Consider the following 57,671-nt stretch of genomic DNA (forward strand, 5'->3'; position numbering starts at 1 on the left):
CTTCAAGAGGCGAATCTTTCTCCAGGAGAAGATGAGCAATTAACGGAAGAACGAAATCGTATGGCCAATTATGAAAAGATATATAAAGGATTAAATGATGCCTATCATGCTTTACATGGTGAACAAAAAGCATTAGATTGGCTATCGCTAGCTCTATCTTCACTCGAAAATGCCAATGATTACGATGATGATATTGCATCCAAAGCAGAGGAGCTCTCCAATCATTATTACTTAGTGGAGGAACTATCTTATAGCCTTCGTACTCAATTAGAGGGATTAGAGTATAACGAAGAAGAACTTGATTCAATTGAATCTAGATTGAATGAAATCAATCGTTTAAAGAAAAAATATGGCCAATCCGTAGATGAAATCTTAGAGTATGCAGCAAAAATTGAAGATGAGATTGATCAAATCAAATATAAAGACACCCACGTAGAGAAATTAGAACAAGAGTTAAAAGAAAAAGGAGAAGATGTTGCATTAGAAGCTAAACATCTTCATGACATTCGAGCTAAGGCTGCGGAGAACTTGAAAGACGATATCCACCATGAATTAAAGGATCTTTATTTAGAAAAAGCAGCCTTTAGTGTTGATTTTTCCAAAACAAATGGCAATGCGAACGATCCATTAGTGAATGGTCATCCGATAAAAATGGGGAAAAATGGATACGATTTAGTTAAGTTTTTGATTACAACTAATCCGGGAGAACCACTGAAGGATATTCACAAAGTAGCCAGTGGTGGTGAATTATCCAGAATCATGCTAGCTCTAAAACGCACATTTTCTCAGCACCAAGGTGTAACTTCTGTGATTTTTGACGAAGTTGATACAGGTGTGAGTGGTCGTGTTGCACAAGCAATCGCGGAGAAAATTCATGGAATTTCCTCTTCTTCTCAAGTATTGTGTATTTCCCATTTACCACAGGTAGCCGCAATGGCTGATACACATCTGTATATTAAAAAAGATGTACAAGATGATCGAACCAAGACTATTGTAGACGAACTGTCTGAGCCAAGTAAAATTGAAGAGCTTGGAAGAATGATAAGTGGAGCAGAAATGACAGAAACTACGAAGATTCATGCAAAAGAGCTCTTAGACTTAGCTGAAAAGTACAAACATCAATCTGCTTAAAAGCTGCCTACTTTGGCAGCTTTTTTTTATCAGTAAAGTATATAAGTTGGTTGCTCTTACAACATGTCTACCTAAAAAGCCTAGAACCTTGAAATCACTTGCTCATTTTATATGTGTTCATATCTTTACCAATGTACAAATTACCCCATTTATCCTGATAGAAGTCCATTATTGCTGACTAAAAACATTAAAGGAAATGTTACCTTGTTTTTCTCAAGTTTGCAGTGTTTAAAACCGTCACATTAAGGTCACATTATGAATACAGACAAAGAAATAATTAAGAAATGGGTTAGGAGCGAGGAGAGTGAACTACTTGAAAGCAATAGATATAGGTCGCAAAATCATAGGACTCCTGCTCCTGATAGTTGTTGTAAGTGCTCCATTTTCACAACCAATTCAAACCTATTTATCAGTACCAAATGACATTACAATGTTTCAACATCAGTCTCAAGCACTCCCAACATTGGGCTCAAATTCAGTAAAAGTTAAAGCTGGAGATGAGATTATAAATGAAGAAGCAAATGCTCTTATAGGGAATGAAGCTGGACAAAGTTCCGTGATGTATGAGATGGCAGGACTCCCAATAAAAAAAGTTAACGTAAATGTTCTGGAAGATTTTAGAGTTATTCCAGGTGGTCAATCAATAGGCGTTAAGCTTCATACGTTGGGTGTATTGGTTGTAGGTCATCATTTAGTGGAAACCTCTTCAGGTAAAGTTTCCCCGGGTGAGGATGCTGATATTAAAATAGGTGATATTTTATTGAAGATAAATGGGCAAGAAATTAAACAAATGAGTGATGTAGCTCCATTTGTAGAAAAAGCAGGAAAGAATAAAGATGCACTAAAGGTAACAATGAAACGAAATGAAGAAACTTTTGAAACCTCCTTGACTCCACATTATGACGAAAAAGACAAAAAGTATCGTATAGGTTTGTATATTCGTGATTCTGCTGCTGGTATAGGGACGATGACGTTTTATCATCCCGATTCCAAAAAGTATGGTGCGTTAGGTCATGTGATTTCAGACATGGACACAAAGAAGCCAATCGAAATTCATGAAGGTACCATTGTGCGATCGAATGTTACGTCTATCGATAAAGGAAGTAATGGAGTGCCAGGAGAAAAGCACGCCAGATTCACGGCTCAAAAAGAACGCATTGGAACAATTACACGCAATAGTCCTTTTGGAATTTTTGGTCAGCTTGATAAGCAAATTGAAAATGGTTTAATGGATAAGCCTATGCCAATTGCACTTTCACACCAAGTGAAAGAAGGACCAGCAAAAATTCTTACGGTAGTAAAAGGTGAAGATGTTAAGTCATTTGATGTTGAAATCGTTAGTACTGTTCCTCAGAAATTTCCTGCTACGAAAGGTATGATTATCAAAATAACTGATCCGGAGCTATTGAAGTTAACTGGGGGTATTGTTCAAGGGATGAGTGGAAGTCCGATTATCCAAGATGGAAAAGTAATAGGGGCTGTCACTCATGTATTTGTAAATGATCCAACATCAGGTTATGGCGTCCATATTGAATGGATGCTACATGAAGCAGGAATTGATATATACAACAAACAAAAACAAAAAGCGAGTTAAAGGCAGGTAAAATCCCCTGTCTTTTTCTTTTTGCCAACATTTCTGTTCTTACATACAATTTTATGCAAATAGTAAGAAAGTTCTTCCATGTTCTCTTTTGTTCTCATTGCCATTCTTATCCAACGTGTTATAATAAAACTGATAATACAGATAAAGATTTTTCGACAAAACCATTTTCGGTCATGAGGAAAATGTGTTTTTTTATCGAATTAGCACGAAAATAGAAGGAAATCAAAGTATCTGCGAAAAAAATTAATATTTTCTAATGAAAAAGAGGATATTCAAAACTTGTGTCGAAATTTTCTTATGTGGGAAAAACGGGAGTATTTCATTAAGGAGGAACGTTTGTGGAAAAGATAAAAGTTTGTTTAGCCGATGATAATAGGGAATTAGTAAATATGTTAGAGGATTATTTTGATGAACAGTCAGATATTGAGGTCATAGGTGCGTCTTATAATGGTCAAGAATGCCTAGATATGCTTGAAGATATGGAGCCTGATGTACTTGTATTGGATATTATCATGCCTCATGTAGATGGATTAGCTGTACTAAGTCGAATGAAGGAATTAGGTAAATCAAAATTGCCTAACGTAATTATGTTGACAGCATTTGGTCAAGAAGAAGTAACCAAAAAAGCAGTTGATTTAGGTGCTTCTTATTTCATTCTTAAACCGTTTGATTTAGACAATTTAAGTGATCATATTCGCCAAGTTCATGGTCTTAAGCCAAACTTTGATAGCCGTAATCGTTCACAAAGAGAACGTAGACCTGAGAAAAAACCTAATTTAGACGCAAGTATCACAAATGTCATACATGAAATTGGTGTACCTGCACATATTAAAGGATATATGTATCTTCGTGAAGCTATCTCTATGGTATATAACGATATTGAATTATTAGGTTCCATTACAAAAGTCCTTTACCCTGACATCGCTAAAAAATACAATACTACTGCATCTAGAGTGGAGCGTGCCATTCGTCATGCTATTGAAGTAGCCTGGAGTCGTGGCAACATCGATTCCATTTCATCCCTATTCGGTTACACAGTTTCCATGACAAAAGCGAAGCCTACCAACTCTGAGTTTATTGCCATGGTAGCAGATAAGCTTCGTTTGGAACATATGGCCGTGTAGAGTGAATTAAAAATTCTCATGATCTTATATTGAACTTATATTATGTTTTCACTGGCTACAAACTTGCATCTTTTCCAAAATATAACATGCCAGTGCTTCATGTAAGCCTCTTATCTATTGTGTGTATGATTCATTCAATTCACGCATTAGCTAAGAGGTTTTATTTTTTGGTTAGTGAGTTAATTTAAAAACAACTATTTAGAGATATAGGTACTTTGTAAAGGGGATGAAGCGTTGGTATGTTTCGTTTCCGTTCCGTAAGCGAAAAGCTTATTTTTCTGAGTGAATTCGGGTAATCGTTTTTATCATGTCCTATCACTACAAATAAAAAGAACATGAACAAATGCATTATTCACGTTCTTTACTAAGTACTATTAATGTTTATGGTTACTGTTATCATAATTAAATTAGACTCCGTTCTAATGTAGGGATTCTTTGGGAGGGAATTATTCCTTTTTTTGTTTGTCAAACATACGACTAAGACTGAACCAATGTCCCTTTGGTGCATCTTGGGAGGAAGATACTTCTTTTAGTGACTGAATGGTGTCATTCATTTCATTTTCAAAAGATGTTAGTCGCTCTTCATCGAAACGTCTGAGTTCATTTTTTAATTGACGAATCTCGTATAAAAGATGTTCGTTGAATTGTTTTTGCTGTTCATTCTCACGAAGTTGTAATATCAGCAATCTTTTTATTTCTTTTATATCTTCTTTCACTTCATTAGTTTGAGCTTCCGTAGATGTATGGTTAATGACTTCTGGACCTCTTAGTCTCGCGTTAATATCTTCCCTTTTTAATCCATCATTATAAAGTTGTCTTATCCTTTTAAGCTTCTCTATATCTGCAGCATTTAATTTGTTTTGTCTACCAACTTTCTTTACTTCTATAAACTCTTCATGGTTGATCATATATCTCTTTAGAGTTGCTTTAGGTATTCCTGTACTCTCCTGAACCTCTGTTAAACCAAGAAATGTATTGTTTTCTTCCTCGTGATGCATTAAATCTCCCCCTTTTTAAATAACTGCTCAATTAAATAATTCGACACATCTATATTCAATTTCCTGCTTTTTTTTAGTTGTATTATGTAAAATTTTAGATATTTAGGTCATGATAAAATTCTTTAGCCATATAACGTGGTAACGAATTAAAAAATTCTTATAAAAAAGTCTTACAACATTGGATTATTCATGATAAGATTATGAATTATATGAAAAGTACAAGAAGTGGTGATCATAATGAAAGTGGCAAAATTTGGAGGTAGTTCAGTTGCAAGTGCAGCTCAACTACAAAAAGTAGCAAATATTATTATATCTGATTCTAATCGTAAATTCGTCGTCGTTTCTGCTCCTGGTAAACGTCACTCAGGAGATCAAAAAGTAACGGATTTATTAATTGAATTAGGGGAGCGTAGTGAGCACAAGGAGGATTTCTCTTCCGTTTTGGAAGCTTTGCTTACTCGCTTTAATGAAATCTTAGAGGAATTGAACCTATCTAAGGAAATTGTTGATGAAGTGAAAGATAACTTACTATCTATTCTGCATGGAGAAACAGTCTTTACTCATCGTATGGATGCCTTAAAAGCGACAGGGGAAGATACCTTAGCAAAAATACTTAGTCAATATTTAAACTCACTAGGACATAAATCGACTTATGTTCACCCTAAAGAAGCAGGGATTATCGTAAGTGATGAACCTGGAAGAGCTCAAGTATTAGATGAAAGTTTTGATCATTTATATAAACTTCGTGGAAAAGAAGAAATCCAAGTAATCCCTGGTTTTTATGGATATACAAAAGACAATAAGTTAATGGCCTTTCCAAGAGGTGGCTCAGATATAACCGGTTCTATTGTTGCAGCTGGTGTGAAGGCTGATTTATATGAAAACTTTACGGATGTGGACTCGGTTTATTGTGTAAACCCAAAAATTGTTCATTCTCCACAAGAGATTAATGAATTAACGTATAAAGAGATGCGTGAACTTTCCTATGCTGGTTTTTCTGTATTCCATGATGAAGCACTCATTCCTGCTTTTAAGGCGAAGATTCCTGTATCCATCAAGAATACCAACCATCCAGAGAAAAAAGGAACAATGATATCAGCAACAAGAGATATAACTAACGGTCCAGTAGTTGGGATAGCTAGTGATAATGGCTTTATTAGTATTTATGTTAGTAAATATCTAATGAACCGTGAGAAAGGTTTTGGCCGTCACTTATTGCAAATTTTAGAAGAAGAGGATATTTCCTTTGAACATGCACCATCTGGAATTGATGATATGTCCGTCATACTAAGAGAGAATCAGTTGACTCCAGAGAAAGAAAAAATAGTCATCCAGCGAATCAAGCAAGAACTAAAAGTGGATACAGTGACGATTGATCGTGACTTAGCTATGATTATGATTGTGGGGGAAGGCATGAATAGTACGATTGGTGTTACAAGTAAAGCATCCACAGCCTTCTCTGATGCAGGTGTTAATATTGAAATGATTAACCAAGGATCATCAGAAGTGTCCATGATGTTTGGTGTGAAAGCAGAAAGGTTAGAACCAGCTGTTCAATCGTTATATAAAGCATTTTTTGAAACGAAATAAAGAAAAGCACAAGTGCCCGTCTAGCACGTACAAACTACTGCCCGCAATGTTGCTGCACGATGCAGCGGTCTTAATCGAACCTCCATCATCCCAGAACCTTTTCTAAAGCCTTAGGAGATAAAGGAAACACGAAGAACGAAGTGATTCAATGTTGACTTATCGTAAGGAGGAGGAAGTTTGCTAGTCGCTGGGCACTGGAGCTAGACACGTAAGCGCCACAAACTTATACTTTACTAACGAAAACAAAGCTGAAGAAGTCTAATTAGACTTCTTCAGCTTTTCTTTTGTGCATATTGTATTAATTCACCTGGCGTTTTAATGCCTAAATTGATACAGTCCTGTAACAATTTTTGAAATAACTCAGCGGTCATCGTAGCATCATTCAATGCATGGTGTCTATCTAGTTTACATATGCCAAGTTCTGTAATGATGTTGTCGAGCTGAAATTTCTTGTTTGGATATAAATGTTTGACCAACGATTGAGCATCAAGGGAATGGGGGGTTTTTACAGGTAGCTTCCATCTCTTTAGCATAGTTTGGAGAAAATTCATATCAAATGCAGCAGGATATGCAACGAGAATGGAGTCCTTGCTGAATTTAAGGAAGTTATAATAGGCATCACAAAAAGAATGACCATTCCTTAAGTCTTCACGAGACATCCCTGTTAACTCAAGTGTGCGATTTGGAACAGGTCTAATAGGATAAATATGCTGATGGAAACGTTCGTACTGTATATGTTGTGTGCCATGTATACGGATGGCTCCAATTGATATGATCTCATGTCCAACTTCTGGTAATAGTCCAGTCGTTTCTAAATCAAATATCGTAAATGGGGCCGTGGATAGATCCATATTCAAAAGGTCTTTGTTTCTTTCAAAATGCTCTAAACGAATTTTTAACTCCGTGTAATCTGCTGTTCTTAAGTAAGGTCTGATTTTATAAGCATATAGGGGTTTTTCGAACAGTATATACTTTAGGATTTCTAAATCAATTGGTAGCACTATACCACCCGATTTCGGTTATAGCTCAACTCAAGTACCTGTTGGAGTCGTTTTGCTATAAGGAGTGCGTCTCTTAATTCTTTTCGTTCAGATTTGTTCAAAGAAACTAAACTGATATCATTAGACAATGGTTGGTCATGACGGATTTCTTTTAAGTTTTGTTCAAGTCGAAATTTTAATAAACGATGCAGAGAAAGCTTAGCATTTTCAGCATCTCTAGGGTGAAAACGTTCATGTTCTTCTAAAACATCAAGACGCTTAATACTATTCACTTCTTCCACGCCATATTTGATTGTATAAATTCGGACAGCATTCACTATTTGCATAATCGAGGATTTCTTTAGATTGAGAACACGCGTCCTACCAGTTGCGGTGATTCTACCAAAGGGCTGGATGGGAACGCGGAAGCGAAGCGTATCCTTCATAAGCAATTGCTGGAGATTTAAGGAGCGTTGAACGCGCTTCGTTACATATTCTCTTAATTGATAGGCGAGCGAAAAGTCCCCAACAATTGGCCGAAAGTCCATAAAAATGGTGAAGTCTCTAATTTCTTCTGCATCCATTTTATCCAACCATGTATGGATGGCATTGAACCATGATTGTAGTGACTTTCTCCATTTAGTCTCTTTTGCCATGATTTCACCAGAACATAATGGAAATCCACATGATTCTAGCATATAATTGATCTTCTCTGTGAATATCTGAAAAAATTCTTCAATTTCTTCTTTGTTATCGAGGTGCTCATAGTTATCAATGATAATCCCATTATCCTGGTCAGTACTGAAAGCTTGCTCTTTTCTTCCTTCACTCCCCATTACGATAAAGCAATAATTTATTGGTGGTGTACCATATCCTTCTTTTAACATTGCTTGTTCAGCTAGATGGATGACTTGGTTATGAATTTCGTCATTATAACTAGAAATTAATTCGCATACGTCATAAGCAAACATTTGATCTTTTAGTAATTGTGACACGAATTCCTGGAATGATTCGTTATATCTAGGAGCAAGACTCATTAATGCTTCTAGAGTTGGAGCTTTTTGAATTTGATAACGTAAGTCAAAATATACTGAATCGTGCATTTTTAAGAAAGAGGTTTGTCGTAATTGTCCGACAACCTTATATCTGTGTAACACTGGTATTATGCTAGCAGGGTTATGCTTTAAATAAGAGATAGCATCATAAATAAAGTCGCGTTCAGAGACGAAGCAAGGTTCCTCTTTTACATAATCTTTAACATGGCTTTGAAAGTCATGTTTTAAGTATGCTTTAAAGATATCTTGATAATTTAATACCCCTAGCAATCTTTGTTCGTCATCGCATACAATTAACCCTCCAGCTTTTTGGGTTTCCATTTTTTCTACTGCTTCGAATAATGTGTTTTCTGAACTGATAAGTGTAGGAGATTCAGAATAGGTTAGGACGCGTTGCTTAAATAAATCACGATCATGAGAGTCATCATCAGTGTCTTTTGCTTTGTGTTTAATCTCATGATAGAGACTTTTCATTAAATTGCTGATACCTTCCATAACAACTTTTGAGAAATCTTGATTTTCAGACATAACCTCTAAAAAATTCGCTTTATTAAAACGGAGCGTTTTTGTTTCCTCTAAAGCTTGTACGGAAAACTTCATCTCACCACTTGTTAGCATAATCATAATTCCAATAAGATCATTAGGATAGTAAAAACGTACTGATATTTGTTTTCCGTTGTCCTTGTGCATAATATTTTTTGCGAGTCCAGTTAATACGAAATAAATATCTATATCTTCTTCATCTTCGTCCTCGTGAAAAATGAATTGATTCGTATGAAAAGATTGTAGAGAAGCACCAGTGAAGATTTTATTCCATTGTTCTTCTGTTAATAAATTAAATGGATGTTGCGTTTTAAAAATCTCTAAATATTTTTCCAAGAAAGCTTCCCTCCTTATGTATAAGACTAAGTACTTTTAAAAAGTAAAGAAAGTATAACTTATGGCGCTTACATGTATAGCTCCAGTGCCCAGCGACTAAACTTCCTGCCCCGCCTTGCAATAAGTCAGCATCGAATCGCTATTGCTCTCCGTGTTTCCTTTATCTCCTAAGGCTTTAGAGAAGGTTCTGGGATGATGGAGGTTCGATTAAGACCCGCTACATCGTGCAGCAAATCGAACCAACCCACGTCCTGTGGGCAGCAGTTTGTACGTCGCTAGACGGGCACTTGCGCTTTTCTTTAGCATTCTTTAGTATAGCAAAAATTAACACCATAAGCTTAAAAGAGTAAAAAACGTCTCACTAAAAGTATGTTAATGGTTATCCTGTGTAGGTCGATACGATGGCTGGTAGACATTGTATAACTTATAACGTTATTAACTAGCATTTATATAAGTATCTATATAACAAAAAAGAGGACGAATGTAACGTCCTCTCCGGTGCATTATGATTTAAAGCGTCCTTCTGTTTTTCCTAGTTTTCTATCTCTGTATAAAATGAAGCCTGCAATGAATGCAAGACCTAATAAAAATAATAAAAAACCCGCAATAAATTGAAACCATAAGGTGAACAATATTGGGTATTCTATCCCGAATAGCGTATCACGCATGATCTTGATTCCTAGAACAGCAAGCGCACCGGGGATAACCAAGATAAAAAGGGCTATAATTCGGATCATTAACGGTCTCTCCCTCTCTGTAACTTCCAGTTTTAGTATAGCAAACTACTCACATCATGAAAAGAACAATGAGACTTGCCATATTGTGCAGGTTGACGTATAGTTGAAGTGTGCAAATAATTGCAAGGTGATGATGGATATGAAACGAGTACTTGTTGTAGGGGGAGGGAAAGGTGGTACAGCACTTTTAACTCTTTTAAGCGGGACGGAAATGATGGAAATTGTAGCAGTTGTTGATATTTATGAAGATGCACCAGGGGTTCAACTTGCTAAACAAAACAACATTCGAACAGGTCAAGATTGGAAGCGTTGGATTCATGAAGACATAGATATTGTGATAGAGGCAACAGGGGACGAAGATGTTTTCGAAGAGTTATTGCAAGAACGATCAAAGAAGACAGTCGTCATCCCAGGTTCTGTAGCGTACATAACCTCTGAGCTGTTAGAGGAAAAAAACAACTTATTATCTGAATTAAAACGGCAAACCAAGAACCAAGAGCTTATTCTAAACTCCATTCATGATGGTATGGTAGTAATCAATAGTGAAGAAAAGGTTACATTCATGAATCGGAGTGCAGAAAGAATCTTAGGATTTAAGAAAGAAGAAGGTACATCAAAGAATATACAAGAACTAATTCCAACAACAAGACTCCCAGAAGTACTAAAAGTTCGTCGTAAAGAAGTAAATCAGAAGCTTGAATTAGAAAATGGACGTAAGATTGTTACTACCAGGATTCCTTTGATAGGTGCTGACAATGAGTTAATGGGAGCTTTTTCTGTATTTAAAGATATTACAGAGGTAGTTGATTTAGCAGAAGAAATTACAGATTTAAAAGAAGTTAAAACAATGTTAGAGGCAATTATTCAATCCTCTGAAGAAGCAATATCTGTAGTAGATGAAAATGGATTGGGAACTATGATCAATCCTGCCTATACAAGAATAACTGGACTTACAGAGAAAGAAATCGTTGGTCAACCTGCAACAGCAGACATATCAGAAGGGGAGAGCATGCACATGCGTGTGTTGCAAACCCGCCGTCCAGTTCGTGGAGTTCGAATGAGCGTAGGTCCAGCAAAAAAAGAAGTATTAGTGAATGTAGCTCCAGTAATAGTTGATGGAAAGTTAAAGGGTAGCGTGGGAGTGCTGCATGATGTATCTGAAATCCAGTCCCTTACAAGTGAGCTAAAGAAAGCGCGACAAATTATTCGTAATCTCGAAGCGAAGTACACGTTCGATGATATTATTGGTGATTCTCCTGAGATGACGTTGGCTTTGGAACAGGCAAGAGTAGGTGCAAAAACACCTGCGACTGTTCTACTACGTGGAGAATCAGGTACTGGGAAAGAATTATTTGCTCATGCTATTCATAATGAAAGCAATCGACGACACAATAAATTTATTCGTGTGAATTGTGCTTCGATTGCAGAATCTATTCTTGAAAGTGAATTATTCGGATATGAGGAAGGTGCCTTTTCAGGAGCGAAACGTGGAGGGAAAAGGGGACTATTTGAAGAAGCGAATCATGGGAGTATTTTTTTAGATGAAATAGGGGAACTCTCCCTTCATATGCAAGCCAAGTTGCTTCGTGTCCTTCAAGAACATGAAATTGTACGTGTTGGTGGAACCAAGCCAATTAACATAGATGTACGTGTGATAGCTGCCACGAATGTGAAAATGGAGAAAGCGATTGTAGAACATACATTTAGAGAAGACTTATATTACAGGTTGAATCGTTTGCCTATTTTTATTCCTCCATTGCGGGAAAGACATTCGGATATACCTGGTCTAGTTTTGCATCTTATCCAAAAACTAAACCAAGATTATGGACGGAATGTAAGGGAGATTAATGAGGAAGCATTAAGGTACCTACAAGGCTATGATTGGCCCGGGAATGTAAGAGAACTTGAAAATATTATTGGACGAGCAATGATTTATATGTCGATGAATGAAGAAGAAATCCTTTTATCACATATCCCTGAATTGTGGCAACATCCTAAACATTCCACGGACGAGAGTGAAACCCTTACAGAAGGGTGGAATGGAAAGAATCTTCAAGAGACGTTGGATTTATATGAAAAGAAAGTTCTCAAGGAGGCGTATCGATCTAATCAGTTTAACAAGACAAAGACAGCTAAAGCGTTAGGAGTCTCTATTAGGAACTTATATTATAAATTAGATAAATACCAAATTGACAGAGATAGCATGCAAGATTTTTCATAGTAAGCAAAACATTGCACATCTCCCACGCCTTCGTTAAAGCGCTTTCAGACATTGTGTAGTTGGCATGGTTTTTGCACATGGTTAATAGAGAAGGATGAGTGATATGAAGTTAAACACATTATTGGAACAAGTAGACAAAACATATCAAAAGAAAGTAGCTGTTGCTCAGGCAGCAGATGAAGGGATATTAAAAGCAATTCAACTTGCTGTTGACTCTCAACTAGCTCGCTTTCAATTATTTGGTGATAAGAGTGTTATTACCAACCTTGCACAAAGTATATCCTTAGATCTAAATAGAGAAGAGCTTGAAGTAATCCACGTAAGCGAATTGGAGCAAACTCCAATCCAAGCTGTTAAAGCTGTTTCAAATGGTGAAGCTGATGTGGTTATGAAAGGAAATATCGATACCAAAACACTACTCAAGGCTGTTCTGAACAAAGAATATGGTCTCCGAACAAAGAAAGTTTTATCTCATGTTGCTTTATTTGAGATACCTAATCAAGAACGACTTATTATGCTTACCGATTCAGGTATGAATCTGGAGCCTAATCTCGAGGAGAAAGCGCAAATTATTTCAAATGCTGTGCAAGTAGCTAAAGCTATTGGAATGGAACTACCTAAAGTAGCCCCATTAGCAGCAGTTGAAATAGTCAATCCAACTATGCAGCCTACAGTCGATGCAGCATCGCTTACTCAAATGCAGCGTAGAGGTCAAATCGAGGGTTGTGTAGTGGATGGCCCATTAGCATTTGATAATGCAGTGTCACAAGAGGCTGCCCAACAAAAAGGGATTAAGTCAGAAGTAGCTGGAAAAGCTGATATTCTACTTGCCCCTTCCATCGAAGTTGCGAATGCACTATACAAATCATTTATTTATTTCTCAAATGCTAAGGTTGCCGGAATAATAAACGGTGCCAAAGCCCCGATAGTTTTAACCTCTCGTGCTGATTCAGCTGAGAGTAAATTATATTCACTAGTATTAGCCTTACTAACTTCGCAAAGATCATAGAGGAGGAATCAATAATGGAAATTTTTAAGTATATGAAGGAATACGATTACGAGCAATTAGTATTTTGCCAAGATGAAGAATCAGGTTTGAAGGCGATTATCGCAATACATGATACAACACTAGGGCCAGCACTGGGTGGGACGCGTATGTGGACATACGCTTCAGAGGATGAAGCTATTGAGGATGCCCTGCGACTATCTAAGGGAATGACATATAAGAATGCAGCAGCTGGACTGAACCTTGGTGGTGGAAAGACTGTTATTATTGGCGATCCAAAAACAGAGAAGAACGAAGAAATGTTCCGTGCATTTGGTCGATATATTCAAGGACTTAATGGGCGTTACATCACAGCTGAAGATGTAGGAACTACAGTTCATGACATGGACACGATTCATGAAGAGACCGATTATGTAACCGGAATTTCCCCAGCATTTGGGTCTTCTGGTAACCCTTCACCTGTAACAGCATATGGAGTTTATCGAGGTATGAAAGCTGCAGCTATGGAAGCATTTGGTTCTGATTCTCTAGAGGGGAAAGTTATTGCAGTTCAAGGTGTTGGAAATGTAGCTTATAATCTATGTAAACACCTTCACGAAGAAGGAGCTCAATTAATCGTAACGGATATTAATAAAGAAGCTGTGAATCGTGCAGTAGAAAACTTTGGAGCAAAAGCTGTGGAGACAGAAGAAATTTATGCTGTTGACTGTGATATTTACGCCCCATGTGCATTAGGAGCTACAATTAATGATGATACGATTCCGCAAATTAAGGCAAAAGTTATAGCTGGAGCGGCAAATAATCAGTTAAAAGAAGCTAGACATGGAGATATTATTCATGAAATGGGAATTGTCTATACTCCTGACTATGTGATCAATGCTGGTGGAGTTATAAACGTAGCCGATGAATTGTACGGATATAATTATGACCGTGCCATGAAACGTGTAGAAGGTTTATACGATACATGTACACGTGTTTTCGAGATTGCAAGACGCGACAATATTCCGACATACATGGCAGCAGATCGTATGGCGGAAGAGAGAATTGAAAAAATGCGTAAAACAAAAAGTACTTTTATACAAAATGAACATCACATTTTAAGTCGTCGCTAATCACATCTATTGGAGGTCAATATCTTGCAACAAACTTATAGAACACTTGTGATTAATCCAGGATCCACATCTACCAAAATCGGCGTCTTTAATAACAATCAATGCATCTTCGAAGAAACGATTCGGCATAAGAGTGAAGAAACATCCAACTTTCCAAGAATTATAGAACAATTCGACTTCCGCAAAAAAACAATACTAGATGCCCTTGACCATGAGGGCATCAATATCTCTAAGCTGGATGCTGTATGTGGAAGAGGAGGATTACTACGTCCGATAGAAGGCGGAACGTATAAAGTAAATGAAGCCATGCTACATGACTTGCAGATTGGTTATAATGGGGAACATGCCTCCAATCTTGGGGGAATAATAGCCAATGAGATTGCTAAAGGCTTAAATATACCTGCATTTATCGTAGACCCTGTTGTTGTTGATGAATTAGCATCCGTTTCTCGTTTTTCGGGGGTTCCAGAAATTCCGAGAAAAAGTATCTTCCACGCCTTGAATCAAAAAGCAGTTGCTCGAAGAGTCGCTAATGACCTGGAGAAACCGTATAGAGAGCTCAATATTATTGTCGTCCATATGGGTGGAGGAATAACAGTTGGTGCCCATGTGAATGGCAAAGTCGTGGATGTTAATAATGGTCTCCATGGAGATGGTCCTTTTTCACCTGAACGTGCAGGCACCGTTCCAGCAGGTGACTTAGTTTCGATGTGTTTTTCTGGGGAATATTATCGCGAAGAAATCATGAAGAAATTAGTTGGACAAGGTGGAATTATGGCTTATCTTGAAACCAATGATGCGGTTGAGGTCGAAAAACGAATTGAAGCTGGTGATGAAGTAGCTCGAGAAGTCTACGATGCTATGGCATATCAAATAGCGAAAGAAATTGGGTCAATGAGTGCCGTTATGCTAGGCAAAGTTGATGCAATTGCATTAACAGGAGGTCTTGCATATGGTAAAGAATTTGTTTCGATGATTACAGAGCGAATTAATTGGATTGCTGATTGTTTGGTCTATCCTGGAGAAAACGAATTACAAGCATTGAATGAGGGTACATTACGGGTGCTCCGTAATGAAGAGCAACCTAAAACCTATCCCAATCCAGTTGGGTGAAAGGGGAGAGATCAATGGCAGAAGAATATGATTTAGTCGTTCTTGGTGGCGGAACAGGAGGATATGTGGCTGCTGTTCGAGCTTCGCAATTAGGATTAAAGACAGCCATTGTCGAAAGTGGCAAATTAGGAGGGACATGCCTGCATAGAGGATGTATCCCATCAAAAGCATTATTGCGAAGTGCAGAGGTGTATAAACAAACGAAAGAAGCTGATACATATGGAATTGAAACGTCAGAACCAACGTTGAATTTCTTTAAAGTTCAAGAACGCAAACAATCCATAGTAGACACACTTCATAAAGGCGTACAAGGTTTAATGAAACAAGGGAAGATTGACGTATATGAAGGATTTGGAAGAATTCTAGGTCCTAGCATTTTTTCACCATCGGCAGGTACTATTTCCGTGGAGATGAACAATGGGGAAGAAAACGAAATGCTCATTCCGAAAAATGTTCTTGTTGCGACAGGTTCAAGCCCTAGAACATTACCTGGCTTGGAAGTGGATGAACAGTTTGTCATGACTTCTGATGAAGCACTAAGTATGGAAGAATTGCCTTCATCTATTGTTATTGTTGGTGGAGGTGTCATTGGGATAGAATGGGCTTCCATGTTAGCAGATTTCGGAGTAGAAGTTACGGTGCTAGAATATCTAGACCGCATATTACCAACTGAAGATCACGAAGTTGCTAAAGAAATGACCCGTTTAATGAAGAAGAAAGGTGTGAAACTCGTAACGGGCACAAAGGTTATGGGTGATACCTTAAAAAAAGAACAAGGCATTGAAATTCAAGCAGAACGAAATGGTGAAACAGAAACGTATAAAGCTGACCGTATGTTAGTTTCCGTTGGGCGTACACCTAATGTTAAAAACATTGGTCTTGAAAATACAGACATTCAAGTAGAGAATGGTGCCATTCAAACCAATAAGTATTATCAAACAAAGGAATCACACATTTATGCAATCGGTGATGTCATAGGTGGCATGCAACTAGCTCATGTTGCTTCACATGAAGGTATCATTGCAGTGGAACACATGTCTGAACAAGACCCATTACCTATGGATATGGAACAAGTGCCTTCCTGTATTTATTCCAATCCTGAGGTTGCAAGCGTAGGACTTACAGAAGAACAAGCGAAAGAGCAAGGGTATGATGTGAAGACAGGTAAGTTCTCCTTTAAAGCTATTGGTAAGGCTTTAGTGTTTGGGGATACAGATGGTTTTGTAAAGATAGTAGCAGATAAACAAACAGATGACTTATTAGGGGTTCATATGTTAGGACCGCATGTAACGGATATGATTTCAGAAGCTGGACTTGCAAAAGTATTGGATGCAACACCGTGGGAAATTGCCCACAGCATCCACCCTCACCCAACGCTTTCTGAGGTAATGGGTGAAGCAGCTCTAGCTGTAGACGGAAAACAAATTCACGGATAATAAGGAGGGATTCTTGTGGCTGAGAACCGCCATCAACAATTAGGCCTTTCAGATGAGAAAGTATTAGAAATGTATCGAACGATGTTACTTGCTAGAAAAATAGATGAACGTATGTGGTTGTTGAACCGTTCAGGTAAGATTCCATTCGTCATTTCATGTCAGGGGCAAGAGGCAGCGCAAGTAGGGGCATCTTTTGCTCTTGATCTAGAGAAGGATTATGTAGCACCGTATTATCGAGATATGGGTATTGTGCTGTCATTTGGAATGAATGCACAGGAATTAATGCTTTCTGGTTTTGCCAAGGCAGAAGATCCAAACTCAGGTGGACGTCAGATGCCTGGGCACTTCGGTCAGAAGAAAAACCGTATTATAACTGGGTCTTCACCGGTTACGACTCAGGTACCCCATGCAGTTGGGTTTGCATTAGCATCCAAAATGCAAAAAGAAGATTTTGTCACACTAACTACTTTAGGTGAAGGATCTTCTAACCAGGGGGATTTCCATGAGGCTTTGAACTTTGCTGGTGTTCATAAGTTACCTGTTATCACAATGGTAGAAAACAATAAATACGCTATTTCGGTACCTGTGGAAAAACAAATCGCATGTGAGAAAGTATCTGATCGTGCTCAAGGATATGGAATGCCTGGCTACACAGTAGATGGAAATGATCCGCTGGCTGTCTATGAAGCTGTGAAAGAAGCAGCAGACCGAGCACGTCGTGGGGAAGGCCCATCACTAATCGAAACAGTTTCCTATCGTTTAACGGCTCACTCTAGTGATGATGATGATCGTACGTATCGAGAGCAGGAAGAAGTAGAAGAAGCGAAAAAGAAAGACTCTCTCATTACCTTTAAAGCTTACTTACAAGAAGTAGGAGTTTTAACGGATGAAAAAGAACAACAGCTTGAAGATGAGCTTAAGAATATTATTAATGATGCGACAGATTATGCTGAAAACGCACCATATGCTGAACCAGAGAGTGCTCTGAAGTATGTATATGCCGAGAATGAGTAGGGAGGGGAAGAAACCATGCCAGTTATGTCTTATATCCAAGCAGTAACACAAGCACTGCATGAAGAAATGGATCGTGATGAGAAGGTTTATGTTTTGGGGGAAGACGTCGGTAAGCGCGGTGGTGTATTCCGTGCTACAGATGGTCTTTATGATAAATTTGGGGAAGAGCGTGTGATTGATACACCTCTGGCCGAATCAGCTATTGCTGGTGTAGGAATTGGTACTGCTATGTATGGCTTACGACCTGTAGCTGAGATGCAGTTTGCAGACTTTATCATGCCTGCCGTTAACCAAATCCTATCCGAAGCTTCCAAAATTAGATATCGCTCTAATAATGATTGGAGCTGCCCAATTACAATTCGTGCTCCATATGGTGGGGGAGTCCATGGAGCGTTATACCACTCTCAATCTGTTGAATCTGTCTTTGCGAATTCCCCTGGATTGAAAATTGTGATGCCTTCTACACCATATGATGCTAAGGGCTTATTAAAAGCAGCTGTTCGTGACGATGACCCTGTTCTTTTCTTTGAACATAAGCGGGCATATCGTTTGATCAAGGGGGAAGTTCCTGAAGATGAATATACACTTCCAATTGGAAAAGCTGATGTAAAACGGGAAGGATCTGATATCACGGTCATTACCTATGGGCTTTGTGTACACTTTGCTCTACAAGCAGCAGAGAAGCTAGCAGAAGAAGGTATTGATGCTCATATTCTTGATCTTCGTACCGTTTATCCTTTAGATAAAGAATCTATTATTGAAGCGGCTAAGAAGACAGGAAAAGTTCTTCTAATTACAGAGGACAATCTTGAAGGCAGTATTATTAGTGAAGTATCTGCCATCGTATCTGAAAACTGTCTGTTTGATTTAGATGCACCAGTTCAACGTTTAGCTGGACCTGATGTACCATCGATGCCGTATGCTCCATCTATGGAAAAATACTTTATGATGAATCCAGATAAAGTAGAAAAAGCAATGCGTGATTTAGCTGAATTCTAAAGTGATAAGGAGGGTTTGGATTGGCTAAAGAAAAAATCAATATGCCTCAGCTAGGGGAAAGTGTTACAGAAGGAACCATCAGTACGTGGTTGGTTTCTGAAGGAGACACCATTGAAAAATATGACCCGATTGCTGAGGTTATGACGGATAAAGTAAATGCAGAGGTTCCTTCTTCTTTTTCAGGTAAGATTGTTGAATTTGTTGCCCAAGAAGGGGATACGCTAGCTGTTGGTGACCTTATGTGTTACATCGAAACAGAGGACGCAGGAGAAGAAACGAATCAAGCTGATTCTCAAGAAGACAAGCCAGAAGCACCTGTTGAAAAGGAAACAATTGATGAAGAAGATGATGCAGATCAGCCTATGAAAAAGCGTTATTCACCAGCCGTATTACATATGGCTCAAGAAAATGATATCGATCTAAACCAGGTCAAAGGATCTGGTCGAGGTGGGAGAATTACTCGAAAAGACCTTGAGAAGATTATTGAATCTGGAGATATACCAAAAGAACAACCGAACCAAGCTGCTTCCTCACAAGAATCTCAAGAAATACCAAAAGAAGCAACACCAACTCAAGAAGCACCAAAAGCAGCACAACCAGCATCTTCTGGACCACAACCTACTGCTCAAGAAGGCGATGTAGAAATCCCAGTTACAGGTGTTCGTAAGGCGATTGCGCAAAATATGGTTAAATCCACCCAAGAGATTCCACATGCATGGATGATGGTGGAAGTGGATGTAACCAATTTAGTAGAACTTCGTAATTCACTTAAAAATGAATTTAAACAAAAGGAAGGCTTCAGCTTAACGTTCTTTGCTTTCTTTGTTAAAGCTGTTGCACAAGCGTTGAAGGAATATCCTCAGCTAAATAGTACATGGGCAGGGGACAAAATCATTCAACGAAAAGCAATTAATCTAAACATTGCAGTAGCAAAAGAAAACGAATTATTTGTTCCAGTCATCAAGAATGCTGATGAGAAGAGCATCAAAGGTATTGCAAAAGATATCACGGACCTTGCTGAGAAAGCTCGTAACGGTAAGCTAACGAACGATGATATGCAAGGTGGAACATTCACTGTAAACAATACTGGTTCCTTTGGATCTGTACAGTCAATGGGAGTCATCAATCCACCACAATCTGCAATCTTGCAAGTAGAATCGATTGTTAAACGTCCAGTATTTATGAATGGAATGTTCGCAGCAAGAGACATGGTTAACTTGTGTCTATCACTAGACCACCGTGTATTAGATGGACTTGTAGCGGGTAATTTCCTTGCACGAGTAAAAGAGTTACTAGAAAAGATGACGAAAGAAAATACTTCAGTGTATTAACAAAGCGAAAACACCTTAGGGAAAGAGTAGTATCCCTGAGGTGTTTTTTATTAATATATAGTCTCCTGAGATAAAATTGTAAATGTTAATGATAGGTAATCGGTTTTAAATTGCATATATCAATGAAAATAATTTATTGAAGAAACACGACAGGGAATGATTGTGAAATAGTTCACAAATCTGTAATATCTCCCCGAAAATGAAAGCGTTATCAGGTGATACTATAAAGTTAATCAAAAACACAAGGAGTGATAATCATGATCCTCTGCGAATGGAGAGATTTTTCAACCGATACAGAAACCTACACATTAGGCGTATTTGAGAACAACGTTGGTGATGAATTTGAAGCAATGATGGTAGAGGAGGGGCAAGAGATTCCATCTTTTATATGGACAGTAAATCATGTTGTCATTATTAAACAAAATGCCAGAATGTACAAAGATATTTCATTTGTGAAAATACCACGAAATCCTGTTTGTGAATAATATTTTGCAGTCAACATGAGTTATATAAATTGTTGTAAATGTATAAATAAACATGTGAAAAGTTTCACATGATAGGAGGTTTTAAGCATGTCTGTAGAAGAGAAGAAAATGAAACAGGAAACTGCTTCTAAAATGGTTGATGTATTGGTGAGTAATGCTAAGAAAGCTTTAGAGGAAATGAAGAAGTTAACCCAGGAGCAAGTTGATTATATTGTAAAAGAAATGGCTCTAGCAGGACTAGATCAACATATGCCTCTAGCAAAATTAGCTGTTGAAGAAACCAAGCGAGGTGTCTATGAAGACAAAATTATCAAGAATCTATTCGCTACAGAATATATCTACCATAATATCAAGTATGATAAAACAGTCGGCGTAATTAATGATCAAACCCAAGAAGGTATGGTTGAGATTGCTGAACCAGTTGGTGTTATAGCTGGTGTTACACCTGTAACGAACCCTACTTCTACGACAATGTTTAAAGCAATTACTTCTATTAAAACAGGTAATCCTATTATCTTTGCTTTTCATCCATCTGCTCAACAATGTAGTAGCGAAGCGGCTCGAGTTGTTAGAGATGCTGCCATAAGAGCAGGAGCACCAGAAAACTGCGTGCAATGGATTACCCACCCATCTTTAGATGCAACCCAACAATTGATGACACATGAAGGTGTATCATTAATTCTTGCCACTGGGGGTGCAGGGATGGTTAAATCCGCTTACAGTTCCGGAAAGCCTGCTCTTGGAGTAGGACCTGGAAATGTACCTTGTTATATTGAAAAAACAGCAAATATAAAACGTTCTGTAAATGATCTTATTCTTTCCAAAACGTTCGATAACGGTATGATTTGTGCTTCAGAACAAGCTGTTATCATCGACAAAGAAATTTATCAAAATGTGAAGCAGGAAATGGTGAATAACAAATGCTATTTCTTAAACAAGGACGAAATAGCAATGGTAGAAAAACTTGTAATTAACGAATCATCCTGTGCTGTGAATGCTGACATTGTCGGAAAGCCAGCTTATGAAATAGCAAGAATGGCAGGTATTGAAGTGCCTAAAGATGTGAAAATACTAATAGCTGAATTAAAAGGAGTGGGGCCAGCTTATCCTCTTTCTCGTGAAAAGTTAAGTCCAGTTCTGGCATGTTATAAAGCGAACACTACCGAGGAAGGATTAAAAAGAGCTGAAGAGATGCTTGAGTTTGGTGGGTTAGGTCACTCAGCCGTTATTCATTCAGAAGATCAACAAGTGATTGACTCATTTGGAATACGGATGAAAGCAGGACGTCTTATTGTAAATGCCCCTTCTTCACAAGGTGCAATTGGAGATATTTATAATGCCTATATGCCTTCCCTTACTTTAGGATGCGGTACGTTTGGAGGAAACTCTGTGTCCACAAATGTAGGAGCTGTACACTTGATCAATATTAAAAAAATGGCTAAGCGAACTAACAATATGCAATGGTTTAAAATACCGCCAAAAATATATTTTGAGAAAAACTCCATTCAATACTTGGCTAAAATGCCTAAAATATCGAAAGCATTTATTGTAACAGATGAGGGAATGGTCAAATTAGGTTATGTAGATAAAATTCTTCATTATCTACGTAAACGCCCTGACTACGTACATTGTGAAATCTTTTCAGATGTAGAGCCAGACCCATCTAGCGATACAGTTATGAGAGGTGCTGAAATGATGAAGCAATTCCAACCAGATGTGATTATTGCACTTGGTGGAGGCTCAGCTATGGATGCAGCTAAAGGAATGTGGCTTTTTTATGAGCATCCAACCACAGATTTTGGTGGGTTAAAACAAAAATTCCTAGATATTCGAAAACGTGTTTTTAAATATCCTGAATTAGGATTACAAGCGCAATTTGTAGCTATCCCAACTACATCTGGAACAGGTTCTGAGGTCACATCCTTTTCCGTTATTACAGATAAAGAAAATAATGTGAAGTACCCTTTAGCAGATTACGAATTAACACCTGATGTAGCAATCATTGATCCACAGTTTGTCATGACGGTTCCTAAGACAGTTACGGCAGATACCGGAATGGATGTATTGACACATGCTATTGAGGCTTATGTCTCTAATATGGCAAATGACTATACAGATGGATTAGCTATTAAGGCTATACAATTAGTTTTTGACTATTTACCTAGAGCTTATCGAAATGGGGATAAAGATGAAGAAGCAAGAGAAAAAATGCATAATGCTTCTACCATAGCTGGTATGGCTTTTGCCAATGCATTCCTAGGAATTAACCATAGCTTAGCCCATAAGTTAGGAGCAGAATTCCACATTGCTCATGGTCGCTCTAATGCCATCCTGCTTCCACATGTCGTGCGGTATAATGCAACAAAACCGACCAAGTTTACGGCTTTTCCAAAATACGAACATTTCAAAGCAGACGAAAGATATGCAGAGATTTCTCGGATTCTTGGCTTGCCATCTCGCACAATAGAAGAAGGAGTAGAAAGCTTAGTTCAAGCGATTATTCGTTTAGCAAAAGAACTTAATATTCCAATGAGCATAGGAGAGAATGGTGTAGATGCGAAGGAATTTGAGAGTAAAATAGAGCAATTAGCAGACCGTGCATTTGAGGATCAGTGTACAACAGCAAATCCAAAAATGCCGCTTGTGACAGAATTGGCTGAGATCTATAGAAAAGCTTATAAAGGCGTATAAAGGAAAATACTCAAATGAATCGGGAGCCAAAAGCTCCCGATTTTTATATGGATGTCAATTCCTATTAAAGTCCTACATGGTCACAATTATGATAGCTTTTAAACATACTTATGAAAAAATATCATCATTAAATTATACCATTTTCAACAGATTAAGGTTACAATTAAACTGTCGAATACTAGATTACAATCAAATATTAAACCTAATGGAGGTATTCTCACATGCAAAAGAGTTTTACGAAACTATTGTTTTTGCTATGCGCTTTTCTTCTTTTTTCTGGACTATCTACGTTTGACCATGAAAGAGCAGTAGCGGAATCTGATGTCAAAGAAACCTCACAACAAGAAAACCTACATAAACGTTATCCCCTTGAAATCATGGAGCCTGTTCGAAAGAGCATGAGAATTAATAAGCATTCAACTGAAAAGGACGAAGTAATCATGTCCAGACCAAAAGTGGAAATCTTAGAACGGTACTACTTTGGAATCAATAAACCTAAAATAGGTTATGATGTAAAAAGGGCCGTTGAGGCTATTTTCGGTTATGATTTAGATGAGATCTCCTCTTACTTATATCATGCGGATGATAAATCGTTCTCTAGGGTTTCGACACATGCTAGTAAACAAGAGGCTTATTCTGAAGAAATTATGAAAGGTGTTCGAAAAAGCCTAGGCATAAAAAAGGATTCGGATTCCATGGACGAGCAAATAATGGCGATGCCAAAAGCAAAAGTCTTTGAACATTACTTTAATGGTACGGCGAATGAAAAATACGCCCAAGAAGCAAAAGAAGTTATTTTGAACATTTATGGGATAAACCTACAACAAATTTCTGGTCTGAAAAATATGGGGATTTCCATTGCATCAAAAGGTATATGGATTACCCATTCTGAAACGGATTTGTTTGTGATTCACTCTACTACGGATGATGTAGGTGTTAAAATTTATCCGACAGAATACTTTAAGTCTAGTACAGGAACCTCTAATTTACCAAACGATGTAAAAAATCAAATTAAAGAATTAGGTTTTTCCTATGATAATCAGATAGGCGCTTATTATTATGAAAACCCTAAAGGTGTATCCGTTCCTGATCAATTTAAAGGGAAAGTAGTTCAATCTCTTATAACTGAAATTAAAAGTGAGTATGCCTATTTAGTAGAATAATGTAATAGTAGATAAATAAAAGCCTCCTAGATGACGCTTGCTAAGGGGGGCTTTTTATGACCTTTATAATTTATATATAGTAGTGAAAGGGTAGAAAGTGAATGTTACATGTTTTATTTACTACAACCTTTCTTATAAAGAAGCTACCTTCAACTAGAAGTAAACATACCACCATTAATATGAATAAATTGTCCTGTCATATAGGTCGAATCATCTGATGCTAATAGAACATAACTTCCAACATGCTCAACAGGTTGGCCCGGACGTCCCATTAGGGTGCTCTTACCAAATTCAGAAACCTTTTCTTCGTCAAATGTTGCTGGAATTAAAGGTGTCCAAATTGGACCTGGAGCAATACCGTTTACTCGAATTCCTCTGTTAACAAGCTGTCTAGCCATAGAGCGAGTAAATGCAACCACTGCCCCTTTAGAAGAAGTATAATCTACGAGATGTTCATTTCCTACATACGGATTTATAGAAGCTGTATTAATTATAGAACTACCTTGTTTCAAATGCGGTAAAGCTGCTTTTGTCATGTGGAACATAGAGAAGACATTCGTTCGAAAAGTTTGTTCAAGTTGTTCTGCAGTGATGTTTTCTATATCATCTGTTGGGTGTTGTTCCGCTGCATTATTTACAAGGACATCAAGCTTTCCTAAATGATCAACAGTTTGCTCTACTAGTTGTTTACATGTTGATTCATCTCCAACATCCCCTGGTAAAAGCACAGCGCTTTGACCTTCAGCCTCAATCTTTGCTTTTGTGTCTTCTGCATCTTCGTGTTCGTCTAAGTACGATATTGCTACATTCGCACCTTCCTTCGCGTACCCTATTGCCACTGAACGCCCTATACCGCTGTCAGCACCTGTTATAAAAGCAACTTTTCCTTTTAATTTATTACCACTCTGATAATCTTCATCTGCATGAAGAGGTGAGGGATTCATTGGATTTTCATAACCTGGTTGTCTTTGTTGTTCTTGTTTAGGTTGTCCTTCTGTATGTCTATCAAAACGATTGCTCATCTATAGTAACCTCCTGTAATTGGTGTTATCCTAAATGTGGAAATGTTCGATTCAGATGTTTAATTCCACATATCATGCTTTTTAAACGCAAGGTTAAGTTAAATCAATAATGTTGGGTAAGATAAGTTATTTAAGATAAGAGGAATAATCTTGAAGAATTGGGTTCGAGTTAATTGTAGTGGTCCGATGCGTAAGAAGAAGAGGGCTGGGTAGGAAGCAACTCGCTTTCCTGCTGCCCTACACGACGTAGTAGTTCAACGTTGTCACACGATGTGACGGTCTTAGTTGAACCTTCCCTAATCATTGGTCTCACCAACCTCTTTCTCCTGCGGGAATCTCGCAGTTTCCTATCCAACCCTGCCGAGCTGTTGTAATTGGACCCACGCAAATACAAAGGACATCTTCTAACGGACATATATGCTCTTATTTTCTGTAAAAACCCTCTTTTGGAGAGGCTAACGGACATATAGTATCTTATTTGTGAAAAAACACACTTCATTAAGGTGATTTTTGCTAAATAGCGAAATGAATGTCCGTTACAAATGGAAAACACCCTTCAAATCGAAGAATAAGAGACTATATGTCCGTTAGTATAGCATCACTTTGTGTCATAAACCATTCCTTGTTTCAGGAATACCCTCATTCAGAAAACGTCCGATTCTAATCTGGCCATGTTTCTGTTCCTCTCTTCATCGCGGGAGGTGGCCGTGGAACAAAGAGACTCACGAGAAAGACGTAGGCAAGACCCCGCTAAGCCCTGCTTTATCTCGAACCCAAGTCTTCAACATAAGGGGGCTAACATAGAGTACTGATAATAAATTTAAAAAAAGCTAAATAAAAAAGCACATTCAATCATACCTAATGATTGAATGTGCTGATTAAGCTTTACTATTAGTTAGCTTCAGAAAGTGCTTCTTGTAATTCGAATGTGCGTACTTTTCTAGGGAGGAAGCTGCGGATTTCATCTTCGTTAAACCCTACTTGCATACGCTTTTCATCTAGTAAAATAGGGCGTTTTAGAATGCTAGGGTTATCTTCGATTAGTTTATATAAATCTCGCATGGATAGGTCTTCAAGATCAACGTCGAGATTTTGGAAGACTTTTGAGCGTTCAGAAATAATTTCTTTTGTTCCATCCTCTGTCATGCGGATAATTCCCTTAATCTCTTCTATAGATAGAGGTTGAGAGAAAATATTTCGTTCTTCATATTCTAGATTATGTTCGTCCAACCATGCTTTTGCTTTACGGCAAGAAGTACAACTTGGAGAAAGATAAACAGTAATCATAATTATACCTCCTATTACTTATATAGGGTAACGTAACTCATTTAATTATTTTTCATGTTATAGAATGTCTCGAATTAAAGATGTAATCTACCTTACATCATATTGAACGGTTCCCTAAAAGGGTATTATAAAAACATCTTTTTTTCAAGATATTTTAGATTCCAATATATAGAAGTTAGGGTGTCCCTATTTTAGAGGCAAGAAATCACTTATTTTTCCAACGTCTATGTTTGCTTCTTTAAGTGCTGAAGAAATAAATCGTGCAAACTCAACGGCATATTCTCCATCTCCATGAATGCAAATCGTATTTGCTTTGATCGGTATATCTATCTTTTGTTGAGAAAGAACTTGTTGCTCTTGAATCATACGAATGACTTGTTTTGAAGCGGTTCTATGATCAGTTATGATTGCATTTGTTTCGCTTCTTGGAGTAAGGGTTCCATCTTGTTGATAGGTCCGGTCGGAAAAAACTTCACTCGCTGTGCGGAGGTTAAGGTTGTTTCCGGCATGATAAAGCTCAGTACCAGCAAGACCAAATAAAATAAGATTGGCATCAACATTATAAACTGCTTCAGCAATTGCAGCTGATAGCTCTTTATTTTGTGCGGCCATATTATAAAGAGCACCATGCGGTTTAACATGTTGCAAGGAAGAACCTTCTGCTTCAACAAAAGCTTTTAAAGCTCCGATTTGGTACATTACGATTTCATATGCTTCCTTTGGAGAAATGTCGATGGTGCGTCTACCAAACCCAACCAGGTCATCAAGTCCGGGATGTGCACCTACACCAACTCCATGCTCTAGAGCCAATTGAACCGTTTTTCTCATTGTAGAAGCATCTCCGGCATGAAATCCACACGCAATGTTAGCGGAAGTAACGTATTGTAAGAGTTCTTCATCATAACCTTTTTTGTATGTTCCAAAGCTTTCCCCCATATCGCAATTTAAATCAATGATATTCATTGGAATCCCTCCTGGATTGATTTTAAATGTATGCCTTGCGCTAATTGTTGTAGGTTTGATTCTCGCTCAAGAAATAGTTTTTGTGCCTTCTCAAGTGAAATCTCTTCGAAGGTGATGGTGGTTCCTGGCTTCATTTGAGCTAATACTGGTAAATCCACGGTAGCTACTTGTGCTATTTTAGGGTAGCCGCCAGTTGTTTGTCTATCTGCCATAAGAAGTATAGGTTGTCCATTACTAGGTACTTGTATGGTGCCAAATGCCACGGCTTCTGATTTTAGCGAGATTTCTTTATTTAATGTTAAAGTAGAACCTTCTAAGCGATATCCCATACGATCCGATTGACTACTTATAGTGAATGATTCAGAGAAAAGGCTTTGTTGACTTTCTTGAGTGAATAAGTCATATTCTCGCCCTTTAATGATTCGAATAGGGTGAAGGCTATTGCTTTGAAACGGAGCAGCAAATTCTGAAGCCACATACCATTTCATTTCTAGAAAACGTTCATCATTAGTTGTTTGTTCTTCTAGTTCCTTTATTTTAGTCTCAATAATAGGAGAGGGGGTGCCTATGCTAAGGTTGTCTTGAGCTTGTAAGGCGCGTCCTTTAAATCCACCTATACCAGCCCTGAGATATGTTGATTTACTCCCCATCACTTCTGGAACCTGGAATCCCCCTGCTACAGCAAGATAAACTCGACATCCTTGCTGGGCCTGACCTAATGTAAGTGTGCTCCCTTTTTTTACAAAAATAGGACTCCATTGTTTGATTGGGCTATCATCAATTCTTGGAGATAAATCACCGCCACACAAAGCAATAATAGTGTTTTGTTCAAATACCAGCGTAGGTCCTAGCATGGTTATTTCTAAAACTACTTCATGTTCACTGTTACCTACAAGCAAATTTGCAATACGGGGGGATACAGGATCCATGACACCGCTCATAATGACACCATGCTTTTGATATCCAATACGTCCTTGATCTTGAAGGGTGGAAAGGAGACCTGGCTTTTTTACATAAATCATGCCTCATCCTCCTTATAGGAATCAAATTCTTGTTTCGTAATAGGTTTAAATCTAATAACATCCCCTGTTTTTAATAAGGTTGGTGACTCTGATTCAGGTTTGAAAAGAGGGAGGGGGGTGCGGCCGATTAACTGCCATCCTCCAGGTGTTTCTATTGGGTAAACACCAGTTTGGTTACCAGCTATCCCTACAGAACCGGAGGGTATTTTAAGTCTTGGGTTATCTTTTCTGGGAGTGGCTAATGCCTCTAGCATACCCCCTATATACGGAAAACCTGGAGCAAAGCCAATCATGTACACCAAGTAGTTCCCTTTTGAATGCAAATCTACAATTTGTTCTTCAGATAGGTTGTGATAATCAGCCACATAAGGGAGATCGGGTCCTAGTTCGCCGCCATAACACACAGGAATTTCAACTGTACGTCCAACTTCTGAATAGTTTTCCTCAAGGTTATCAAGGTATGGTTTTAATTGGTTTACTGCATGTTCATAAGGTGAGGCAGAGGTGGTTTGATTCGTTTTTGGTAAAACGAGCAATGGGTTGTAAAAGATAGTTACAGTTGTAAAGGCAGGTATGTATTCCGTGACCCAATCAAACGGATGTTGATCTAGGAATGCTACTACACTTTGTACGAGGTTATGAGTGGCAAGGGTGATTTCATTTCCTAATTCAATTACAATGGCGTGATCTCCAAGTGGAGTAAGTGTATAATTCACCATAGGCCTCCTTTATATTGATATATTAAGAAAATTCTTATTTTTTACTATGTTATATGACTAGTGTGTTTAGTTCAAATGAATAACGGAATGTAAGGTAAGGAAAGATTACTTTCCTTAAACTGCTTTTAGTAATAGGAGGTTACATTGTACTTAATCTTTATAAAAGTGTAAAAAAACCTGCTATACAATATAGCAGGCGGATAGACGTATTATTTTCGTTTGAAGCCTTCCTGTTCAAGGTAATCAATAGCCTCATTATAAGTAGGGAATGTACCGTCGAGCATTTCTCCAGCATAAATATTAAATAAACCAAAATCATAAACCAACGTAAGGGTTTGATTTTCTACATTAATAAATTCTTCTTCAAGATCATCCCATTCATCTTCTGGTAACGTTGATAAGGAATCAATGGATGCTCGTACAATATTTTTTAATTCCTCTTCTGAAAAATCACGTATATTGACCATACCACGGTCATCAGTTTCATAACCATCTACATATTCCGCATAGACAAAGCCGTTTCCATTAGGGTGTAAATGATAAACTACATTTTTCTTATCCATGACACTTTCTTCAAAATGATAATTAACTCGTCCTAGTGATACTTCTTTACGTTCAAGTTCTGGGAAATTGTCTATAATGTCTAATTTTTCTTCAAAAGTAAGCATGTTGCCTCCATAAATATGTAGTATTTTTTGTCATTATAACATTGTAATTCTTACATTCAAAATGGCAAAAAGTTTTAATTTTGATGGGCTAGGGAAAAGAATGTTCATAAATTATTGTATTGTTGTTCTTGAAGGAGGATTATGGTGGTATTAAAAGGGGTAAAATTATCTGATGTATCAAAGATTTCCATTTCACTGATACTCGGAGGGTTTGTAATTATAGGCGTTTCTTTCTACTTTTTTGCAGAATTGGCCGAAGAAGTGATGGAGAAAGAGCCTTTAATAATAGATAAACTAGCAATAAATATGATGAATAATATACAACAAGCCTGGCTTGGTAATGCCTTTGGAATGATTACGGAAGCGGGTTCAGTACTGTGGTTGTCGATAGCTTCTGGGTTGCTTTTGGTTTACTTGTTATTTATTTCTGATAAAAGTAAATGGGTAAGTGTCTACTTTTTAGTCAACATGTTAGGGATAAGCCTTTTAACAAAGGTTTTAAAATTAGCTTTTGAGAGAAAAAGACCCGATATTTTAGAAAAATACGATGGTACAGGGTTTAGTTTTCCTAGTGGACACTCTACGGGGGCTATTGTCTTCTATGGGTTTGTTATTTATATAGTGTTTATTACAAATATGAAATCAAGTGTGAAATGGATATTAAATAGTTTTTTAGGTCTACTGATTTTATTGGTGGGGCTAAGTAGAGTATATGTAGGTGTACATTATTTTAGTGATATACTTGCTGGATTTTCATTTGGACTAGCTTGGTTGCTCATATGCATATTAGCATTAGAAGTGACTTTATGGAGACAACAAAGACGGCAAAAGAAAAAGCAAGAGGCCTTATTTAGCTAAGGTTTCTTGCTTTTAGTTTTCCTTTAACAATTTTGTTTCTTCTTTCAGTTGATTTACATCATATTTTTTACCTATTTCTCGTTTCATGAACAGAGCAAGTCCTGCTAATGCTACAATTAATATGCTTAAAATAATAAGACTTTGAGGTTTTAAAGATAGCAAACTAGATCCGAAAAAACCAAATAAAAATGAGCCAGGTAAAGTACCAACAAGGGTTGCAAAGGTGTATTTCCACCACTTCACTTCAACTCGTGCACATATATAGGTAACTAAATCAAAGTTCACACCTGGTAATAGGCGTATCATCAAGACTGATTTAAATCCGTGTTCTTCAAGGTCTTTTTTCAAAGTATATAAATTTTGTTTTTTTTCGTCGCTGATTTGAATTTCTTCAAGAAAATAACGAAGAACGAGTAGTGAGAGCAATGAACCTAAAACAGTACCTGTAACAATATATAATGTACCCATATACCGCCCAAAAAGTAATCCACATGCAACAGCAATTATGGATAGTGGTATTAAAGTGAAAGGACGTATGATAAAGATTAATATAATGACAACAGGTGCCCATATACCAAAGTTTTCTACCCAACTTTCTATGTGGTCAGGTTTAATATGAAGAAACATTTTATTTACAAAGAGCATGCCACCAGCTACGACTAACAAAATAATGATTTTCCATAAAAAGCTTTTTAAACTACTGTTCACTAGAATCCCTTGCCTTTCTTAACTGGGCCAATTGAAATGTTTTATAATCGGTCTATCCCCTAAAAATGATAGGTTAAAACTATGTAAATCTATTCTTTAGTAGGGAGGACACTTGTCCTAGGGTTCTATTATGCATACAATAGGTGAAGGGTACTATACATATATTATGAAAGGAAGAGAATACATGAATAATGAACAAACCATTCAAGTAAAACAATACGAAGAATTGTACTCGATTCAAGCTGTAAAAGGCCAATCCCTGTTAGCTTCTGCATTTGAGCAAGAGGTTCCGTTGGATTTCAAGTGTCAAAAAGGGAATTGTACTCGTTGTAGAGTAGAACTACTTGACGGTGACGATATCGTAAACAATCCTACTCCTAAAGAACATGAAAAATTGGAAGAGGAATTGGAACAAGGATATAGACTTGCTTGTCAGACGGTTCCATTAAAATAATCGGTTTTTTTCTTCTAAATCACAACTTATTACAATACATAAACCCCTGACTCAACAATAGTATGGTCAGGGGTTTATTATGGGAAAAATCACTATGAGGTATTATTTTCTATAGGTAGATATTTTGCTATCCTTCACCAATTTAAGCTCTTGTACGATAGTGAGTATTATGAGATTTTAATGTGTCATCTGATCCAAATAAGAAATGTTTCTCCATGTTTGGAGAGTATTTGGAATTAATAGCTTCACGACCGACTGTTTCTGCAACTTCCCGAAGCATAGTAGGTGAAGCTCCACAACATAAACCAAAATAATTTACTCCAGCATCATAGGCTTCTTTCGCCCAGTTTGCGATTTCATAACGGTTACAGTACAACGGATCAAGTGACGTAGGGAATGTAGTTTCCGTTGGTAAATGACAAGAACAACCACCGTCAGGTAAATTGAAGAATGTTGGATGTTCTTCCGTTGTGCGATAAGGCACTGGTAAAGCCGCTACAAAACCATCGACAGTTTCTCTAATTTTATCTACAAAAGGTTGCATTGTAGCTGGGCCTCTAAAGCAGTTCATCCCTACAACAAGAGCTCCGTTTTCTTGAAGCTTCTGACAAGCTTCATCCACTTCATATCCATCTCTCATCTTATTTTCACCCATTACTCCAAGGGTAATTACAGCAGGTAAGTCGTGTTTCAGAATTTCTTCTAAAGCAATTTGGGCTTCTTCGTAGTAATAAAATGTTTCACCATTCACAAAGTCTACGCCTTCTTCTTTACACCAAGTAAGCATTTCAGCGAACATGTTACGAACTTTTTCTTTAGATTCTGGGTCCTCAGGGTCAAATAAATTTGTGTTGGAAACGTTCCCAGCTACAAGAGCTTCTTCCGTTGGATGTTCCTTTGCAACTTCTTTAGCAAGACGTATAGCTTCTCGATTTAGTGGTTCTAGTAAATCTTCTTTTCCAATAATACGCATTTTTTCTCTATGAGCATTATAGGTGAATGCTAATACTACATCAGATCCTGCATTCATGTAGTCACGATACGTTTGTTTCAATGCTTGAGGATTTTCTAATGCTACCTCAGGAACGAAAGAACCTGCTTGTAAATAACCTCTTCTTTCCAGCTCAAATAAATAACCTTCTCCGCATACTACGGGACCTTCTTGTAAACGTTGCTCAAGTGTACGTTTCATTGTTTACATCCTTTCTTTTTATCTCTTGGGTGAAGAGGGTATGAAAAAACCCCCTTCATAAGAAGAGGGTATATGTATATATGCCTCCTCTTATCTTCCAGATTTTAAGAATCTGTAGGATTTAGCACCTTTTTCAACATCGTTCGGATGAAAGGTTGCCGGGCTTCGCAGGGCCTATTCCCTCTGCCACTCTAGATAAGAGATATTCTTTTTATTTAATTTCGTAAGTTGAATTATAAAACAGAACTTTACCTTGGTCAATCGTTTTTTAACTCTTTTGAATTTTATATACAATATTAGCACGAATGTGTAAAATTATGGATGGATATAGTGGGGGTTACAATCCAAATTTGAGAGTGTAAAAGACGGTGAATCGTCTTAATTTTATAGAAGTGTGATGTATATATCATATGCAAACACCTTGGGGAGGGGAAGTTTTGGTACAACTTTTTAAGTTATTAGGGTATTACATCGTCGGACTAGTAGGTAAAAAGTCGCTCCAGTGCCACATAATAAACTTCATCCATATGTACGAGTTCATACCGTTGAATCCCTTACCAAATCTTGATAGGATAGTATTAGTAGGTAACTCTAAATAAAGGAGCTATGCAATATGGATTTTAATATATTTATGGAAGATGTTGTGACGCAAGCTCGTACGGAGATTGAACAAGCAGGTTATGAGCAATTGACTACTCCAGAAGAAGTAGATGAAGCGTTACAACGTAAAGGTACTACATTAGTAATGATAAACTCAGTATGTGGATGTGCTGGTGGAGTAGCTAGACCTTCTGCTGCACATGCTATTCATTATGATAAACGCCCTGATCACCTCGTTACAGTGTTTGCAGGTCAAGATCGTGAAGCAACGAATCGTGCACGTGAATACTTTGTAGGATTCCCACCATCTTCCCCTTCTTTTGCTTTTCTTAAAGACGGAGAGATTGTAACAATGGTAGAACGTCATGATATTGAAGGATTTGATCCTATTCAAGTAGTAGGTAAATTGCAAGGCATTTTTGATCAACATTGTGATGAAGTATAAATAGGGATGGGTCACCATCCATAAATTGAAAAAGATGGTCTATTGGCCATCTTTTTCGTCATTCTATAGGGGAAAATATTAGTTGTTAGATTATTATAAGGAGATTGAGATGTGAAAATAGGATACCGTACATTAAAAACGGCAGTTGGAACTCCTGTTGCTATTTGGTTTGCTCAAATGCTGGCTTTAACCAATTTTGCTTCTGCAGGAATTTTAACGATACTATGCATTCAAAACACAAGAAAACGTTCTATTGTAAGTGCATCTTCTCGATTCGCAGCATGTATACTTGCAATGGTTTTTTCGTTTATTATCTTTGAAACAATTGGCTATCATCCATTGGCAATAGGTATTATGCTTATTTTATTTATTCCTACCACCGTAAAATTAAAAATAACAGAGGGTATTGTCACAAGTTCGGTTATAATTTTGCATTTATATGGATCTAATGATATTAACGGAGAAACATTGCTAAATGAGTTGCTTTTAATTGTTGTTGGGATTGGCGTAGCCTTAATACTAAACTTGTACATGCCTAGTTTAGAAGGAAAACTTCGAGAAAAACAAACAGCGGTTGAAGAGAATTTTCAACGTATATTACAAGAAATTGCTGTATTCTTACGCTCAGGTGATCAGAAGTGGACAGGAAAAGAACTAACAACTACAGCGAACTTACTGGATGAAGCGAAGGCACTTGCATATCGAGATGTGGAAAATCATTTGTTACGTGGGCATCATCAGTATTATCATTACTTTCAAATGAGACAAAAGCAGTTTGAACTTCTAGAAAGAATGCTACCGTTAATCAGTAGAATTAATCAAACCTCGGATCATGCTACCATCATAGCTGATTTTTTTGAAGAATTATCTCAGAATGTTCATCCGGGAAATACTGCTGTTTTATTTTTGCAGCAGATTAAAGAATTACGTCATGAATTTAAACAAGCTGACTTGCCACAAACAAGAGAAGAATTTGAAACAAGAGCGAGTTTATTTACATTATTAAATGAGATAGAACAATATCTAGTTATTAAACGCATGTTCAAAAAGAGTGATATATAATGTTCTTGCTTATTTAGGGCAAGCTATTCTTACGAAGTCATTTAAGGAGGTATCGTAATGAAGAGCTTGCTCATTGTTGTGTTATTGGCCATGTCCCCTATATGGCCAATTGGTGAAAACCCTTCACGTGGCTATCCATTCTTAATAGTGAACAAAAGTACCAATCAATTAGCTTATATAGATGATGGTAAAGTAGAGAATGTGTACCCTGTGGCTACGGGGAAGACGAATGACCTTACGCCTGAAGGGCTACACACAATTACAGTGAAGGCGAAAGATCCATATTATCGAAAATTGGATATACCAGGCGGGGATCCAAGAAATCCTTTAGGATCAAGGTGGATTGGCTTTGATGCAAAGGGGACTGATGGTCGTATATATGGGGTGCATGGAACCAACCAGCCAAGTTCAATAGGTAAATATATATCAAATGGGTGTATCCGGATGAACAACAAAGATGTAGAATACATTTACGACAGGATCCCTATTGGTACAAAGATAGCAGTAGTGAAAACTGACAAATCATTTCAACAGCTAGCCAAAGAGTACAAGGCAATAGACTAACATAGAGGAGTGATCCTTTATGTTTTTTTGTGTTTCTTATTAGTGTGGATTTTAATTATATCGAGTATTATATTGAAGGATTTCCTTATCAGTAAATAATATATATACTAAAGCCCCCTGCATAATCAGTCTGGTTACGCATGGGTCTTTTGCTTATATACATGCTAAAACTTATATTTAATGCTTTCTTGTTTGATGCAACTTGAAGTGGAAGATGCGTTGAGTAATTGAGATCATCCTTCGTATGAAATTTTTACTTAATTTTCTACAATTGGGCAGGATAAAAGGTAGATTGAATAAAAGGAGGAACACACAAATGCTTGAAGGAAAGTCAGCTCTTATTACTGGTTCTGGTCAAGGGATTGGTTTGGAAATTGCTACTGAATTCGCCAAAGCTGGCGCGAAAGTAATGTTAAATGACATTAACGAAGATACGTTGAATGAATCTGTTAAAGAATTGACCTCACAAGGATTCAATGCTGATGGAGTTGTGGCAAATGTTGCTAAAGAAGATGATGTAAAAAATGCAATTGAGAAGACGATTGAGTCATTTGGTCGAATTGATATACTAGTTAATAACGCAGGTATTCAGCATGTTGCCCCTATTGAGGAATTTCCATCAGAGAAATTCGAATTGATTCTCGATATAATGCTCAAGGGTCCGTTCTATGGTATTAAATATGCGTTTCCACACATGAAAGAACAAGGCTATGGTCGGATATTAAATATGGCCTCCGTTAATGGGTTGATTGGGTTTGCTGGTAAAGCAGGTTATAATAGTGCGAAGCACGGTGTCATAGGTTTAACAAAAGTGGCAGCTTTAGAAGCCGCAGATTATGGTGTTACTGTAAATGCTATTTGTCCAGGTTATGTAGATACTCCACTAGTACAAAACCAACTAGAGGACTTAGCCAATACGCGTAATATCGATAAAGAAAAAGCGTTAGAAGAGGTTATTTATCCTCTAGTACCACAAAAAAGATTGCTGCAAGTTCAAGAAATAGCAGATTACTCCATTTTCTTAGTAAGTGAAAAAGCTAAGAGTATTACAGGGCAAGCTGCTGTAATTGATGGAGGGTACACGGTTCAATAATAGAAACTTAGAAAAAGGTTACCAATTGTGGTAGCCTTTTTTATTTGTTTTTACCAGGGTACATTAAAAAATAGTATGAAGAAAATGATCATCAAGATGGATAACCCATAGGTTAAGAAGGGACGTGTTCTATGTAAACTTATAAAGATATACATAATAATATAAAAAGGAAGATCCATCCACAGTTCATAGTTATTATAGAAGCTTAAGCGTTCAAACTTATAAAAAATCCAAGAAAATAGAAAAGAACCAAGCGTCCAAGCAAGAGTGTACAAGCTTCTATGAAGCCTTTTTCTTGGCATATGACTGATGTATAGAAATGTAATAGACGGTAGTACGATAAAGGAATGGATTAACGTGAGTTCTTTTGATGTAAGCCAGATGGATTCATAGCTCCATAATTGATAATCATCGACAATAATTAGGTAAAGAAGGCTCATGGAGGATACATACCAGAGCGTGTCTAAATGATGAGTGAGTTCCTTCCAATTTCCCCATTTCACAGTAGTTAATAATAAGAAAAAAGAAAATAATACATGCATGTTAGTGAATCTCCTAAATGTTTTCCATATTATCACCTAAAAAATGTATAGTTATATCCTCGTCACTAAAATTGGTAAAATTTTACTAGATAAAGCTTGATGGTTGTTTTGGTATAGCATTAAAAAAGCATTGAATTCTTTTGGAATTCAATGCTTTTTAACCATGATTAATTTATTCCCATCATTGCAAGTAAAATAATGGCGATAGTGGCGATCATAGGGATAAATAATCCTACTACAAATACGTCTTTATAAGAATCTTTATGTGTAAGACCTGTTACTGTAAATAACGTTAGTAAGGCACCGTTATGAGGTAGGATAGAAGCTCCGGAAGCTACGGATGTAATTCTATGGAAAGCTTCTAAACTTAGGCCTTGATCAACAGCAATATTATAATATTGTTCCCCTAGTGCTTCTAGTGCTATTCCCATACCACCAGAGGCTGAACCTGTAATCATAGCTAGAAGTTGGACTGCAAATGCTTCTGAAAAATAAGGGCTTAGAGGGATGTCGAATATTAATTCCTTCACCGTTTCAAATCCTGGTGAAGCTGTAACAAGAGCACCAAAACCTACGGCAGCACTTGTATTAACAGTTGCCATTACGGATCCAGAGGCCCCGCCATTAATAGCGCTAATAAATTCTTTATAATCTTTAAAGTTAAATACCATTACTAAAATAATCCCTATTAATAATGCAACAAGAATACTCAAATCTTCAAATACATTTAGGGTTACAACAACTGCAATTAATGGAATGACAGATAGAATCCAGTTTGGTAGCTCATCTTCGTTAATCTCATTTACTTTATTATCCCCTTGTGGTTCAGTGAACGTATCTTCTTTTTCATCGAGCTGTTTTTGACGAAATTTTAAATAAAAATAACCACCTACTGCCATGATTAGTCCAGCGACAACTCCTAGGATAGGAGCGGCCATTGTATTCGTATCAAACGTGTTGATAGGAATAATGTTTTGGATTTGTGGCGTTCCTGGTAAGGCAGTCATGGTAAATGTGAATGCTCCGAGTACGAACGTAGAAGGGATTAACTTCCTGGAAACATTTGCTTGTCTAAACATAGCCACAGCTAATGGATAAACTGCAAACACAACTACAAATAAACTAACGCCACCATACGTTAAAATAGCTGCAGATAAGAGCATTCCTAAAATAGCTCTTTCTTTGCCAATCAAGCTGGTTATTTTGTAGGCAACGGATTGTGCAGCGCCTGTATCCTCCATTAACTTACCAAATATCGCACCAAATAAGAAAATAGGAAAGTAATCTTTCGCAAAGCCGACGAAGCCCTCCATATAAGTGCCGGTGTATGATTCTAATATGTTCATGCCACTGAGCAGGGCAACGATTCCAGACACAAGTGGTGCAATCCAAATGATTGACCAACCTAAATATGCCAATAACATTAACAGGACAAGTCCAATGATTATGCTGAGCATGTGGTTTTCCTCCATCATTATTCAATAGTCTTTTTTACTATGTCCAAGATTAATGTTTTTAGTTAAACTGATTTTTATCTCAGAGGTGAACTGTAAAATTAAAATACATCTTAAGTCGTATGAAGATTTATAGCTACAGACTGTACTAAACCAAGCAAATCCTGCTTATGGTGTATATAGAAATAAACAAGGAGGAAAATCGATGAAACCTTTCTGTCTTCTATGTGCATAGATTGTATTAGATATGGTACTTACGGACTGTAATATTAGTATTGGAAAATCAGGTGAAGTTGAGAAAAGTGAAATTATAGTTGATCAGGATGAAGTAGAACAACTGGATGTTACGTTACATTTAGGTGCTGGAATGTTAATGGTTGAGAGTGGTACCAATAAATGGGTGGAAGGAAATATATTGTATAGCTCGAATAAAAATAAACCTCAAATAAGTTATCAATTAGATAATGGTACAGGGCAAGTAGGAATTAAGGATCCAAAGAATGTCGATTTGAACATAGGTGATCAAGTAAATGAATGAGATGTCAGCTTAACAAAAGAAGTACCTATACAGCTTAATGTGAATACAGGTTCTTCAGATACCTTTTTAAATCTAAGTGGATTAAACCTTTCTGATTTATCCATTCATACTGATGTAGGGGAAATGGACGTAGATTTAAGTGGGAATTGGAAAGAGAGCTTTGATGTCGAATTAAATACTGGAGTAGGGGATACACATGTGGTCTTGCCGAAAGGCGTTGGGGTAATTATAGATTCCTCTAAAGGAATTGGTGAATCGAACTTTGTGGACTAAATATCAAGAGGGGATGGTGTTTATGTTATGAAGCGAATCATACATGAAATGTCATCATCTCTATACAAACAGACATGGGTGTAGGAGCTACTACTTTTGAAATTGAATAATATAGTTGAAGAGCGTACATTCTTTAAGAGTTTATGCTTTTTTACATAGTTTCAAGTATGTTTGTTAAGATGAAGAAGAAAGGGAAAAGTTGTCTGTTTTCTCTACAAAAGTTAGGAGGTCATGTTGACGTTGCTTATTAAGTCACAACCATACAAGAAAATGACTAGAATGATAAAAGACAATCAACAACAATATTTTGAAACAGAGGAATGGATTGAATTATATGATACTGTGATCTCCACTAATACGAACCAATTTAAACTAGAACATGTACACGATATGTCTTATAAACCGTTATCAGATCGATATGGTTTTTTGTACCTTCATACGAATCAAGGGGTATTTTCTTATAATGTGGCCGTATCACCAAGCGATTTTATAGAAGCATTTAAACAACTAAAGGAACAGAAGTAAAAATATGTAAAAAGACAGCATCATCTCTAATGAATGGATGATCCTGTCTTTTTTTTGCAGGTATTCCTACATATACTCGCGAAGGTGTAGTGTATGGAAATGAATTCAAGCGGAGGTACCTAGATGAGTTATATTGATGAAATGAGAAAATATATTGGACATGAAACCTTGGTTACGATTGGTTGTGGAGTACTTATAGAAGACCAAGGAAGAGTATTATTGCAACGACGAACAGATGATGGCTTTTGGGGAATACCAGGTGGGATGATGGAAGTTGGAGAAACGTTTGAAAAAACCGCTAGGCGAGAGACATTGGAAGAGACGGGAATAGAGGTCTATAACCTAGATTTATTTGGACTTTATTCAGGAGAAAATTGCTTAGTTGAGTATTCAAATAAAGATAAGGTATTTAGTGTCCAAGTCATTTTTATAACAACTAGTTATGAAGGAGAGCATTATGATAGTGGAAATGAAAGCATTGAACAAAGGTATTTTAGTAAAGAAGAACTCCCAACCGATTTAAACCCTACCCAAGCTCCATTTATTATGGATTGGAAAAAAGGGAGTAAGCAGCCCGTTATTAAGTAAGTTTTTATTTATAAGGATGGAGAAAAGGAGAGGGACGATGCGTCACTGGAAAATAGGGGTACTTATTTTAGTAATTTCTACTACTCTTATAGGATGCAAGAATCCAACTGAACAAGCCAATGCATCATTAGAAAAAAAGTAGAACAACAAGAGGCTAAAGTGGAAAGTGTTAAACAAGAGTTAGAACAGCTTCAAAAAGAACTCTCATCAAAAAAACAAGATCTAATCTATAAGGAAGAAGAACAAAAACACACCAAAGAACTTTTACATAAAGCTTTATCTTACCTAACTGAAAGTCAACTACATAAACTAGCTAAGACACAATATGAGTACACATTAGAAATAAATGAAAAACCTGTTCCTAAAGACGGGAGCATAGAAATAGGTGAAGACAAGATAAAAATTTCCCTTATAGAGAGAACTCATAATTATCAAGTGTTGCCAACTGAAATAAGCCGTAAAGGAGAATTGAACGAGGATTATTATACACATATACAAGACATAGCTCCTGCTCCAGAGAACACTTCTTTTACGGATGGCACCATTGTAACCGGTATCCATTATCAATTTGATAAAAGAAATCTTAAATCGTCTATAACTTTTTCAATAACTAAAGAATTAAAAGAGCGGTTAGGATTACATACAACTTCTATACAAGTGAAGTTAAAGTAAGTTGTATGTAAATACAATTTTTATAGGAGGGGTTTCATGAGTATGGAAACGGAGGTAGCTAAACATATTTATCGCATGAGAAAAAGCTTTATTAATGGAGGTGTGGCCGAAAGAGTCAGATGGGCAATGGTGAATGTTAAGTTGGTATGAAGAGAAAACCTCTTGATTGATAGGATATTTAATATGGCCTCGAGGTGGTACGCATGAGTAAAATCGTTAAAATCATTCTATTTGTGATCGGAATCATCATTTTTATTAATATTTTATTAATGATTGTTGGTGTAGTTGGCTTACTGACCCCTTAACAAAGATTAGTGTATGGAGGTGACAGTATGTTTATCGAAGAAAATTCTACAAGGTAAAAAAAGAGTTTGTCGATACTTTCAATGAACATTTTAACAAAACCAATTTACCAAATCAGTTTAAACACGGCTCAAGGCTAGTTGGTAGAGGGATAAAGGAACATGACGAAGATATGGTAGAAATTTTTGCAATATGGGAATTTTTATAAGGCTAATGATGAGATTGAAGCGAATGTAAGAAGTGACGAAGCAAATTTGAAACGTGTTCAAAATTGGTATCGTAAAAATGGTGGTAAGGAGTACATTCCATCTAAATACATAAAAGAAGTAAAGAATGAATACATCGAGTCTACAGTAATGTGATGAAAAAGATATATGTATAACTATTAAAGGAAGTTGCGGTAAAAGATGTTTATAAAGGAGAAACACAATCTCATATATAATTTAATCATGTGGACGATTCTATATATGGTTATTTTTCATCTTAATAAGATTTCCATCGATCATTTATTATGGTATAAAATAGGTTTTATCGCTCTATATGGTATATCTTTAGCTAGACAGGTATATAAGGTGTATAAAGAGAAAGAAACCAATGAGGTCAACAAATCTCATACCAAGTGAAAGCTGTAAAAAAGCTTTTCACTTGCTATTTCCTTTTGAGGAGAGCTTATTGAATTCTTGAATAAGAAAGTTCAGGTTCTGTTATTTTTTTCTTCATGATATTCAAAAATAGGTCTGCATAATAAGGGTCCCACTGTGTTCCTCTACCACCTTCAATGATAGATAATGCTTTTTCGAATGGCATTCCCTTTCGGTACGGACGATCAGAGGTCATGGCATCAAACGCATCTGCTACAGCCATCAAACGACCAAACTTAGGGATATTATAACCACTCAAACCTTCAGGATATCCTCTTCCGTCAAAACGCTCATGATGATATTTTACGCCAGGTAAGAGAGGTTGAAGCTCATCTGGTAAATCAACTTGCTCAAGAATGTTGGCTCCCATTACAGGATGTTTCTTAATTAATTCAAATTCCTCATCTGTTAACTTGCCATCTTTTAATAGAACGTTATCTCGGACGCCAATTTTGCCAATATCATGAAGAAGAGCTGATTTTCGTAGTAAATCCACTTCATCCTCAAGTAACCCAGCTTCATTTGCAATTATTATAGAGTATTCTGCAACACGTTTAGAATGGCCGGCTGTATATGCATCTCTTGCATCCAATGTTGCAGCAAATACGGTGAAAAAACTTTCTAACAGCTGTTCATTTCGTTCATCTCGATCTTGTATACCAGAAACCATATGATTAAAGCCAGAAACGAGATGAGCAAATTCATCTGAATATGTATTCTCCATTTGTTGGAGGTCACCCGTGTACACTTTTTCGAATCGCGTTTGTAACGATTGAATCGGCTCTTCTATGCTTTTGTATAAAAGAATAGACCCACTAAGCGAAAGACCAAATATAACGAGCACGATAATCGATGCCCAATTCCAATAACTTGATAAGCTAGTAGAATTGCTTTCCGTAAGACGTATTTGAGCTGCAAGAATAAATAATAAGACAGGAAACACAGAAGTGAACAGTGCACTAACTAATAATTTACGTTGAATACTAAGGTGATACTTCCCCTCAATCGTCAATGGGGTAGACTGTAGCCTCAATGCTTTCTTAGAGATGTCCTGGATAATATCTTGTGCTGAACGGTAAGTAAGAAAGAATTCAATCAGCGCATGCATGACTGCTATAAGAATTGCCCCACCCCAAGCTAACCCGACATAATAATAAGGTAAGCTTAATAATCCGCTAGCTATAAGAATCATAGACAGGATAGAAGCAGGTAAGGAAAGCCCAAATAAATGTGGGCCTAAAATACGCTTAACTGTAAGCATAGGAAATCGGTGTGCTGTAAGAAAGGCACTTTCTAACTCAGCTAGTGATGGAGAACTTGAGTGGTAGATTAGCTTTACAGGTTGTATATGCTTTGAATACATAAGAAATTCACTTGCTAACATAACTATTCCAGAAATAATCATGATCACCAGAAGATAAACCATTTCTGAAAATGAAAGAGTTAGAGTATGAAAGATAAATACACTGCCGACCCCAAAGACGGCAATCATGGAACCGATAATATAATTAAGTAAGATTCGCTTTTGAAATAAGGAAAAAGAACTCATGAAATACCCCCGAATCGTTTCATAGCTATGAGTGAATTATACCAAAGATTGCTAGACTATTGAGAAAATGTTGGGAATTAATATTTTTTGAGAACTAAAATGGATTATTTACTATAGTTAATTTTGTAACTACCGTATCATCATGTTGGTGCATCCTATACTTTATCAATTATATATAAAAAAATAAGACATTGAGATTAGGGTCTCAATGTCTTATTCCTGTCATCATAAAAAATTTTTTATAAAAACATAGATGCTCCAGCAAGCAATGATGTAAGCAACATAGAAATAATCATCAAATAGATGATGAACTTCTGTCGCTTTTCACGCTTGGATGGTTTTCGTGGAGCGTCGCTATTTTGTGGTTGGTTTTTTTTAGCTGTTTTTGATGCCACGGATACATCCTCCTTCACCCGATGTGCTAACGCTATTTTAACTTGATTTGTTAAAAAGAACAAGCTTCTCTTTTTCCAAAGCTATTCTCCTCATTACTTATGATAATTTTTAACAAAATAAGGGTTGTTTCATGATAAAATAAAATTGTCGAAAAAATGAAAGGGTTTTCTTGAGCTTTCGTTGAATAATATTCGATTAGGATAGAAATTACATAAGGGGGAAGAGCGAATGAGTTCATCTTTTCACAGCCAACAAGAACAGTGGGAAAAAGAAGCAGATAAAGTAACGGAGCGCTTTCCTGAGCGTAAAAACACATTTGAAACTAGCTCTCATATTGAAATAGATCGTTTATATACACCAGATCGAGTAGATGAAGAATATGTCGGAAAATTAGGATTTCCCGGTCAATATCCTTACACTCGTGGTATCCAGCCGACCATGTTTCGAAGCAGGTATTGGACAATGCGACAATACGCAGGTTTTGGATCAGCTAAAGAGACAAATGAAAGGTTTCGTTACCTTTTAGATCAGGGCCAAACAGGTCTTTCGGTTGCGTTTGATTTGCCTACGCAAATAGGGTATGACTCTGATGATCCCATGTCTGAAGGAGAAGTGGGAAAAGTTGGTGTAGCAATCGATTCGTTAGCTGATATGGAAACATTGTTTGATCAAATCCCATTAGATAAAGTGAGCACCTCCATGACGATTAACGCACCTGCATCTGTATTATTATGTATGTATATTGCAGTCGGGGAAAAGCAAGGTGTAACGAAAGAAAAACTAACAGGCACGATTCAAAATGATATATTGAAAGAATATATTGCTCGAGGTACGTATATTTTTCCTCCTAAACCTTCCATGCGGATTATTACCGATATATTTGGTTACTGTCATGAGAATTTACCTCGTTTTAATACAATCAGTATATCAGGCTATCATATTCGAGAAGCCGGTTCCACTGCTGTACAAGAAATAGCCTTCACGATAGCCAATGGCATGGCTTATGTAGATTCAGCTATTGATTCAGGTCTTGATGTAGATCAGTTTGCACCGAGATTAGCATTCTTCTTTAATGCTCATAATCAATTTTTTGAAGAGGCAGCGAAATTTAGAGCAGCTCGAAGAATCTGGGCTAAAATTATGAAGGAACATTATAAAGCAGAAAATCCAAAGAGTTGGAAGCTCCGTTTCCATACACAAACAGGAGGTTCAACTTTAACAGCCCAACAACCAGATAACAACATTGTACGAGTAGCGCTGCAGGCGTTATCAGCTGTGATGGGTGGAACGCAAAGTCTTCATACAAACTCTCGTGATGAAGCATTGGCATTACCGACTGAAGAGTCTGCTCGTATTGCCCTACGAACTCAACAAATTATTGCGAACGAGAGCGGTGTAGCAGATACAGTGGACCCACTAGGTGGCTCATACTATGTGGAGCACCTAACGGATAAAATTGAGGAAGAAGTGAATTCATATCTCGAGCAAATAAGAGATATTGGTGGAGCGGTTCAAGCAGTGGAAGAAGGATTCATGCAACGCGAAATCCATCATGCAGCTTATGAAGCTCAAAAAAATATGGAAAAAGGCGAAGATATTATTGTTGGACTAAACCAGTATCAAATCGATGAAGAGGTTCATGCGGAACTTTTACGAGTGGATGAGGCATTGGAAAAACAGCAAGTAGAAAAGACTCAATCTATAAGAGAGAAACGTGATCAGCAAGCTGTTGAACAAGCGCTCAGTCAAATCGAACAGGCAGCTAAACATTCAGATATAAATTTAATGCCTCTTATATTAGATGCTGTTAAAGCGTACGCAACTGTAGGGGAAATTTGTAATGTGTTACGTAAGGAATATGGCGAATATACAGGAATGTAATGAAGGAGGACATATATTATGGCGGATCGTACAATTCGAGTACTCATTGCAAAGCCAGGACTAGATGGACATGATCGGGGCGCTCTTGTCATTGCTCAAGCACTCCGAGATCATGGGATGGAAGTTATTTATACAGGGTTACGACAATCTCCGGACCAAATTGTTCAGGCAGCTATACAGGAAGATGTGGATGTCATTGGACTTTCTTCTTTATCAGGTGCACACCGCTCTTTATTTCCTAAAATAGTGGAGGTTCTTGCCAAGAATGATGCAGAAGACATCCCTGTCATTGGCGGGGGTGTTATCCCTTATGAGGATATCCCGTACTTAGAAGAAAAGGGAGTCAATAAAATATTCACACCAGGTACTCCTACAGAAGAGATTGCAAAATACATTCAACGCTTGATACACCCTCAAGCACAAACAAGTTTGAATCCACCAGAAAAAATAGCTCATATCGGTATTGCTGTGTCTAACATTGAGCATGCTTTGCCATTCTATACCAATACGTTAGGGTTAAGGCTTACAGGAGTCGAAGAAGTACAATCAGAAGGGGTCAAAGTGGCATTCTTGAAGCTAGGAGAAACACAATTAGAGTTACTAGAGCCAATCCATGAAGATTCTTCTATAGCTAAGTTTATTAACAAGCGAGGAGAAGGCTTTCACCACATGGCTTTAGAAGTACAAGATATCAAAGAACGATTGCAGCAATATAAAGATCAAGGAATTTCTCTTTTAAATGAAGAACCAAAGCAGGGCGCACATAACTCACAGGTGGCATTTTTGCATCCCAAAGCAGCGAACGGAGTGTTAATGGAATTATGTCAACATGAAAAGGAGGGAGAATAGGATGGATATTTTTGATAAGATAAATGAATTATATGATAAACGTCGCAAAGTAGAAATGGGTGGAGGCGACGAGAGAATAGAGAAGCAGCGAGAAAAAGGAAAAATGACCGCAAGAGAAAGGATTGACTATTTACTTGATGAAGGAACATTCGTTGAACTGAACCCATTTGTGGAGCATAGGGGAACTGCATTTGGAATGGAAGGCAAAGAAGCTCCTGGAGAAGGAGTCGTAACTGGGTTTGGTAAAATAGAAGGTCAAGATATATACCTTTTTGCACAAGATTTTACCGTTTTTGGTGGAGCACTTGGGGAAATGCATGCCAAAAAAATTGCTGCAGCCATGGATCTTGCCTACAAAAATGGCACTCCTTTTATCGGACTAAATGATTCGGGTGGGGCTCGTATTCAAGAAGGAGTATCTTCTTTAGATGGCTATGGTCAAGTGTTTTATCGAAACTCCATCTACTCGGGTGTTATACCCCAAATCTCCGTTATTATGGGGCCATGTGCAGGTGGAGCTGTATATTCACCGGCAATTACAGATTTTGTGATTATGGTAGAAGAAACCTCTCAAATGTTTATTACCGGACCTAAAGTAATTGAAACAGTAACAGGAGAAAAAATCAGTTCAGAAGATCTAGGTGGAGCTCATGTACATAACCTTAAGAGTGGAAACGCTCATTTGAAAGCCCCTTCTGAGGAGGAGGCGCTTGATAAAGTACGTGACTTAGTTCGATATCTTCCTCCAAATAATGAAGCAAAACCTAAGCAGATTGAGATAGGGGAAGAGGATCATTACCGCCCTGATCTTACAGATTTAATTCCTTTTGATCCTATTCGCCCTTATGATGTAAGAACCATTATTGATCAAGTTGTGGATGATGAGTCTTTCTTTGAAATTCATCCAGACTTTGCGAAAAATATCGTAGTTGGTTTTGGCCGATTAAAAGGGAAAACCATTGGCTTAGTTTGTAATCAGCCTAAATATATGGCTGGTGGGTTGGATATTGATTCCTCTGATAAAGCGTCTCGTTTTATACGTTTCTGTGATGCCTTCAATATACCCCTTGTTACATTCGAAGATGTGACTGGATTTTTCCCGGGCATTAAGCAGGAACATGGAGGGATCATCCGTCATGGAGCGAAAATTCTTTATGCTTATTCAGAGGCAACGGTTCCTAAAATAACGGTCATTACCCGTAAAGCATACGGAGGAGCTTATGTTGCGTTAAATAGTAAGTCCATTGGTGCGGACCTTGTCTATGCTTGGCCAAATGCTGAAATTGCTGTTATGGGGCCAGATGGAGCTGCGAACATTATTTATGCTAAAGAAATTCGGGAAAGTGAGAACCCAGAAGCAACCCGTCAAGAAAAAATTAATGAATACCGGGAGCGATTTGCCAATCCATACGTGGCAGCTGGATTAGGTATGGTGGACGATGTAATTGATCCACGAGAAACTAGAATATCCCTCATCCAAGCATTAGATATGTTAAAAAATAAAACAGAAGAACGTCCTAAGAAGAAACACGGAAATATTCCGCTATAATAACTAGATGATTTGACACAGAGGGTGGCTTTCGCTAACGTACAAGTTATAGCCATCCTCTTTTTACTAAGGATGTTGAAACAAAGTACTGAAATATAGTATAAATTTACATAGCTTTAGGAGGAATTAATATGCCAAAGATTAACCGAGAACGACTAATAGAAGAATTCCTAGAACTTGTCCAGATTGATTCAGAGACAGGGGACGAAGCAAAAATTGCTGAGGTTTTAAAAGATAAATTTAGAAACCTAGGTCTGGATGTCACAGAAGATGATTCCAAAGAGGAAACTGGTCATGGCGCTGGAAACTTAATCTGTAATTTAAAAGGGCATCGTGCTGAAATAGATACGATATATTTTACTTCACACATGGACACGGTTGTCCCGGGTAATGGTGTGAATCCGTCCATTGAAGATGGATATGTTGTAACCGACGGCACAACAATTCTAGGAGCTGATGACAAAGCAGGTTTGGCGGCTATACTAGAATCGATTCGCACTTTACAAGAAAATCATATTGAACATGGAGATATCCAATTTATTATTACAGTAGGAGAAGAATCAGGTTTAAGAGGTGCTAAAGCATTAAAGCCTGAGTATATAAAAGCTAAATACGGATATGCAATTGATAGTGATGGAAAAGTAGGAAATATCGTTGTAGCTGCTCCTACACAAGCCAAATTAAACGTAGTTGTGAAAGGTAAGACAGCACATGCTGGTGTGGCACCTGAAAAAGGAATATCTGCCATTACTATTGCTGCAAGAGCTGTTGCAAAAATGCCTTTAGGACGTATTGATGACGAGACTACAGCAAATATTGGTCGTTTTGAAGGTGGCCAAAAAACAAATATCGTATGCGATCATGTGGAAGTTTTAGCAGAGGCTCGATCCCTTATACCTGAAAAGATGCATGAGCAGGTTGAAAAGATGAAACAAGCACTCGAGGAAACTGCTGAAGAAATGGGTGGAAGTGTAGAAATCGATGTTGATATTATGTACCCAGGATTTAAGCATGAAGAGGGCGATCAAGTTGTAGAAGTAGCCAGAAGAGCTGCACAAAAAATTGGACGAACAAGTGAACTACTTCAAAGCGGTGGAGGTAGTGACGCAAACATTATTGCCGGATTTAATATCCCAACTGTAAACCTAGCAGTAGGGTATGAAGAAATCCACACAACAAATGAACGTATTTCGCTTGATGAATTAGAGAAAACGGCAGAGTTGGTTACGGCAATCATTGAAGAAGCTGCAGCTGAATAAATATAGAAGCTAGCTTGGGTACATTCTCAAGCTGGTTTTTTTATGCACCATAACTTATGATTATAATTTTTAATACAGGCGTAAGGTCCCAACGTATGTTCGTGAACCTGTCTATATCCCTATAAAATGGTAAAATAAGCTAATACTATTTATTCAAATGTCGTCAAATATATTGAAAATTCTAACAAATAGGTTATGCTATTAGTAATATAATGTGAAGGGTGATGATATGGAAGATTTTAAAACAATCGTAGAACTTTGGGAGATTTATAAGGTGGCGATATTGGTTAGTTTGGTAGGGGCATTGATTGGACATTACAAACGGAATTCGTGCATTTTATTGCCGATTGTAAGTATTGATTACAAATTCAAGGACTTTAGGAAGTTGAAACGAAAATCTTATTCAACCTTTAAAAAAGGTCTGATAGGGTTACTAATCACATTGAAAGCTTTTGTTTACTTTATTTTGTACCTGGTCGGTATCCGTTTTGGAGATAACAAAGATACTGATCCTATTCTTTTTGAATTAGGTGTAATAGGTGATTTAATCATTGGAATAGGGGCTGGGGTGATAGCACAAAGTACTATCATTATGTCAGGCGCACATGATCAGTTATCTGTAGTAGTTACAGCTTTATTGGCTGGTTTTGCTGGTTTGTCCTATATACAAAAATTCCAGAAAGAATCATTAGATCATGCTGGGATTGAGTACAGGTCGAAACTTGCTCAGGCTGAAGAGTACTCTGTACAAATGAAAAAAGAAAGCTCTTCAAATCAAGAAGTGGCAGCAACACGAGAAAAAATCTAATACGCTAAAGGAAGAGGTTTTCTATGAACGTACGTTTAACTGCAAAAGAGAGATGGCAATTAGAACAATTACTAGATACATTAAATAACCCATACGAATCAATCGCCAAACGCAGACTGGCCAAAACGAAATTTGATGTGATTTATCATCGTGCTGTTGAAAGAAGTGCAGATGAGGAGAATGAAGAATTAGAGAAGAGTAACGTGGCCGTTTGCATGTATGAAGGGGAAAAAAATCCTTCCAATTAGAAATTGTTCTATTCGAACAGTTCTAGAATTGGAAGGATTTTTTTTGTTTGTCCACTAAATAGCCTGAAGAAAGGAAACTACCATTAGTTGTTGTTCTAATCTAGAAAGGTTAGTTTAAATTTATTAGTTGTTCCATATTAGAGGCATAATCTTGAAGACTTGAAGTTGAGATAATTTTGGTGATCGCACAGAAAGAGCGATGTACCCGTAGATTTAGTTAGAATAAAGGTGGCCGTGGAACAACTCGCGTACTGCCAGCGAGCTGGCAAGCTACCGCCCTCAGGGGATCTCGCCTAGCTCTTTCTCCGGCGGGAGTCTCCTTGTTCCATGGCCACCTTTGCTAGTATTGGGAGCAACGGATACATTGCGAGTTAGAGGGGTTGAGGTATTCGAATATCTTCTGACGGTTTAAACCCTAGTAAGTTCTAGTATCACAATTGGTTTATAACAAAAAATTCTTTGGCAAGAAAGCCAATGGACATTTAGTTCGCTGTTTGTAAAAAATAAAGTTTTATTTGTCCACAAGATCTACCCAAAGAGGGTTTTCACTAAAAATAAGAGCTTATATGTCCTTTCGGCAGACATACAACATTTGGCCGCGGGTCCGATAGCCATTACCCGGCTGGGGGTGAAGGGGAACTTGGAGACTCTCGAGGGAGAAAGAGGTTGGTGAGACCCCGGATGGAGCAAAGCGACTGAGAAGGCTCACCAGCTCACCCGTAGGAAACCGAGTTGCTTCACCGTAACCCCTTCCACGGTTCAAGTATCGGACCCATCACCTTTTGAATATATCTCGAATCCAAGTCTTCAAGATAATGTGGCTATTATGAAGTAATATTTGCTTAAACCTTATGGGAGTGGGGAGGTTCGATATAAGCGAATTTTATATGATATAATGAGATAAGGAACCTATGTTCGTTGGAAAGGGGGGAGTGTATGTCAAAGTGGTATCCCAAAAATGGCCGTGTCATCTTTCATGTAGATATGAATAGTTTCTACGCATCTGTCGAAAGTGCGCGTAATCCTGATTTGAAAGGAAAACCACTTGCTATTGCTGGAAATCCAGAAGAGCGTAAAGGCATTGTTGTGACAAGTAGTTATGAAGCAAGGGCAAAAGGGGTTAAGACGACAATGCCTTTGTGGGAAGCTAAGCGTTTATGTCCTGAATTAACGGTAATGCGCCCAAATTTTGAACGTTACCGAGAAGCTTCTCGTGAAATCTTTCAAATTCTCTCGACTATCACTCCCCTTGTACAACCAGTTTCCATTGACGAAGGTTATATGGATATTACAGATTGTGAGGAGTTAGGTACTCCACTTGAAATAGCTAAACAAATTCAAGATACCATTTTGGATAGATTGGAGTTGCCTTGTAGTATCGGAATTGCTCCAAATAAATTTTTAGCCAAGATGGCTTCTGATATGAAGAAACCGATGGGGATTACCGTTTTACGTAAAAGAGATCTCCCATCAAAGCTTTGGCCTATGCCTGTAGGAGAAATGCATGGAATTGGAGAGAAAACAGCCGAAAAGCTAAATTCTATCAATGTCTACACAATTGATGAACTTGCTAATGCAGACGTTTTACAGTTGAAAGGACTTCTGGGTATTAACGGTGAGCGTCTACAAAAGCGTGCAAATGGTATAGACACTAGACCTGTTGATCCGGACGCTGTATCAGAATTCAAAAGTATCGGGAACTCGCAAACGTTACCCCATGATACGACGGATGATATCGAGATTACAAAAATGCTCCGAAAATTATCGCAGAAAGTTTCGGATCGCATGGATCGAAAACAAGTGATATCCAGGAACATTCAAATTATGATAAGGTATTCAGATCGTCGTACCATAACAAGAAGTAAACAACTTCAAGAGTATATTGAAACGGTAGACGATATATATCATGTGGCACAAAAACTATGGGAAGAACATTGGAATCAAGAACCCATACGCCTATTGGGCGTGACTGCTCAGCACTTTATTGAGAAAAAAGAAGCGGGGATGCAATTAAATTTGTTCACCTATGAAAATGAAGCTAAAAATGAAAAACTTTACACAGCAATTGATCACTTAACCGAAAAATACGGAGCGAATCCTTTCAAAAAACTACGACCACAAGATAAGGCAAATAGCTCGCCCACCACAAGTTTTCAAAAGGATTTTCTAGACGACTATAAAAAATAAATTGTTATGTGAATCACTCCTCAATCTCGAGGGGTGATTTTTTATACTTTGGTATTTATAAAGATGAAACTCCTATCTCGGATTCATTATATGTACCTATATAGGTTACCTTTATTTGTTAAGTCATTAGTATTGATTTGAAATAATAAAAATAATTCATTTCAAAAAACCGTTGTAAACCATACATCCTCATAGTATTATGAGGTTAGAAATGAAATATATTAATATTCATATTTCAAATTATAGTATTGGGGTTGAGCGTATGAGTATTGAACTAACAGACGTCAACAAAATCTACAGAAGTGGTGAAGTGGAGGTACATGCATTAAAGAAGGCTTCCATTGAAGTACCGGATAAGCAAATAGTCGCAATCTTAGGCCCTTCTGGATCGGGGAAATCTACGTTGTTAAATGTCATTGGTGGAATTGACCGACATGATAGTGGCACGATTAAAATCGATCTAGACCTACTTGATGACATGACAGATAAAACGTTAACAGAATACCGTCGGCATACGTTAGGTTTCATCTTTCAACAATACAATTTAATCCCTACACTAACGGTTCAAGAAAATGTGGAAGTAGGTAGGCAACTTAGTCAGAACCCCTTGAATATGCAAGATATATTAGAAAAAGTAGGAATGTTGGATAAAAAAGATAAGTTTCCATTTCAGTTAAGTGGTGGAGAGCAACAACGAGTAGCAATTGCTCGCGCTCTTGTGAAGAATCCTCGTCTATTGTTATGTGATGAACCTACAGGAGCTTTGGATGAGGAGACAGGGAAAAAAATCCTTAGTCTCTTGAAGTATGTAAATGAAACGTTCGGTACAACAGTTTGTATTATTACGCATAACAACGGTATTGGGGAAATGGCCCACAAAGTTATTCGAATGAAAAGTGGAGAAATCATTGATACGTATGAAAATGATGCACCTATGAATCCGGAAAAGGTGAGTTGGGTATGACACTATGGAAAAGTATTATAAGGCATATGAAAGAAAAGAAATTTCAATACATTGGGGTTACATTACTATTAGTAATTTCAATAATGTTATATGTCTCTTTATCCATGGCAATTTCTACCTTAGATAATCGTAATCAAGAGTTTAAACAAACGTATAACCAAGAAGATTTTCATTTTATCGTGGCAAGCAGTATAGACGATGGTCAATTAAAGGATTGGGAAGAACGATTCAACCTAACGTTAGAAAAAAGAATGTACACTGATGTAACGTATCAAGAAGATACAACATTAAGATTATTTTCAAAATCTGACTCGGTGAATACCCCGTATATTTCTGAGGGTGAAATGCCATCAGGGGATAATGAAGTAGCCATATCCTCTGTGTTCGCTAAGGAACATAATCTTTCAGTTGGTGAAAAGATTAACGTGAATAGTCAAACGATTACTGTAACAGGATTTGTGTACTTACCAGATTATATCTATATTCTTGAACGAGAAAGCGACTTAATCAATGATCCTAACTCTTTTGGGATTGGTATTGGTTCACAGGATGTCATTCAATCTTTATCATCTAAAACGATAACTCAGATATTAGGAGCAAATGGAACGAAAGAAAATATTTCATCTTTAAAGGAAGCAGTCACCAGTAATTTTTCTCTTCTAAAATGGTTAAATGCAAAGGACAATCCTCGTATTGAGTTTGTTGAATCTGAAATCCAAGGAGCAAGAGCGACGGTTACCACATTACCATTATTTATATTAGCCTTATCCGTAATGATGGTGTTAATGATTATGAAACGTCAAATCGAGATGCAACGAAAAGAGATCGGTACACTGATGGCTCTCGGATATCGAAAAGGTGAGTTGCGTCGCCACTACATGATGCATGCTGGTTTTATAGGGGTAGTGGGTTCTATTACTGGCATAGTAATAGGTACAGCACTATCCATTCCTATCACAAACCTATACTCTGAATATTACAATTTACCAAGAATTTCTTATTTTGATTGGGATACGAGTGTGCTCTTGGTAGGATTTATTGTTCCAAACGTTATCTTATTATTCATGACGTATCTAGTTATCAAAAAACCGTTAACACAGTCACCTTTAGCATTACTGAGTCCGAAAGATATGTCTACAGGAAAGAAATCATGGCTAGAAAATCTTCCTTTTTTTCATAAGGGTACATTCATGTCACGATTTCGCCTACGCCTACTTATCAGAAGTAAAGCGAGAGCATTATATATCTTGCTTGGGATAATGTTTTCAACCATATTACTAATCTTTGGTTTTATTTCCTACAATGCAATGGGAATCCTAATTGATACGACTTATAAGGAAATTTATCAATATGATTATGCCGTATATTATAATACATTGCAGCAAGATGAAGTGGAAGAGGGGAGTAGCACATTTACCGCTGGTGAAATAAATGTGAAGAACGAGAATGGAGCAAATAGGAAAGCAGTAGATCAAAAAGCTACAATATATGGTATTAAACCTGAAACAGACCAGGTTCAGTTATTAAATGATGAAGAAAAGGTTGTAAATCTAAAAGCCAAACAAGGTTTTATCATCAGTCAACCGTTAGCAACCGTATTGGGAATAAAAGAAGGCGACCAACTTACAATAGGAAATGCCTACAATGAAGAAACGATTACAAGAGAGATAACAGGGGTTTCGAATGTCTATATTGGTCATGCTATTTATTATGAAAAATCTAATGTGAATGACTTTTTAGGTTATCCTAAAGAAGTTTATAATGCAAAATGGACGAATGAAGAGCCAACTCAAGAAGAGTCTATCCTATTTATAGAGGATAAAAGAGATATGATCGAAAACTTTGAGTCTACATCCTCTCTGATGAGGTATTCTATATTTGGGATTTCAGCTTTTGCGTTTTTTATAGGTGTAATTGTATTGACCTTGATTACAAATTTAATTGTCGAGGAGAACTCACCATCGATCTCCCTTTTCAAAGTAATGGGATACACAGACAAGGAAATATCCAAGTTAGTTGTGAACATTTATACACCACTTGTCGTGTTAGCTTATATCATATCAGTGCCAATTGGTGTGCTAGCTATTGATCAAATGATGGCATCCCTTGTTGAGCAAACAGGGTTCTCCTTACCGGTGAAGCTAACGTGGCCAATGATTGGTATAGGATTTGTTATCATCATGGTAACCTACTATGTGTCGCTATTTTTCTCCAGAAAGAAAGTGACGAAAGTTTCCTTACAAGAAGCTTTAAAAAAACAACAAGATTAATAGAGAAACCAGCATGGCATAACTAGCCATGCTGGTTTTAATGTAGTGATTCTTAGTAAATATACTGCTTTTCTAGCTTTATTTCTTTATGAAAAACATAAACTAGATCTTCAATGATGGCACTGGCTGTCGGTAATTTACCAGCGCCTGGTCCTGTAAGGGTGAAGGTTCCTAAAAGGTCAGTATGGACAGTAATACCGTTGTTTACACCATCTACGCTGTAAAGTGGATGTTCATCATCAATTTGCATTGGTTGTATGGATGCAGCCACTTCTCCATTACGCATTTCAACAGTTGCAATATGCTTGATCTTCTGCCCTCTTTGGGCCGCATGTTGAATCTGTTCATTTGAGATTTCCCCTATTCCTTCTCGATACACATCCTCCCAATTTGGTTGTAGATCATAAACCAATTGACTTAAAATCATGGACTTATAAAATGCATCATTTCCATCTACATCATTACTTGGATTTGCTTCTGCAAATCCCTTCTCCTGAGCTTGCACTAAAGCTTCTTCAAAAGTGGTGTGATTCATCGTCATTTCAGTGAGGATATAGTTCGATGTACCGTTTAATATAGCTTCCATCTTTTCGATTTGATTTACCTGTAACAATTGCTTGAGTGTTCGCAAAATAGGCGTGCCTGAAGCTGTAGTAGCTTCATAACCTATATGAACTTGATTCTCTGTAGCTTTTTCTATTAATTGTTTTCCATAACGAGCAAACATTGCTTTGTTGGCTGTAATGACATGAATTCCTTTTTGAATTGCTTGGGATAGGTACTCAAAAGCTGGGTGATCTCCAACTGTCGCTTCAATGATGACATCCACGTCTTTAGAAAGAATATCATG

The 57,671-nt window shown here is 37.3% G+C and carries 52 protein-coding genes, 1 pseudogene and 1 riboswitch (2 of these 54 only partly in view); of the genes and pseudogenes, 36 read left to right on the forward strand and 17 right to left on the reverse strand.

Annotated elements, in window-relative coordinates:
* The 3 genes from recN to spo0A form a co-directional block, all read left to right on the forward strand.
* A protein-coding gene (gene recN, locus GLW08_RS09495; protein WP_160848382.1) for a DNA repair protein RecN crosses the window boundary here: on the forward strand, window positions 1-1,131 show its 3' portion. It extends 603 nt beyond the left edge of the window; 1,131 of the gene's 1,734 nt are visible here — the last part of the coding sequence; its start codon lies off the left edge, out of view; its stop codon occupies window positions 1,129-1,131.
* 304 nt (window positions 1,132-1,435) lie between these two features.
* Window positions 1,436-2,725, forward strand: coding sequence for a SpoIVB peptidase (gene spoIVB / locus GLW08_RS09500; RefSeq protein ID WP_423808611.1), 1,290 nt, complete (start codon window positions 1,436-1,438; stop codon window positions 2,723-2,725).
* Window positions 2,726-3,072: 347 nt separating this feature from the next.
* On the forward strand, window positions 3,073-3,858 hold the full coding sequence (gene spo0A / locus GLW08_RS09505) for a sporulation transcription factor Spo0A (protein ID WP_160848383.1): 786 nt from the start codon (window positions 3,073-3,075) through the stop codon (window positions 3,856-3,858).
* A 446-nt stretch (window positions 3,859-4,304) separates the two neighbouring features.
* On the opposite strand, the gene GLW08_RS09510 is transcribed toward spo0A, so the two are convergent.
* Window positions 4,305-4,856 carry a MerR family transcriptional regulator gene (locus tag GLW08_RS09510; RefSeq protein ID WP_160848384.1) on the reverse strand — a complete coding sequence of 184 codons (552 nt, stop codon included), beginning with the start codon at window positions 4,854-4,856 and terminating at the stop codon, window positions 4,305-4,307.
* 237 nt (window positions 4,857-5,093) lie between these two features.
* On the opposite strand from GLW08_RS09510, the gene GLW08_RS09515 reads away from it, so the two are divergent.
* Entirely contained in the window at window positions 5,094-6,446 is a 1,353-nt protein-coding gene (locus GLW08_RS09515; RefSeq protein WP_160848385.1) for an aspartate kinase, read from the forward strand.
* Window positions 6,447-6,718: 272 nt separating this feature from the next.
* Here the strand turns inward: GLW08_RS09515 and GLW08_RS09520 are convergent, their stop codons facing one another.
* From GLW08_RS09520 to GLW08_RS09530, 3 genes are all read right to left on the reverse strand, one after another.
* Complete coding sequence (locus GLW08_RS09520) at window positions 6,719-7,447, reverse strand: exonuclease domain-containing protein (RefSeq protein ID WP_160848386.1); 729 nt, start codon at window positions 7,445-7,447, stop codon at window positions 6,719-6,721.
* Window positions 7,447-9,360, reverse strand: a complete 1,914-nt coding sequence (locus GLW08_RS09525) for a DUF294 nucleotidyltransferase-like domain-containing protein (protein ID WP_160848387.1) — start codon at window positions 9,358-9,360, stop codon at window positions 7,447-7,449. Before GLW08_RS09525 ends, GLW08_RS09520 begins: the two co-directional genes overlap by 1 nt.
* Window positions 9,361-9,863: 503 nt before the next feature.
* Window positions 9,864-10,097: a DUF2627 family protein gene (locus GLW08_RS09530; protein WP_160848388.1), complete on the reverse strand. Its 234-nt coding sequence runs from the start codon at window positions 10,095-10,097 to the stop codon at window positions 9,864-9,866.
* Between the two features lie 139 nt (window positions 10,098-10,236).
* Between GLW08_RS09530 and GLW08_RS09535 the strand changes: the two genes are divergently transcribed.
* From GLW08_RS09535 to GLW08_RS09585, 11 genes are all read left to right on the forward strand, one after another.
* On the forward strand, window positions 10,237-12,318 hold the full coding sequence (locus GLW08_RS09535) for a sigma-54 interaction domain-containing protein (protein WP_160848389.1): 2,082 nt from the start codon (window positions 10,237-10,239) through the stop codon (window positions 12,316-12,318).
* Window positions 12,319-12,421: 103 nt separating this feature from the next.
* A complete protein-coding gene (gene yqiS, locus GLW08_RS09540) occupies window positions 12,422-13,327 on the forward strand; it encodes a phosphate butyryltransferase (protein WP_160848390.1) in 906 nt (301 codons plus the stop codon).
* A gap of 14 nt (window positions 13,328-13,341) precedes the next feature.
* Entirely contained in the window at window positions 13,342-14,436 is a 1,095-nt protein-coding gene (gene bcd / locus GLW08_RS09545) for a branched-chain amino acid dehydrogenase (protein ID WP_160848391.1), read from the forward strand.
* A 21-nt stretch (window positions 14,437-14,457) separates the two neighbouring features.
* Window positions 14,458-15,549: a butyrate kinase gene (gene buk, locus GLW08_RS09550; RefSeq protein ID WP_160848519.1), complete on the forward strand. Its 1,092-nt coding sequence runs from the start codon at window positions 14,458-14,460 to the stop codon at window positions 15,547-15,549.
* A 14-nt stretch (window positions 15,550-15,563) separates the two neighbouring features.
* Window positions 15,564-16,985: a dihydrolipoyl dehydrogenase gene (gene lpdA, locus GLW08_RS09555; protein WP_160848392.1), complete on the forward strand. Its 1,422-nt coding sequence runs from the start codon at window positions 15,564-15,566 to the stop codon at window positions 16,983-16,985.
* 69 nt (window positions 16,986-17,054) lie between these two features.
* Complete coding sequence (locus tag GLW08_RS09560) at window positions 17,055-17,999, forward strand: thiamine pyrophosphate-dependent dehydrogenase E1 component subunit alpha (protein WP_160848520.1); 945 nt, start codon at window positions 17,055-17,057, stop codon at window positions 17,997-17,999.
* Between the two features lie 15 nt (window positions 18,000-18,014).
* Window positions 18,015-18,998: an alpha-ketoacid dehydrogenase subunit beta gene (locus tag GLW08_RS09565; RefSeq protein WP_160848393.1), complete on the forward strand. Its 984-nt coding sequence runs from the start codon at window positions 18,015-18,017 to the stop codon at window positions 18,996-18,998.
* Window positions 18,999-19,018: 20 nt separating this feature from the next.
* Window positions 19,019-20,329, forward strand: coding sequence for a dihydrolipoamide acetyltransferase family protein (locus GLW08_RS09570; protein WP_160848394.1), 1,311 nt, complete (start codon window positions 19,019-19,021; stop codon window positions 20,327-20,329).
* A 257-nt stretch (window positions 20,330-20,586) separates the two neighbouring features.
* Window positions 20,587-20,814 carry a hypothetical protein gene (locus tag GLW08_RS09575; RefSeq protein WP_160848395.1) on the forward strand — a complete coding sequence of 76 codons (228 nt, stop codon included), beginning with the start codon at window positions 20,587-20,589 and terminating at the stop codon, window positions 20,812-20,814.
* Window positions 20,815-20,901: 87 nt separating this feature from the next.
* Window positions 20,902-23,505: a bifunctional acetaldehyde-CoA/alcohol dehydrogenase gene (adhE, locus tag GLW08_RS09580; RefSeq protein ID WP_160848396.1), complete on the forward strand. Its 2,604-nt coding sequence runs from the start codon at window positions 20,902-20,904 to the stop codon at window positions 23,503-23,505.
* Window positions 23,506-23,726: 221 nt separating this feature from the next.
* Window positions 23,727-24,668 (forward strand): hypothetical protein, encoded by a 942-nt coding sequence (locus GLW08_RS09585; RefSeq protein WP_160848397.1) that lies wholly within the window; start codon window positions 23,727-23,729, stop codon window positions 24,666-24,668.
* A gap of 149 nt (window positions 24,669-24,817) precedes the next feature.
* Here GLW08_RS09585 and GLW08_RS09590 read toward each other — a convergent pair whose 3' ends face one another.
* The 6 genes from GLW08_RS09590 to GLW08_RS09615 form a co-directional block, all read right to left on the reverse strand.
* Complete coding sequence (locus GLW08_RS09590; RefSeq protein WP_160848398.1) at window positions 24,818-25,690, reverse strand: SDR family oxidoreductase; 873 nt, start codon at window positions 25,688-25,690, stop codon at window positions 24,818-24,820.
* Window positions 25,691-26,581: 891 nt separating this feature from the next.
* Window positions 26,582-26,977, reverse strand: a complete 396-nt coding sequence (spxA, locus tag GLW08_RS09595; RefSeq protein ID WP_160848399.1) for a transcriptional regulator SpxA — start codon at window positions 26,975-26,977, stop codon at window positions 26,582-26,584.
* Between the two features lie 186 nt (window positions 26,978-27,163).
* Window positions 27,164-27,940, reverse strand: coding sequence for a LamB/YcsF family protein (locus GLW08_RS09600; RefSeq protein ID WP_160848400.1), 777 nt, complete (start codon window positions 27,938-27,940; stop codon window positions 27,164-27,166).
* The gene (locus GLW08_RS09605) at window positions 27,937-28,962 is read right to left on the reverse strand and encodes a biotin-dependent carboxyltransferase family protein (protein WP_160848401.1); all 1,026 of its coding nucleotides are present in this window, start codon (window positions 28,960-28,962) and stop codon (window positions 27,937-27,939) included. The genes GLW08_RS09600 and GLW08_RS09605 overlap by 4 nt, the downstream gene beginning before the upstream one ends.
* Entirely contained in the window at window positions 28,959-29,681 is a 723-nt protein-coding gene (pxpB, locus tag GLW08_RS09610) for a 5-oxoprolinase subunit PxpB (protein ID WP_160848402.1), read from the reverse strand. The genes GLW08_RS09605 and pxpB overlap by 4 nt, the downstream gene beginning before the upstream one ends.
* 209 nt (window positions 29,682-29,890) lie before the next feature.
* On the reverse strand, window positions 29,891-30,349 hold the full coding sequence (locus GLW08_RS09615; RefSeq protein ID WP_160848403.1) for a hypothetical protein: 459 nt from the start codon (window positions 30,347-30,349) through the stop codon (window positions 29,891-29,893).
* Between the two features lie 141 nt (window positions 30,350-30,490).
* Here GLW08_RS09615 and GLW08_RS09620 point away from each other — a divergent pair, with 141 nt between their 5' ends.
* The gene (locus GLW08_RS09620; RefSeq protein ID WP_202406260.1) at window positions 30,491-31,207 is read left to right on the forward strand and encodes a phosphatase PAP2 family protein; all 717 of its coding nucleotides are present in this window, start codon (window positions 30,491-30,493) and stop codon (window positions 31,205-31,207) included.
* A gap of 12 nt (window positions 31,208-31,219) precedes the next feature.
* On the opposite strand, the gene GLW08_RS09625 is transcribed toward GLW08_RS09620, so the two are convergent.
* Window positions 31,220-31,915, reverse strand: coding sequence for a VTT domain-containing protein (locus tag GLW08_RS09625; protein ID WP_160848404.1), 696 nt, complete (start codon window positions 31,913-31,915; stop codon window positions 31,220-31,222).
* Window positions 31,916-32,099: 184 nt separating this feature from the next.
* Here GLW08_RS09625 and GLW08_RS09630 point away from each other — a divergent pair, with 184 nt between their 5' ends.
* Window positions 32,100-32,369, forward strand: coding sequence for a 2Fe-2S iron-sulfur cluster-binding protein (locus tag GLW08_RS09630; RefSeq protein ID WP_160848405.1), 270 nt, complete (start codon window positions 32,100-32,102; stop codon window positions 32,367-32,369).
* Window positions 32,370-32,511: 142 nt separating this feature from the next.
* Here the strand turns inward: GLW08_RS09630 and GLW08_RS09635 are convergent, their stop codons facing one another.
* Window positions 32,512-33,561, reverse strand: a complete 1,050-nt coding sequence (locus tag GLW08_RS09635) for a homocysteine S-methyltransferase family protein (RefSeq protein WP_160848406.1) — start codon at window positions 33,559-33,561, stop codon at window positions 32,512-32,514.
* An 87-nt stretch (window positions 33,562-33,648) separates the two neighbouring features.
* Window positions 33,649-33,763, reverse strand: a riboswitch (SAM riboswitch).
* A 411-nt stretch (window positions 33,764-34,174) separates the two neighbouring features.
* Between GLW08_RS09635 and GLW08_RS09640 the strand changes: the two genes are divergently transcribed.
* The 4 genes from GLW08_RS09640 (at window position 34,175) to GLW08_RS09655 (ending at window position 37,325) form a co-directional block, all read left to right on the forward strand.
* Window positions 34,175-34,606 carry a BrxA/BrxB family bacilliredoxin gene (locus GLW08_RS09640; RefSeq protein ID WP_160848407.1) on the forward strand — a complete coding sequence of 144 codons (432 nt, stop codon included), beginning with the start codon at window positions 34,175-34,177 and terminating at the stop codon, window positions 34,604-34,606.
* Between the two features lie 111 nt (window positions 34,607-34,717).
* On the forward strand, window positions 34,718-35,668 hold the full coding sequence (locus GLW08_RS09645; RefSeq protein ID WP_160848408.1) for an aromatic acid exporter family protein: 951 nt from the start codon (window positions 34,718-34,720) through the stop codon (window positions 35,666-35,668).
* Window positions 35,669-35,725: 57 nt separating this feature from the next.
* A complete protein-coding gene (locus GLW08_RS09650; protein WP_160848409.1) occupies window positions 35,726-36,232 on the forward strand; it encodes a L,D-transpeptidase in 507 nt (168 codons plus the stop codon).
* A gap of 316 nt (window positions 36,233-36,548) precedes the next feature.
* Window positions 36,549-37,325: a 3-hydroxybutyrate dehydrogenase gene (locus GLW08_RS09655; RefSeq protein ID WP_160848410.1), complete on the forward strand. Its 777-nt coding sequence runs from the start codon at window positions 36,549-36,551 to the stop codon at window positions 37,323-37,325.
* Between the two features lie 50 nt (window positions 37,326-37,375).
* On the opposite strand, the gene GLW08_RS09660 is transcribed toward GLW08_RS09655, so the two are convergent.
* Together GLW08_RS09660 and GLW08_RS09665 are read right to left on the reverse strand one after the other, a co-directional pair.
* Window positions 37,376-37,867 carry a hypothetical protein gene (locus GLW08_RS09660; protein WP_160848411.1) on the reverse strand — a complete coding sequence of 164 codons (492 nt, stop codon included), beginning with the start codon at window positions 37,865-37,867 and terminating at the stop codon, window positions 37,376-37,378.
* Between the two features lie 167 nt (window positions 37,868-38,034).
* Window positions 38,035-39,324 carry a GntP family permease gene (locus tag GLW08_RS09665; protein WP_160848412.1) on the reverse strand — a complete coding sequence of 430 codons (1,290 nt, stop codon included), beginning with the start codon at window positions 39,322-39,324 and terminating at the stop codon, window positions 38,035-38,037.
* 244 nt (window positions 39,325-39,568) lie between these two features.
* Between GLW08_RS09665 and GLW08_RS09670 the strand changes: the two genes are divergently transcribed.
* From GLW08_RS09670 to GLW08_RS21875, 6 genes and pseudogenes are all read left to right on the forward strand, one after another.
* The gene (locus GLW08_RS09670) at window positions 39,569-39,859 is read left to right on the forward strand and encodes a toast rack family protein (RefSeq protein WP_160848413.1); all 291 of its coding nucleotides are present in this window, start codon (window positions 39,569-39,571) and stop codon (window positions 39,857-39,859) included.
* Window positions 39,860-39,898: 39 nt separating this feature from the next.
* Window positions 39,899-40,132 carry a hypothetical protein gene (locus tag GLW08_RS09675; RefSeq protein WP_160848414.1) on the forward strand — a complete coding sequence of 78 codons (234 nt, stop codon included), beginning with the start codon at window positions 39,899-39,901 and terminating at the stop codon, window positions 40,130-40,132.
* 240 nt (window positions 40,133-40,372) lie between these two features.
* Entirely contained in the window at window positions 40,373-40,657 is a 285-nt protein-coding gene (locus GLW08_RS09680; RefSeq protein WP_237458381.1) for a hypothetical protein, read from the forward strand.
* Window positions 40,658-40,780: 123 nt separating this feature from the next.
* Window positions 40,781-41,245, forward strand: coding sequence for an NUDIX hydrolase (locus tag GLW08_RS09685; protein WP_160848416.1), 465 nt, complete (start codon window positions 40,781-40,783; stop codon window positions 41,243-41,245).
* A gap of 159 nt (window positions 41,246-41,404) precedes the next feature.
* Window positions 41,405-41,917, forward strand: coding sequence for a hypothetical protein (locus GLW08_RS09690; RefSeq protein ID WP_160848417.1), 513 nt, complete (start codon window positions 41,405-41,407; stop codon window positions 41,915-41,917).
* A gap of 337 nt (window positions 41,918-42,254) precedes the next feature.
* Window positions 42,255-42,582 (forward strand): annotated as a pseudogene (locus GLW08_RS21875) (NIPSNAP family protein); the annotation flags it as partial.
* Window positions 42,583-42,889: 307 nt separating this feature from the next.
* Here GLW08_RS21875 and GLW08_RS09700 read toward each other — a convergent pair.
* Window positions 42,890-44,410: an HD-GYP domain-containing protein gene (locus GLW08_RS09700; RefSeq protein WP_160848418.1), complete on the reverse strand. Its 1,521-nt coding sequence runs from the start codon at window positions 44,408-44,410 to the stop codon at window positions 42,890-42,892.
* Window positions 44,411-44,649: 239 nt separating this feature from the next.
* Window positions 44,650-44,805, reverse strand: coding sequence for a stressosome-associated protein Prli42 (gene prli42 / locus GLW08_RS09705; protein WP_152600733.1), 156 nt, complete (start codon window positions 44,803-44,805; stop codon window positions 44,650-44,652).
* A 229-nt stretch (window positions 44,806-45,034) separates the two neighbouring features.
* Here prli42 and GLW08_RS09710 point away from each other — a divergent pair, with 229 nt between their 5' ends.
* The 9 genes from GLW08_RS09710 to GLW08_RS09750 all read left to right on the forward strand — a co-directional run bounded on the left by GLW08_RS09710 (window position 45,035) and on the right by GLW08_RS09750 (window position 56,821).
* Window positions 45,035-46,687, forward strand: a complete 1,653-nt coding sequence (locus GLW08_RS09710) for an acyl-CoA mutase large subunit family protein (RefSeq protein ID WP_160848419.1) — start codon at window positions 45,035-45,037, stop codon at window positions 46,685-46,687.
* 18 nt (window positions 46,688-46,705) lie between these two features.
* Entirely contained in the window at window positions 46,706-47,536 is an 831-nt protein-coding gene (gene mce / locus GLW08_RS09715) for a methylmalonyl-CoA epimerase (protein WP_160848420.1), read from the forward strand.
* Between the two features lies 1 nt (window position 47,537).
* Entirely contained in the window at window positions 47,538-49,085 is a 1,548-nt protein-coding gene (locus GLW08_RS09720) for an acyl-CoA carboxylase subunit beta (protein WP_160848421.1), read from the forward strand.
* A gap of 131 nt (window positions 49,086-49,216) precedes the next feature.
* A complete protein-coding gene (locus GLW08_RS09725; protein ID WP_160848422.1) occupies window positions 49,217-50,344 on the forward strand; it encodes a M20/M25/M40 family metallo-hydrolase in 1,128 nt (375 codons plus the stop codon).
* Window positions 50,345-50,573: 229 nt separating this feature from the next.
* A complete protein-coding gene (locus tag GLW08_RS09730; RefSeq protein ID WP_160848423.1) occupies window positions 50,574-51,152 on the forward strand; it encodes a hypothetical protein in 579 nt (192 codons plus the stop codon).
* A gap of 23 nt (window positions 51,153-51,175) precedes the next feature.
* Window positions 51,176-51,400 (forward strand): hypothetical protein, encoded by a 225-nt coding sequence (locus tag GLW08_RS09735; RefSeq protein WP_160848424.1) that lies wholly within the window; start codon window positions 51,176-51,178, stop codon window positions 51,398-51,400.
* 936 nt (window positions 51,401-52,336) lie between these two features.
* Window positions 52,337-53,587: a DNA polymerase IV gene (locus tag GLW08_RS09740; RefSeq protein ID WP_160848425.1), complete on the forward strand. Its 1,251-nt coding sequence runs from the start codon at window positions 52,337-52,339 to the stop codon at window positions 53,585-53,587.
* Between the two features lie 211 nt (window positions 53,588-53,798).
* Complete coding sequence (locus GLW08_RS09745) at window positions 53,799-54,551, forward strand: ABC transporter ATP-binding protein (RefSeq protein ID WP_272917067.1); 753 nt, start codon at window positions 53,799-53,801, stop codon at window positions 54,549-54,551.
* Window positions 54,548-56,821, forward strand: a complete 2,274-nt coding sequence (locus GLW08_RS09750; protein ID WP_160848426.1) for an ABC transporter permease — start codon at window positions 54,548-54,550, stop codon at window positions 56,819-56,821. Before GLW08_RS09745 ends, GLW08_RS09750 begins: the two co-directional genes overlap by 4 nt.
* A 52-nt stretch (window positions 56,822-56,873) precedes the next feature.
* Here GLW08_RS09750 and GLW08_RS09755 read toward each other — a convergent pair whose 3' ends face one another.
* Window positions 56,874-57,671, reverse strand: the 3' portion of a protein-coding gene (locus tag GLW08_RS09755) for a homoserine dehydrogenase (protein ID WP_160848427.1). The gene runs 186 nt beyond the window's last position; 798 of the gene's 984 nt are visible here — the last part of the coding sequence; its start codon lies beyond the right edge, outside the window; it ends in the stop codon at window positions 56,874-56,876.

The sequence above is a fragment of the Pontibacillus yanchengensis genome, from assembly GCF_009856295.1.
Classification (GTDB): domain Bacteria; phylum Bacillota; class Bacilli; order Bacillales; family BH030062; genus Pontibacillus; species Pontibacillus yanchengensis_A.

Bases quoted from the DNA above. Each gene is read 5' to 3' on its own strand.
- GLW08_RS09615 (WP_160848403.1), bottom strand. From the start codon at position 30,349: ATGCTTACTTTTGAAGAAAAATTAGACATTATAGACAATTTCCCAGAA.
- GLW08_RS09725 (WP_160848422.1), top strand. From the start codon at position 49,217: ATGCCAAAGATTAACCGAGAACGACTAATAGAAGAATTCCTAGAACTT.
- GLW08_RS09660 (WP_160848411.1), bottom strand. From the start codon at position 37,867: ATGCATGTATTATTTTCTTTTTTCTTATTATTAACTACTGTGAAATGG.
- GLW08_RS09665 (WP_160848412.1), bottom strand. From the start codon at position 39,324: ATGCTCAGCATAATCATTGGACTTGTCCTGTTAATGTTATTGGCATAT.
- GLW08_RS09710 (WP_160848419.1), top strand. From the start codon at position 45,035: ATGAGTTCATCTTTTCACAGCCAACAAGAACAGTGGGAAAAAGAAGCA.
- GLW08_RS09565 (WP_160848393.1), top strand. From the start codon at position 18,015: ATGCCAGTTATGTCTTATATCCAAGCAGTAACACAAGCACTGCATGAA.
- GLW08_RS09640 (WP_160848407.1), top strand. From the start codon at position 34,175: ATGGATTTTAATATATTTATGGAAGATGTTGTGACGCAAGCTCGTACG.
- GLW08_RS09630 (WP_160848405.1), top strand. From the start codon at position 32,100: ATGAATAATGAACAAACCATTCAAGTAAAACAATACGAAGAATTGTAC.
- spxA (WP_160848399.1), bottom strand. From the start codon at position 26,977: ATGATTACTGTTTATCTTTCTCCAAGTTGTACTTCTTGCCGTAAAGCA.
- adhE (WP_160848396.1), top strand. From the start codon at position 20,902: ATGTCTGTAGAAGAGAAGAAAATGAAACAGGAAACTGCTTCTAAAATG.
- GLW08_RS09650 (WP_160848409.1), top strand. From the start codon at position 35,726: ATGAAGAGCTTGCTCATTGTTGTGTTATTGGCCATGTCCCCTATATGG.
- bcd (WP_160848391.1), top strand. From the start codon at position 13,342: ATGGAAATTTTTAAGTATATGAAGGAATACGATTACGAGCAATTAGTA.
- GLW08_RS09620 (WP_202406260.1), top strand. From the start codon at position 30,491: ATGGTGGTATTAAAAGGGGTAAAATTATCTGATGTATCAAAGATTTCC.
- GLW08_RS09655 (WP_160848410.1), top strand. From the start codon at position 36,549: ATGCTTGAAGGAAAGTCAGCTCTTATTACTGGTTCTGGTCAAGGGATT.
- GLW08_RS09750 (WP_160848426.1), top strand. From the start codon at position 54,548: ATGACACTATGGAAAAGTATTATAAGGCATATGAAAGAAAAGAAATTT.
- GLW08_RS09530 (WP_160848388.1), bottom strand. From the start codon at position 10,097: ATGATCCGAATTATAGCCCTTTTTATCTTGGTTATCCCCGGTGCGCTT.
- GLW08_RS09685 (WP_160848416.1), top strand. From the start codon at position 40,781: ATGAGTTATATTGATGAAATGAGAAAATATATTGGACATGAAACCTTG.
- GLW08_RS09670 (WP_160848413.1), top strand. From the start codon at position 39,569: ATGGTACTTACGGACTGTAATATTAGTATTGGAAAATCAGGTGAAGTT.
- GLW08_RS09575 (WP_160848395.1), top strand. From the start codon at position 20,587: ATGATCCTCTGCGAATGGAGAGATTTTTCAACCGATACAGAAACCTAC.
- GLW08_RS09635 (WP_160848406.1), bottom strand. From the start codon at position 33,561: ATGAAACGTACACTTGAGCAACGTTTACAAGAAGGTCCCGTAGTATGC.
- pxpB (WP_160848402.1), bottom strand. From the start codon at position 29,681: ATGGTGAATTATACACTTACTCCACTTGGAGATCACGCCATTGTAATT.
- lpdA (WP_160848392.1), top strand. From the start codon at position 15,564: ATGGCAGAAGAATATGATTTAGTCGTTCTTGGTGGCGGAACAGGAGGA.
- GLW08_RS09735 (WP_160848424.1), top strand. From the start codon at position 51,176: ATGAACGTACGTTTAACTGCAAAAGAGAGATGGCAATTAGAACAATTA.
- GLW08_RS09585 (WP_160848397.1), top strand. From the start codon at position 23,727: ATGCAAAAGAGTTTTACGAAACTATTGTTTTTGCTATGCGCTTTTCTT.
- GLW08_RS09510 (WP_160848384.1), bottom strand. From the start codon at position 4,856: ATGCATCACGAGGAAGAAAACAATACATTTCTTGGTTTAACAGAGGTT.
- GLW08_RS09535 (WP_160848389.1), top strand. From the start codon at position 10,237: ATGAAACGAGTACTTGTTGTAGGGGGAGGGAAAGGTGGTACAGCACTT.
- GLW08_RS09600 (WP_160848400.1), bottom strand. From the start codon at position 27,940: ATGAATATCATTGATTTAAATTGCGATATGGGGGAAAGCTTTGGAACA.
- GLW08_RS09740 (WP_160848425.1), top strand. From the start codon at position 52,337: ATGTCAAAGTGGTATCCCAAAAATGGCCGTGTCATCTTTCATGTAGAT.
- GLW08_RS09515 (WP_160848385.1), top strand. From the start codon at position 5,094: ATGAAAGTGGCAAAATTTGGAGGTAGTTCAGTTGCAAGTGCAGCTCAA.
- GLW08_RS09560 (WP_160848520.1), top strand. From the start codon at position 17,055: ATGTATCGAACGATGTTACTTGCTAGAAAAATAGATGAACGTATGTGG.
- GLW08_RS09745 (WP_272917067.1), top strand. From the start codon at position 53,799: ATGAAATATATTAATATTCATATTTCAAATTATAGTATTGGGGTTGAG.
- yqiS (WP_160848390.1), top strand. From the start codon at position 12,422: ATGAAGTTAAACACATTATTGGAACAAGTAGACAAAACATATCAAAAG.
- GLW08_RS09605 (WP_160848401.1), bottom strand. From the start codon at position 28,962: ATGATTTATGTAAAAAAGCCAGGTCTCCTTTCCACCCTTCAAGATCAA.
- GLW08_RS09590 (WP_160848398.1), bottom strand. From the start codon at position 25,690: ATGAGCAATCGTTTTGATAGACATACAGAAGGACAACCTAAACAAGAA.
- GLW08_RS09700 (WP_160848418.1), bottom strand. From the start codon at position 44,410: ATGAGTTCTTTTTCCTTATTTCAAAAGCGAATCTTACTTAATTATATT.
- GLW08_RS09730 (WP_160848423.1), top strand. From the start codon at position 50,574: ATGGAAGATTTTAAAACAATCGTAGAACTTTGGGAGATTTATAAGGTG.
- GLW08_RS09720 (WP_160848421.1), top strand. From the start codon at position 47,538: ATGGATATTTTTGATAAGATAAATGAATTATATGATAAACGTCGCAAA.
- mce (WP_160848420.1), top strand. From the start codon at position 46,706: ATGGCGGATCGTACAATTCGAGTACTCATTGCAAAGCCAGGACTAGAT.